Source organism: Prevotella sp. 885 (genome assembly GCF_002265625.1).
Taxonomy (GTDB): domain Bacteria; phylum Bacteroidota; class Bacteroidia; order Bacteroidales; family Bacteroidaceae; genus Prevotella.
The window spans coordinates 1-53,594 of record NZ_NOVE01000018.1 but is presented as its reverse complement, the minus strand read 5'-3'; the positions used below and the strand labels follow the sequence as shown (position 1 = coordinate 53,594).

The window sequence follows — 53,594 nt, the reverse complement described above, 5'->3', positions numbered from 1 at the left end:
TGCAGAATCTTTCAATGCAAAAGTCAAGCATTTCAGAGCACAACTTCGGGGTATCATTGACAAGAAATTCTTTCTCTTCAGACTAACAAGATTGTATGCTTAATCCACACACTTTTTCAGGTGAGCCAAAATTCGCCTATGAATTTTGGATCGGGGACAGAATGCAATACACAATTCTCATGAAACTCATTGTTGAGAATGTGAAGAATCCTTGGATGCCAAGCATCAACAAACTGATGAGGTATAATTATGCTCAATCCATTTAAGAAACATAAGGCGTAAGCAAAGGCATAGGCATCAATTTCATCAGCTTTTATGTCATCTTGAGTTCCTTCTGCTTGACGCTTTCTGCGCTGGTAAATCTCTCTTGCTGTACGGTATATATCGTTACGCAAGATTGTATATGTATTACATTCTACAACTTTCTTAAGCAAGTTTGTATTAATGACGATATCATCCGATTCTTTCAGTAGCATCACCATCATCGTCGGAACTGGTATTGGCATATAACTAATGCTTATCTGAGAAGCATTGATTCCTAAATATCCACATGCTTCACGCAGAAATTCTCGCACAAGTTGTTTTATATTATCTTTTGTAAGCATAGCATTAATACTTAATGGTGAAAATTGGGGTTTATCAAGAAATCAGACATTGGCTTAAAATGTATATTATCAACAGGTATACTTAACGGCAAAAGCGTATCCAGAGCCTTGGTTTTATCCGCCTCTGAAAATATGCTCACATACCATTGAATTGCCTGAGGATTATCGTTTGAGGATATTATTTTCCGTATATATGGTTGGTCTACTTTTGAGAAGGAAAATCCCCATACATATATTGTTTTCACCTCATGCAAAGATGCAAAATACGACACGTTTGAGGAAATAATCTTTTCTACCGGCTTTTGAGAATCATAATAATATGATTCTACAGATTCTGTAATGGATTCGTATTCGGGAAGATACTGTGTATCACCTTGATACATTCGATAGATATTGTCGCGCTTAAAGTATTTTTTACCTTTCTTATTATAATGTGGACGATCATAGCCTCTTGATTTCCACCATTGGTCAAATATCTTATCATTATCTTCTGCGTGACCAACAACTAAGCTACCCCATTGCTGAGTTTTAACTCCATGTATATGATTCACCTGAGAAGAAGGTATACCATAATGACTTTCAAGGAATGTGGTATAGTTGAACGATAGAAACCGTGCATAATCATCTATATAAAACATTTTCTGATTGTAATCTCGTGGAGCATGTAAAGAACATACCCACTTATGAAAATCCTTCTTAAGATCATCAATAAGATTTTCAACCATACATCTTGCCGTGTCTCCACCTAGTAAAAAGTCAGCCATTGTCCAATCATCTGGATCAGATTTAGAATCTGGTAACATTGCCTCACCTGCCGCCAAGAAATAATCTCGATTTACATAAGCCATACTTGTCTCAAAATCTGACCAAAGAGCATCATACGAACATACTGTTTCGTATATATTAAACAACTCAAAGTCATGCTTCTTTAGCCATTCACAAAATGATGCGTATGAACTTGCTACACCATGATGTAAATCGAAACCATTACCTATTATATATAATACATTATCAACCATATCTTTTTTATAATGATTACGATAAATAACTTAGGACGTAGCGTTATGTTCTCACTTTGCCCACAGCGGCGCTGCTTCGCAGCTTGCAGTGGGTTTCGGATGTTTGTGCTCAACATGCATCTTATCCTCGCCATGACAAAGACCTTACTAAATTATGCCGAATCTCTTCTTGTCCTTATTAGTAAGAGTCTCAGTTGTTTTGAGAATATCAAAAATACCTTGAAGGTCAGAGTCTATAAGCGTACCGAAGTACTCTCCTTCCATGAGTTTCTCCAATGGAATAGAGAAGAGCATACCACAATCTACATAGCTGTCATACTTCAAGAATTCAGGGTAATCGGTCTGATGAAGTAGATACTGGGCAGAGAGGAATGCGGCAGAATAGGCTGATTTAGGACTCATCTTGGTATTTACCAATACCGACCCATAGCAAACCTTCTTTACCTTATCGACTCCTATGATTACCAACTTCTTTGGCTTCTGATTTCTTCCATCCTTAAACACCAAGCCCTCATCTATAGAAATAATGGTTCTGATTAATGAACCTATCTCCAACTTCTCTTCTGTAACTTTACGGAGATTGTCAAGATAAGCCTTTTGTAGTTCCCTTAAATCCATGCCAAAGCCTTTTGGAAAGACTGGCGCTCACGGATAACTGTCAACATAGCCTTGCTGGCACCTGCTGCTTCTGCCATGTCATACATTGTAATCTTAGTGTCCTCACCTGTCTTGTCAGCTTGACGCTTTGCTCGCTTCCAAGCTTTATCCTCGTGGGACTTATCAGACAGGTCAAATGGATCTACATTTTTGCATTTGTCAATCCACTTATCAAGCATTTTGACATCTGCAACAGAGAGTTCATCCATATCACATTTTGCATTCTTTGAAGCAAGGATAACCTGATGTCCATCTTGAGATAACTGAACATCCAAAGAATCTGCAAAGTCTTTCAATTCAGGAGAAGAAATATCAGTCTTTCCTTCTACCCCACGTAAAACCTTATAGGTTAACGTTGGAACAGGGCCATGCTTTCTTGCCACAAAAGTATCATAGACGATTGGCAAGCCGTACTCTTTTAACTGATTCTGCTGGGCAAAATACATCACCTTGAAGAGGTGGATGTAATCCACTCCTTCAGGAAATGCCTTAAGAATGTAAAGCACCACTGCCTTAATCTTTAATATTTGATCTATTGTCTTCATTATCTTATTCTTCTTGAATTTGACAAAGATACAACTTTATCACTAAACCACCAAGTTTTTTTCAGATTCCTTTAACTTTATACGTTTGTCCCGCTTCGCGGAACAAAATAAAAAGAGAGGGTTACTTGCCCACAGCGGCGCTGCTTCGCAGCTTGCAGTGGGTTTCGGATTGTAGGTCCCGCTTTGCGGAACCCTGCTGCTCATACTCAATCTGCTTGTATTCGTGGGTGCGAGGCCTAATATAATTATTAGTGAGTATTTGGTAATTATTATCTGGGATGCAAATATCGTACAAAGAGTAAAAACATGTTACAAAATAAAAATTGATTCTAGAGAATCAAAAAGCTGTTTTTATGGGTTTTTACAGCATCAAAGCCTCTCTTGTCAACCTTCAAAAACACAAAGTGCCCTCATTGCGCCGCTTTCACAGTCTAAAAGTGGCGCTATTACAACGCAATAGTAGAGGTATAGGGTGGTAAAAGCGGCACTATTACACCGTAAAAGTGCCACTTTGACAACCCGTTTGTACCTGTACTTTTTCCAGAAAACGCATAACCAGCTGTATACCAGCGTTATAGCGCCAAACGCTCAAAACTCAAGAATTTCGCGCCAAAGATTTTGTTGTGCGCTCAACTCATAGTATTGAGCATCAGAAATGCAAATATTGTCTTCGGCGGAACCACCGAAGAATTAGGAATTTTGAGTTTTGAGTTATTCTTGGCTTTGCCTGCACACCCTACACCACATGTCTTCATGTCAAATAATCATGGTTTCTTGGCTGTACGTGGGTGCGGGGCTACGGCGAGACGCCATAGCCTCCCAGGTTTGTATTGGATGCTTGAGAGAAATTACTATCCACTAATCACTACTCAATAATCACTATCTACTAATCACTACTCAATAATCACTATCTACTAATCACTACTCAATAATCAATAGTATACTATTTGCCGAACTCTTTGATTCTTTGTTCTTCCTTTAGCTGGCAGACTAAGAGTTGGCCGTGCTTTTCGGCTATGATGTAGCCATCTAAGCCTTGGACTACAACCTTGGTTTCGTCGGCGGCGTGGACTACGCAGTTCTTGCAGTCGTAGAGGCGGATGTCTTTGCCTACCTTAGCGTTGCCGTTATCGTCCTGCGGGAGGAGGGTGCGGAGGCTACCCCAGCTGCCTAAGTCGCTCCAGCCGAACTCGGCGGGGAGGGTGAAGATGTCTTTCGACTTCTCCATTACGGCGTAGTCGATGCTTATCTTTTCGCAGGTGGGAAAGAGTCTGCCTACCACCTCTTTCTCCTTGTCGGTATAGAAGGAATCGGACATTTCGTCCATGATGGCTGCGAGGTTGGGTTGGAAGGTGCGGATGGCTCGGCTGATGGTGTCGATGTTCCACACGAAGATACCGGCGTTCCAGTAGTAGTTGCCAGCAGAGAGGTACTGCTCTGCGGTGGTGAGGTCGGGCTTTTCCTTGAAAGCTTCCACCTTATATATCTCGTCAACGTCCGTGGGCTCGGCAGCGGCGATGTAGCCGTAGCCGGTCTCGGGGCGACTGGGCTTGATACCGATGGTGACGATGACTTCCTTGTCGGCTGTATAGCAGAGTGCCTTGCTGAGGACACGCTGATATTCTGATGTGTTGATGACCAGAGCATCGGATGGGGTTACCACGATGTTGGCATTTGGGTGCTGCTTCTGTATCTTCCAGCAAGCGTAGGCGATGCAGGGGGCAGTGTTGCGTGCCTCGGGTTCGGCGAGGATATTGTCAACGGGCATGTCAGGGATCTGCTCCTTGACAATGCTGATGTATTTCTCGTTGGTGACCACCCACATATTCTCCACGGGGCAGATGGGCTTCAAGCGGTCGACGGTGAGCTGGATGAGCGAACGTCCCACGCCCATCACGTCGATGAACTGCTTGGGGTGGTCGGGGGTGGACATGGGCCAGAAGCGGCTACCGATGCCACCAGCCATAATGATGACTTGGTTACTTCTCATTATTATTAATTATTAATGATAACTACTAAATAACAACTATTATTCTTTCACTTCCTCGAAGTCTTCCTTGTGGACGCCTCGGATGGCTACGGCGTAGCCGCCGAAGTCGAAGACTAATTGGCGGTCGCGGTCTATGCGGATGATGTAGCCTTCGCAGCCGGCGAAGATGCCTGTGATGACTCTAAGCTTTACGTGGTTACGGGCGAACTTTTCGAAGGGGTCGCTGAGGAAGGTCACTCGTTCCGGATTGTCCTTCAATACCATCATGAAAGGTTGCATTATCTTGTCGGGGATGGAGGCTGGCTTGCCTTTGCACTTGTCGATAACGAGATGGTATGTTGAATAATTGAGTTTCAGGAATTTCTGAAGGTCCCTTGTTCTGCCTTGCAAGAATACCATTCCACTAATGGTGGGTGTATTCTCTTTCTTCACTCCTCCCCTCTCGTTCTTCTCCTTATAAGTATAGGTGCGATGAACAAAACATGCATGGGCTGAGTCGGGATGGTTCTTGTTGTATTCCTTCATCCGCCTCTCAAAGGCAGGAACCGTCATGTTATGAATGAACAAATATCCCCACGGCAGACCCTCTTCACGACGGGGTGTTCTCTCTATACCCAAGTCCGATTTTTCATCAGCCTTGGTAACGTGGGTGCCCTTTGGTAAACGGTGGTCTACGTCGGCTGTAGGAAGTGATTCCAAGCAATCCTGCGTCGTCATCTCTTTCTACTTTATGTTCATTGATTCAACCATGCGAGATGGCCGAGAAGTCTTAATCAATCGAACCTTCATATCAAAAATGTCTTATCGTAAAGTCCCTGAAGAACCTTTATTTACTATCATATTACGTCCACTTCCATATAGAAAGTGGCAAATACGATGCAAAGATAATGTTTTTATTGGGATTTCATAGCTTTTTCATTCAAAATTATAAAAAAGAAACCACAAAACAGCAATGTTGATGAAACATAGAAGAAAAATAGCTAATTTTGCAGTTCATAACACAATAATCACACAAAACATATATGATTACAGTAGATGGACTGACCGTCGAGTTCGGCGGCACCACCCTATTCAAGGATATCTCCTTCCAGATAAACGAGAAAGACCGTATAGCACTTATGGGCAAGAACGGCGCTGGCAAGAGCACGCTGCTCAAGATAATAGCCGGTGTAAGAAAACCCACACGAGGCTCGGTTTCGGCTCCCAAGGACTGCGTAGTGGCTTACCTTCCGCAACACCTGATGACAGAGGACGGACGTACCGTCTTTGACGAAACTTGCCAGGCCTTCGCTCATCTGCATGATATACAGGCAGAGATAGACCGCATCAACAACGAACTGACGACGCGTACGGACTATGAGAGTGACGAATATATGCAGCTCATTGAGAAGGTGTCGACTCTCTCGGAGAAATTTTATGCCATTGACATGACGCACTTCGAGGAGGATGTGGAGAAGACGCTGCTCGGTCTTGGCTTCGAACGCAAGGACTTCGACAGACCAACGAGCGAGTTTTCAGGAGGATGGCGTATGCGCATTGAACTGGCAAAGCTGCTGCTCAAATCGCCCGATGTGCTGCTCCTCGACGAGCCTACCAACCACCTTGACATCGAATCAATAGGATGGCTGGAAGACTTTATCATCAACAGCTCGAAAGCAGTGGTGGTAATCAGCCATGACCGAAAGTTTGTGGACAACATCACCACACGTACAATAGAGGTGACAATGGGACGCATCTACGACTATAAGACCACATACAGCCAATATCTGGAACTGCGCAAGGAACGCCGCGAACAGCAGATGAAGAAGTATGAGGAACAGCAGAAGATGATAGCCGAGACGAAGGACTTCATCGAGCGTTTCAAGGGCACCTACTCGAAGACGTTTCAGGTGCAGAGCCGTGTAAAGATGTTGGAGAAGCTGGAGCTTATAGAGGTGGACGAGGAAGACACAAGCCACCTGCGACTGAAGTTTCCGCCAAGTCCCCGCAGCGGCGCTTACCCCGTACAGATGAGCGACGTGGCTATGAGTTTCGGCGAGAAGACCGTGTTCAGCGGCGTGAACCTTACGGTGGAGCGCGGTGACAAGATAGCCTTCGTGGGACGTAACGGCGAAGGTAAGTCGACACTCGTGAAATGCATCATGGGACAGTTGCATAACGAGGGCAAGCTGGAGTTGGGACATAACGTACAGATAGGCTACTTTGCCCAGAATCAGGCTTCGCTTCTCGACGGCGAGCTGACCGTATTTCAGACTATTGACGACGTGGCAAAGGGTGAGATACGCAACAAGATACGCGATCTGCTCGGTGCTTTCATGTTCGGAGGAGAAGAATCGACAAAGAAGGTGAAGGTGCTCTCGGGCGGCGAACGCACACGTCTCGCCATCCTGAAGTTGCTGCTGGAGCCGGTGAATCTCCTCATCCTCGACGAGCCCACCAATCACCTGGACCTCAAAACCAAGGATGTGCTGAAGCAGGCTCTACAGGACTTTGACGGAACGCTCATCGTAGTGAGCCACGACCGCGACTTCCTGGACGGGCTGGTGAGCAAAGTGTATGAGTTCGGTCATGGCAAAGTGCGCGAACATCTATGCGGCATATACGAGTTCCTCGAATCGAAGAAAATGGAAAGTCTCCAGGAATTGGAAAAGAAATAACACACAAGGAGAAGCCTATCTCTTGAATCGCCTTCTCAGTCCTTCGATAATGTCAGACTTTTTCCTTAAAAGTCGCATGGAGAATATGGCTGAGAGGGCGAAAAGAATGAGGCCTGACGCCCAATAACCCAAAGGATTGTCAATCCATGTGCAAGCGTATGCCAAAACACCAAATAGCACCTGCACGGAGACAATCCTTACAACCTTATGTGAGAAGGCGTAACGGAAACGTGCACGATAAAAGCCGACAACGAGAAGTAACTCGGAAAAGTTGGCAACTGTCATGCCTACGCCGATACCGAAAAGCCCTCCAAGAATATAGCCTATGACCACAGAGGCGAAAAGCATAACGTAACTGAGCGTCTCAACAGTAATGTAGGCAAACGAGTCTTTACGTGACAACGAGATGTACTCAACGGGAAGGAAGAGTGCACGAGCATAAAGCGACAGCACAGCCACCTGCAGCATACGAAGAACCGGGAGGAACTTGGAGCTGAAAAGAAGCGGAAGCAGAACTGGCACAAAGACGATGAAAGCTACAAGCAACGGGGCAAGAAGCAGAACCGAAACCTCTATCTGACGGTTTACGACGGCATTGAACTGACGACCTACGTCAGGAACTGCCGAGAGACGAGGATAATAATCGGTCTCCATGGACGTGAAGACGGTGCCGGCATAGGTGACAAGAATCATGTACGCGGCATTATAGAGACCAACGGTCTCGACGTCAGACATAGCACTAAGGCTGGAACGGATGGCAAACTCCGTAATACTACCGATGACACCACCCGCTATAAAGGCGATGCCAAGACGCACGAATCGATAGCCCTCGCAGAACATACCACGAAAGCGCCAGGGATATTCACGGAAAGAATAGAAGAGCACGATGGCTGCCTGAGCCAATGCCACAAGCACAAGCACGGGAACGACGCCACGTATGCCATAAAAATAATATAGCGGAACAGTGATGACAAGCGAGGCTATAAGGCTGTAGACAGACGACTTGACGAGCTTGTGAATCTTACGCGTGGCTTTAAGAAGAGCTGTCTCGCCCGCAGCAAGAGTGGCGAACGCCACGGCAGGCGAAAGCAGAACAATGTGCCACGTATAGTCGCTGGAAGAAAAAGCCAACTGGCTGATGAACGAACTGAGGACAACACACAGCACCATGCCCACCAAAGCCGTACAGAGCGTCCAACGACGAAACACGGAAACAAGACGTTCAAGAACAGAACGGTCTGTATCCTCGTACGCCTTAGAGAGTTCGCGAACGGCGCTGACGGGCAGTCCGAGATTGGTGATATCGCCAAGGAGCTTTATGGTGGATGTGAAAAGAGCCACGAGTCCCATGCCGGCAGGACCTATAAAGAGCGCCACAAACTTGTTGCGCAAAAGTCCTATCAGCACGTTGAAGCCCTGCATTCCACCAAAGACGATGGTAGACTTGAGTATATGTGAATAAACGTTTGGTTTTTCCATTATATATTCTTAACGTAACAATACAGCTTTTATTACATCAGAACATAAAAATAAAAAAACAAAGATGCCTTTATTGAGGCAGAGTTTCGTGGTCAAGGAAGTGATCAAGGAGCTTAATGCCCTCCGCGGTACACAAACCACGGATGTTGAGGAGAATGACGTTATGGAAGATATGCTTGAGGTCATACTCATTATACATCTGCTCCTTCATAACCGTCTCCATAGCGGCACTTCCAAGACGCAGCATTATATTATAGTCGACATCAGCACGGAAATATCCCTCACGTACGCCTCTCGTGAAGAAGTCGAGAGCATATGAACGACGTACGGCATGCAGCCTGTCAAGATAAGCCATCACCTGTGCATATTTGTGAAGATCTGTGAAGAACATAGGGGAAGCGCTGGAAAGATAACCCACCTGGCGCTTGTAGAACTCGATAATGATGTCGATGACGGTGTGTGAAGAGTCAAGAGAGTAAGCAGTCATATGACAGTCATACTCCTCTTCCTTGAGACGAACTCCTTCCAAAAGCAGTTCTTCTTTATTACTATAAATCTCATAAAGAGTGCGCTTGGAGATACCGAGAGAATTGGCAATATCGTCCATTCTCACCGACTTGACACCGTGGATGAGAAACTCATGCATGGAACTCGTAAGAATCTTTTCCTTGAGTTCCTGCTTGTATGCGGTTTGGGGATTGTCCTTATACATTTATATATTATAAACTTCTATATATTAATTCTAAACTTCTTTTAACTTTCGTGACTTCTATACTGAACGCAAAAGTACAAAAAACTAATGAGTCTGCAATAGTTTTTCGTGAATTTATGAAATATTTAAACGAAAAAGAGTAACTTTGCGAGACATATACAAACATCCCCTAATAATGAGCAATTCAGAAGAAACCTATATAATCTCGAAGAAATGGTAAAGATAACAAAAGAAAACGCTCTCCATTATCATCAGAGCGGACGCCCCGGAAAAATTGAGGTGAAGCCGACAAAGCCTTACCAAACACAAACCGACCTCAGTCTGGCTTACTCGCCTGGCGTGGCATTCCCATGCCTGGAGATTCAGCAGAATCCGGACGACGTGTATAAATACACGGATAAGGGCAACCTCGTGGCCGTAATCTCCAACGGTACGGCTGTTTTAGGACTTGGCGACATCGGCGCGATGAGCGGCAAGCCCGTAATGGAGGGCAAAGGCCTGCTCTTCAAGATTTACGGAGGCATTGACGTCTTCGACATAGAGGTGGCTGAGAAAGACCCCGAGAAGTTCTGCGAGACCGTGGAGAAGATTGCCCCGACATTCGGCGGCATCAACCTTGAGGACATCAAAGCCCCTGAGTGTTTCTACATAGAGGAGCGTCTGAAGCGCACCCTCGACATTCCCGTCATGCACGACGATCAGCACGGCACAGCTATTATCTCGGCAGCTGGACTGAAGAACGCACTAGAGGTTGCCGGAAAAGACATTGAAAAGGTAAAGATTGTTGTGAACGGCGCAGGAGCCGCTGCCATCAGCTGCACCAAGCTGTACGTGGCACTTGGAGCCAAAGTGGAGAACATCATCATGCTCGACTCAAAGGGCGTAATAACAGCCGACCGTCCCAATCTTACCGAACAGAAGAAGATGTTCGCTACGACTCGTACAGACGTACACACCCTGGAGGAGGCTATTAACGGCGCTGATGTCTTCGTAGGACTCTCGAAGGGCAACGTGCTGTCGCAGGCTATGATTCGCTCAATGGCAGAAAACCCTATTGTCTTCGCACTCGCCAATCCTGTTCCAGAGATTAGCTATGAGGATGCCATGGCAAGCCGCCCCGACGTACTGATGTCTACCGGACGTAGTGACTATCCCAACCAGATAAACAACGTCATCGGTTTCCCTTACATCTTCAGAGGTGCGCTTGACGTACATGCCAAGGCTATCAACGAGGAGATGAAGATGGCAGCCGTGCACGCTATCGCTGACCTTGCAAAGCAGCCCGTACCCGATATCGTTAATGAGGTTTATCATGTTAACGACCTCGCTTTCGGACCGAAATATTTCATACCGAAACCCGTGGATCCGCGACTCATCACAGAGGTGAGTGCCGCAGTTGCCAAGGCTGCCATCGAGAGCGGCGTGGCACGCAAGACCATTACAGATTGGGACGCATACAAGAAGAACCTTATGGTGCTGCTCGGTCAGGAGACAAAGCTGACACGCAACCTACACAACACAGCCCGCATGCATCCACAGCGCATCGTCTTCGCAGAGGGTGCTCACCCGTCAATGATGAAGGCTGCAGTACAGGCAAAGACAGAGGGTATCTGCTTCCCTATCCTGCTTGGAAATCCCGACCGTCTACGTCGTGTGGCTGAGCGTCTGAAGCTCAATCTTGACGGCATAGAGCTGATAGACATGCGTGCAGACCAAGAGCAGGGACGCCGCGCCACTTACGCCAAGCACCTTGCCAAGAAGCGTGCACGTCAGGGCTATACCTTCGAGGAGGCATACGACAAGATGTACGAGCGTAACTACTTCGGCATGATGATGGTGGAGACGGGTGATGCTGACGCATTCATCACTGGTCTTTACACGAAATACTCGAACACCATCAAGGTGGCTAAAGAAGTGATTGGCATCCGCAAGGAGTATAACACCTTCGCCACTATGCACATCCTGAACACCAGCAAGGGCGTATTCTACCTTGCCGACACACTCATCAACCGCCATCCGGACAAGAGCGTACTCGTGGACATCGCCAAGCTGACAGCCCATACCGTGAAGTTCTTCAACGAGGAACCGCGCATGGCAATGATAAGCTACTCTAACTTCGGAACCGACGAGGTGGGAAGCCCAGTCTGTGTGCATGAGGCTGTGGAGCAGCTGCAGAACCAGTATCCTGACCTTATCATCGACGGTGAGATGCAGGTGAACTTCGCCCTGAACAAGGAGCTGCGTGACGACAAATATCCTTTCACACGTCTCAAGGGCAAGGATGTCAACACCCTCGTATTCCCCAATATGAGCAGTGCACAGGCAAGCTACAAGCTGCTGCAAGCCATTGACCCGGACGCCGAGATTATCGGCCCGATTCAGATGGGTCTGAACAAGCCTATCCACTTTACAGACTTCGAGAGCTCCGTACGCGACATCGTGAACATCACAGCCGTGGCAGCCATCGACGCCTACGTGGATAAGATAAAGAAACAGGACACTATTTAAAATATCCGAAACATTCAAGAGAGGGTGTGTCAAAATATTTTGACACACCCTCTTATTAAATTATATAAAAAACCTCACCCTACGACCAAATCATGATAGACTTTCCTTGTGCCAAGATAAACCTTGGACTAAACATAGTGGAACGACGTGCTGACGGATATCACAACCTTCAGACAGTCTTTTTCCCTATCCCAATATGCGATGCTCTGGAGATAAAGTTGATGGACCCGAAGTTTCCTTCCGTATCCAACTGCGATCTGAAGGTAACTGGAGAGAATGCAAACTGCGACGAAGCAGACAACCTTGTGGTAAAGGCGTACAACCTTATAGCCTCGGAACGAGCTATTCCACGTGTACATGCCCACCTTTATAAGCATATCCCCATGCAAGCTGGAATGGGAGGCGGTTCGAGCGACGCCGCTTACATGATCAGACTCCTTGACGAACGCTTCAACCTGGACATGGGAAACGCCGTAATGGAGGCATACGCAGCAAGACTGGGAGCAGACTGTCCCTTCTTCATAACGGCAGAACCAGCTTACGCAGAGGGCATAGGCGAAATACTGTCGCCAGTAAAGATTTACGGAGACAACATAAAGGGATATAAGATGGTTGTGGTGAAGCCAACTGTAGCCGTCTCCACAAAAGAGGCTTTCTCACGTATCAAGCCACATAGCCCACAGTATTGCTGCCGAGACGTTGTGGCACGTCCTGTGGAGGAATGGAAGACAATGCTGACAAACGACTTCGAAGAAAGCGTGTTCGGACTATATCCTGAAGTGGGAGCCATAAAAGAACGCCTGTATGAGGAAGGAGCACTTTATGCTCAGATGAGCGGTAGCGGCAGCTCGGTATTCGGCATATTCAGCCCCAACGCAAAGATAAGCAAAGAGGACGCAGAGAAAATATTTGAAGGTAGCCGCACGTACGTAATGACTGTATAAAAAAAATATTATCATATGGACAACAAGAACGAACTGTTCCCCATAGTGGACACGGAAGGAAACGTCATCGGATCTATATTGCGATCAGAAGCGCATAACGGATCGAAAATACTCCATCCCGTTGTTCATCTGCATGTGTTCAACTCGAAGGGCGAGCTATTTCTTCAGCATCGTCCTGCATGGAAGGACATTCAGCCAGACAAATGGGACACAGCCTGCGGAGGCCATATCGACTATGGTGAAAGCGTGGACAAAGCTCTGCAACGCGAGGTAAAGGAAGAATTAGGCATGACTGATTACGAGCCAAAATTCATAAAGAGATACGTCTTCGAAAGCCAAAGAGAGAAAGAGATGGTGAACGTCTTCTATACGGTATACAACGGCAAAGTGAGTCCTTCGGAAGGCGAATTGGACGGAGGACGATTCTGGACGATGAACGAAATAAACGACAATCTTGGGAACGGCACATTCACACCCAACTTCGAAAACGAATACAACACAATACTAAAACCATTCTATGAAGATATCGAATTTCTCGTTTAAAAAGATAAGCTCGTTTCTGAAGGACGGCATATGGCACGTTGAGAGAAACGAGGTGGGACCGATAGGATATTTTGCTCTTAACGTGGCACGCAAACTCATTCTCGCAATAGAGTTTACTACGGAACGCAGAATAACAAGTGCGGCATGCGCCCTAACCTACTCCACCCTCCTCGCCATCGTGCCCATCCTTGCCGTGGTTTTCGCAATAGCAAGAGGATTCGGATATAATAAATACATAGAAATATGGTTCAGAGATGCATTGTCAAGCCAACCTCAGGTTGCTGACATTATAGTGGGGTTCGTCAACTCATATCTGGTGCATACACAACGTGGCGTCTTCCTTGGTGTCGGACTTGTCTTTATGCTATTTACTGTGATAATGCTTATCCGCAACATAGAGGAGACATTCAACGACATCTGGCAGGTAAAGAAGCCACGTAGCGTATTCAGAACCATAACGGACTATACGTCAATGTTTCTGCTTATGCCAATAATAATAGTGGTGACATCAGGTATAAGCATCTTCTTCGCCACTATATTCAAGAATATAGAAGACACTATGGTTATAGGTCCACTCATGGAGTGTATGCTCCATGTGCTCCCCTACGCCATAATGTCAGCAATATTCACTGCCCTGTATGTATTTATGCCTAACACAAAGGTAAAGATAAGTTGTGCCATAGCTCCAGGCATAATCTCGGGCGTGGCAATGCAGGGATTGCAGCTCGTATACATCAATTCTCAGATATGGGTGAGCAGCTACAACGCCATTTACGGTTCGTTCGCCGCCTTGCCATTATTCATGCTTTGGGTGCAAATATCATGGCTAATCTGCCTGTTCGGTGCCGAGCTATGCTACGCCAACCAGAACATGGAAGACTATGCCTTCAAGGCACGGACAAGCGACCTCAGTCACAAGGACATGTTGGGAATGTGTATACTCCTCGCAAGCAAGATATGCAAGAGATTTGCGGAAGGCAAGAAGCCTTATACAGCCCTGAAGCTGAAGATGGAGACAAGGCTGCCGATAAGAATTGTGAACGAACTACTGTTCTGCATGACAAAGGTGGGAATACTTAACGAAACGGCTTGCCGAGACAAGGACGACATCGTAAGTTTCCAACCAGCAGAATGTCTGAGCAGACTGTCTGTAGGAATGCTCATAGAAAGAATGGAAAGAGAAGGCAACTGGACACCTGGCATAGACTGCAAGACAGAACTGACAGAAGCATGGAAGACAGTGGCTGCCTCGTATGCAGAATACCTGGAAACACAGAAAAAGGTGCTATTAAAAGACTTATAACAGAGACCCTTAAACGATATTACTTCACGGTAATATGGAAGCAGCCTTGCTTAACCTCATACTTAACGAGACATCTTTCTTCACGCCTTTTATCGTTTAGCACCTCGCTTAGAATCCACTTCAAAGAGTCGTTGCGAACCTTGCGTCGTGCAGGACCTTCGGGATCCTCAACAGTCTTGTAACGATTATAGCATATATCGAAGGTGGTGCCATAGAGATGGCATGAGTTTTCGGTGGCATTTCCGTTATGACTGCGAAGTTTTGCAACGTCAGCCTTACTACGCAATACAGACGTAACGATAATCTTATGTAAAGGAATGCCCTTGATCTGAAGACTATCAAAGAAGGAATGTCCTATGTCCTGCAGAAGTTCTGCTGCTCTCGGTACAAGGTACGGGATGCTGCTTTTCAACTTGTCGACATGATAGAAAGGATTGCTGCCGACATACACCAGTTCTGACTTGCGTTTCTCTGCGTCGGCACGATCAATAACAGCCTTAACGCCATGCTTGTTGGCAGCAAGCAACTGTACGTCATTCTGGTCAGGAAAGGTATTACCAAAATGAGGAACGCTATAAATGCGGTTCTTCACCAGCGAACCATCCTCGTTGAAGAAGCGTGACTTGCCATTATACTTATATGACTGTACAACGGGCAGGCTCTCAACATCATTAGCCAGCTGAATACTGTCAGTTTTCTGTATCATAGAAGAGTCTGCATCGGTCTTTGTTGTAAGTTCAGGACCTTCGGCGATGGTAGGAAATACGCATCGAACCATAGCCAAAACCACCACTCCAATGGATAAATATTGTAAGTATCTTTTTTGTCTGAAATTCATAATGAGTGCAAAGTTACAGAAAGTATCTCGAAAAAACACGGAGATAAAGCCACTTTTCTTTGTTTTCGCGTTAAGAAATGTTTGTGTTGTCCACGATTTTCACTAACTTTGCAGCCAAAACATAGCTTATAGGAATTTTGATTGAGAAGCATATTATATTAGAGGATATTGACCCGATGGTATTCTATGGTGTGAACAACTCACATCTGCAGATGATAAGGTCTCTTTTCCCGAAACTTCGCATCGTAGCACGTAACAACGTGATAAGGGTGCTGGGCGACGAGGAAGAAATGGCATCATTCGAAGAAAAGATAGAGAAGATGCGCCTACATGTGCTGAAGTACAATAATATCGGCGAAGAGGATATCCTGGACATAGTAAAAAGTCGACAGACAAAACGCGACGCCGTGAAAGGCGTAATCGTGTATAACATATCAGGCAAGCCCATAAAATGCAAGAGCGAAAACCAGCAGCAACTGGTGGACGCGTACGAGAAAAACGACATGGTGTTTGCCACAGGACCTGCTGGAACGGGAAAAACATACCTCAGCATAGCTCTGGCTGTAAGAGCGCTCAAAGAGAAGACAGCGAGAAAGATAATTCTGTCAAGACCTGCCGTAGAAGCCGGAGAGAAACTGGGATTTCTCCCAGGAGACATGAAGGAAAAGATTGATCCGTATCTGCAACCTTTGTATGATGCTCTCGGCGATATGCTCCCTGCCGTAAAGCTGCAAGACATGATGGAGAAGAACATCATACAAATTGCACCATTGGCATTTATGCGAGGACGTACGCTGAGCGATGCTGTGGTGATTCTGGACGAGGCCCAAAACACAACACCAGCACAGCTGCGCATGTTCCTTACAAGAATGGGATGGGACACGAAGATGATCATTACCGGAGACATGACCCAGATTGACCTTCCAAGAGGACAACGAAGCGGACTGTCAGAGGCGCTGCAAATACTGAAAGACGTGGAAGGCATAGGTTTCGTGGAACTTAACAAAAAGGACATAGTACGACACAAACTCGTTACACGTATCGTAAACGCCTACGAGTCACACGACGACAAAGAGAAAGAAAACAAGGAGAAAGATTGACGGATTCACAAACAAAAATAACATATTATTAATATGAAAGCACTTACAAAGACCGATTTTCATTTTGAAGGGCAGAAAAGCGTATACCATGGCAAGGTACGCGACGTGTATGACATCAACGACGACGTAATCGTCATGGTGGCAACAGACAGAATATCAGCATTCGACGTTATTCTGCCAAAGGGCATCCCATTCAAGGGACAAGTGTTGAACCAGATTGCAGCCAAGTTCCTGGATGCAACTACGGACATATGCCCCAACTGGAAACTTGCCACTCCAGACCCTATGGTTACGGTAGGCTTAAAATGTGAAGGATTCCGTGTGGAGATGATCATTCGCTCCATACTTACAGGATCAGCATGGCGTGCTTACAAGGAAGGATGCCGCGAACTCTGCGGCGTGAAGCTTCCTGAAGGCATGAAGGAGAACCAGCGCTTCCCCGAACCCATCATCACTCCGACAACAAAGGCTGACGAAGGCCATGACATGAACATCTCAAAGGAAGAAATCATCGCACAGGGCATTGTAAGCGCTGAGGACTATGCTGTTATGGAAGACTATACACGCAAGATCTTTGCACGTGGTCAGGAGATGGCAGCAAAGCGCGGTCTGATTCTCGTAGACACCAAGTACGAGTTCGGCAAGCGTGACGGCAAGGTATACCTCATCGATGAGATTCATACTCCCGACTCATCACGCTACTTCTATGCTGACGGCTATGAAGAGAAGTTTGAGAAGGGTCTGCCGCAGAAGCAGCTCTCAAAGGAGTTTGTCCGCCAGTGGCTTATCGAGCATGACTTTATGAACGAGCCTGGACAGACTATGCCGGAGATTACAGACGAGTACGCAGAAAGCGTAAGCGAAAGATACATAGAGCTGTATGAACACATCACAGGCGAGAAGTTTGACAAGACTGCTGAGGAAGGTGACATCGCCAAGCGCATAGAGAAGAACGTGTCAGAATATCTGGCTACAAGAAAATAAAACAATAAAACACAAGGGGTATGCCGAATAACTACTGTTGATCCGGCATATCCCGTATGTTGTATATATAGCACCGGAAATGCCATACAAACAAGAAGAGATAAAGCCCTATAACAATGAAGAGGAAAAGGGCGTCCAGGTGGAGCAAATGTTTGACAATATCGCCCACTCATACGACAAACTGAACCACAGACTGTCATGGAACATCGACAAGCTTTGGAGAAACAAAGCCCTTAAAAGACTGAAGCCATACAGTCCGCAAAGAATGCTCGACATCGCAACGGGAACAGGCGACTTCGCCATTCAGGCAACCAAGACGCTGAATCCCAAGGAACTTGTCGGCGTGGACATAAGCGAAGGCATGATGGAGGTGGGAAGAAAGAAGATTGCCCAACTGGGAATGGATGGTGTGGTGTCGTTCAAGAGAGACGACTGTATGAATCTTTCGTTCGAGGACGAGAGTTTTGACGCTGTGACAGCAGCCTTTGGCATCAGAAACTTCGGCGACCTGGAGAAGGGTCTGGCAGAAATGCTGAGAGTGCTCAAGACCGGTGGACATCTGTGTATTGTGGAACTGACCACTCCCGTAAGATTCCCAATGCGACAGTTGTTTAAGATTTACTCACATACAGTTCTGCCAATATATGGCAGACTGATATCAAAAGACAAGACAGCATACAACTATCTAACAGCTACTATAGAAGCCTTTCCGCAGGGAGAAACAATGGTTAAAATCCTGAAGAAGATTGGCTATTCTAAAGCGACCTTCCGCAGGATGACATTCGGAATATGTACGATGTACATAGCGGAGAAATAACATTATAACATTTTAACAAGGCTCATTATGGACAAATACGGACTTATCGGATTTCCTTTGGGACACTCGTTCTCCAGAAATTTCTTTAACGAGAAGTTTGAGAATGAAGGCATTAAAGCCAAATACATCAACTTTGAGATTCCGCAGATAGAGGATCTTCCTGAGATTCTCGCCTCAAATCCAGAGTTGAAAGGACTGAACGTGACCATACCTTACAAGCAGAAGGTTATGGCATACCTTGACGAACTGAGTCCGGAGGCAAAAGCCATTGGTGCCGTGAATGTCATAAGAGTGAGCCACAAGGGTAAGGATGTGGTGCTGAAAGGATTTAACAGCGACGTGATTGGCTTCACAAGAAGTATTGAACCGATGCTTGAACCTGCACACAAGAAAGCCCTGATATTAGGCACCGGCGGCGCGTCAAAAGCCATAGAGTACGGTCTGAAGACACTCGGCCTTGAAACGCTGTTCGTAAGCCGCACAAAAAAAGAGAACACGATAACGTACGAAGAGGTTACACCTGAAATTATAAAGGAATATAACGTCATTGTCAATTGCACCCCGCTCGGAATGTACCCTAAAGCAGACACCTGCCCAGACATACCATACGAGGCGATGGACGGACACACCATTCTGTACGACCTTATATACAACCCCGACGAAACATTATTCCTGACAAAGGGAGCCAAGTACGGCGCCACAACGAAGAACGGATTGGAGATGTTGCTCCTTCAAGCATTCGCAAGCTGGGAATTCTGGAACGATACAGACAATATGTAAATACAATAATTGATAACAGAAAAGTTTATATAAACAAACATAACAACATGATGGACAATTCGAACAGATACATGATGCGCGGCGTAAGCGCGGCAAAAGAAGATGTGCACAATGCCATTAAGAACATTGACAAGGGTCTGTACCCACAAGCCTTCTGCAAAATAATCCCCGACATTCTCGGCGGTGACCCAGAATACTGCAACATCATGCACGCTGACGGTGCTGGAACAAAATCGTCACTTGCATATATGTACTGGAAAGAGACTGGCGATTTGAGCGTATGGAAAGGTGTAGCACAGGACGCCATCGTGATGAATACCGACGACCTGCTCTGCGTAGGAGCTGTTGACAACATTCTCGTATCAAGCACCATCGGCAGAAACAAGATGCTCGTCCCTGGAGAGGTTATCTCTGCCATCATAAACGGTACAGACGAACTTTTGGAAGACCTCCGCAAGATGGGCGTAGGTGTGTATGCCACCGGTGGTGAGACAGCTGATGTCGGCGACCTTGTACGTACCATCATCGTTGACTCTACAGTTACCTGCCGCATGAAGCGTAAGGACGTTATCAACAACGCCAATATCCGTCCTGGTGACGTAATCGTAGGACTCGCTTCCTTCGGCCAGGCTACATACGAGAAGCAGTATAACGGCGGTATGGGATCGAACGGTCTGACAAGTGCACGCCACGATGTATTCTCAAAGTACCTCGCTGAGAAATATCCCGAGAGCTACGATCATGCTGTACCCGAAGAATTGGTTTACAGCGGAAAGCTCCGTTTGGACGACAAGGTGGAAGGCTCGCCCATCAACGCAGGCCAGCTGGTGCTCTCCCCCACCCGTACTTACGCTCCTGTTATCAAGAAGCTTTTGGATGAAATGCGCGAGGATATTCACGGTATGGTTCATTGCACGGGTGGTGCTCAGACAAAGGTGCTCCATTTCGTAGGCGATAACTGCCGCGTTATCAAGGACAACATGTTCCCCGTTCCCCCACTCTTCAAGACCATTCAGGAGCAGAGTGGCACAGACTGGAAGGAGATGTACAAGGTGTTCAACATGGGTCATCGCATGGAAATCTACGTACGTCCGGAAGTGGCAGAGAAGGTTATCGCCCTCAGTAAGAGCTTCAATATAGACGCTCAGATTGTCGGCCATATAGAAGAAGGCAAGCGCTCGTTGCTCATCAAGTCCGAGTACGGAGAATTTGAATATTAATAAAACACTTCTACATATATCACCCCTGCAAAATATCAACATTAATTTGACAAATGGCAGAAAACAATAATATATTAGAGAAACTTGACGGACTGGAGGCACGTTATGAGGAAGTATCGACCCTCATAACCGACCCTTCTGTAATTGCCGACCAGCAGCGTTACGTGAAACTGACAAAGGAATATAAGGATCTTGAGGACATCATGAAACTTCGTCAGAAGTATATCAATTGTCTTAACGGTATCTCAGAGGCAAAGGATATCATCATGAACGAACAGGATGCGGATATGAAAGAGATGGCACGTGAAGAACTTGCTATAAACGAAGAGCTTCAGCCCAAACTCGAGGAAGAGATAAAGATTGCACTTGTGCCGAAAGACCCAGAGGACGCCAAGAACGTTCAGATGGAGATTCGTGCCGGTACGGGTGGTGACGAGGCTTGTCTCTTTGCAGGCGAGATATTCATGATGTATAAGAAGTATTGCGAGTCGAAGGGTTGGACCGTATCTGTCACAAGCGAGAGTGAAGGTGCCGTAGGCGGCTTCAAGGAAATCTGCTTTGCTGTAAGTGGCGACAACGTATACGGAACTTTGAAGTATGAGTCTGGTGTTCACCGCGTACAGCGTGTTCCTGTAACAGAATCAAATGGTCGTATGCAGACTTCTGCTGCTACCGTAGCTGTTCTTCCCGAGGCAGATCCGTTCGAGGTAAACATCAATGAGGGCGAAATCAAGTGGGATACATTCCGCTCTTCAGGTGCTGGTGGTCAGAACGTAAACAAGGTGGAGTCAGGTGTGCGTGCCCGCTATATGTGGAAGAATCCTAATACAGGCGAGGTGGAGGAAATCCTCATAGAATGTACCGAGACCCGCGACCAGCCAAAGAATAAGGAAAGAGCTCTTGCGCGCCTGCGTACATATATATATGATAAGGAGCACCAGAAGTATGTTGACGATATAGCAAACCGTCGCAAAACACTCGTCTCAACTGGCGACCGCTCCGCAAAGATCCGTACATACAACTTCCCGCAGGGGCGTGTCACCGACCATCGTATCGGCATGACCGTATATGACCTGCCCGGTTTCATGGGAGGCAACATCCAGCAGATGATTGATGCACTTACTGTAGCAGAGAATGCGGAAAAGATGAAAGAAAACGAATTGTAATTTTATAAAATACTAATCATTATGAACAGATCAGAATTAGTAAATCAGATAAAGACTAAGCGTACATTCCTTTGCGTGGGTTTGGACACAGACCTTAAGAAGGTGCCGCAGCACATCCTTAAAGAGGAAGATCCTATTTTCAGCTTCAACAAGGCCATCATCGACGCCACAGCCGACTATTGCGTAGCATATAAGCCGAACCTCGCTTTCTACGAGGCATTCGGCGTAAAGGGACTCATGGCTTTCGAAAAGACTGTAAAGTACCTCAAGGAAAACTATCCCAACCACTTCATCGTAGCAGATGCCAAGAGAGGTGACATCGGCAACACAAGTGCTATGTATGCTCGTACATTTTTTGAGGAGTATGACGTTGACTCATTGACCGTTGCTCCATATATGGGCGAGGACAGCGTTACACCTTTCCTCGGCTACGACGGAAAGTGGGTTATCGTACTGGCTCTTACAAGCAACAAGGGAAGCCATGACTTCCAGCTCACAGAAGACAAGGACGGCGAGCGCCTGTTCGAGAAAGTGCTCAAGACCTCAGCCAACTGGGGCAACAAGGACAACATGATGTACGTTGTGGGTGCCACTCAAGGTAAGATGTTTGAGGATATCCGTCGCATCGTGCCCGATCATTTCCTACTCGTTCCTGGTGTCGGCGCTCAGGGCGGTTCCCTGGAAGAGGTATGCAAGTACGGTATGAACAAGGAGTGCGGACTCCTGGTCAACAGTTCACGCGGCATCATATATGCTGCAAATGACGAGACTTTCGCTCAGACTGCAGCCGAAAAGGCAAAGGAACTGATGGAGCAGATGGATGCCGAGCTTAAAAAATACGGTATTTAAACCATTTGACAGTTGTATTACAACCATATTTCACCAAAAAGACGAAATATGTTTGGTTAAAATTCTTTATATGGATAAAATTGCTTATTTTTGCAAGTTAGATATTGGTAACGGCTCTAAAATGAATAATAACGGACGTAACTGACGTATCTACATTTCAGAATTAAGTAATTATAATATTCAGAATAATGGAATTTACAGCAGAACAAATAGCTGGCGTTATTGGCGGCAAGGTTGAAGGCGACGCCAATGCCTCCGTCTTTACTTTCGCAAAGATAGAAGAAGGAAAGAAAGGCGCAATATCATTCTTGTCTAATCCAAAGTATACGCACTATATATATGACACAGAATCGTCTATTGTTATAATAAACGAAGACGTGGAACTGGAGAAGCCGGCCAAAGCCACTCTCATACGTGTAAAGAATGCGTATGAGAGTATTGCCCAGCTTCTTCAGATATATGAAGCCAGCAAACCAAAGAAGACAGGTATAGCGTCTCAGGCATACATCGCAGAAACAGCAAAGATTGGTAAGGACTGTTATGTCGGACCATTCGCCTGCATTGGCGAGGGAAGTGTAATCGGTGACGGTTGTCAAATTTACCCGCATGCTGTAATAGGCGACAACGTACATATCGGCAACAACTGTATCATCTATCCTAATACTACCATCTATCAAGGTGTCAAGATAGGCAATAATGTCACACTTCATGCAGGTAGTGTTATTGGCGCTGATGGTTTCGGTTTCGCTCCCAATGCAGACGGATACGACAAGATTCCACAAATTGGCATCGTAACAATAGAAGACAATGTGGAAATCGGAGCCAACACCTGTGTTGACCGCTCAACAATGGGCACAACTCTCATCAAGAAGGGCGTTAAGCTCGACAATTTGGTGCAGGTGGCTCACAACGTGGAGATTGGCGAAAATACAGTCATGTCCGCTCAGGTGGGTATTGCTGGCAGCACAAAAGTGGGTTCTTGGTGTATGTTCGGTGGTCAGGTTGGCCTCGCAGGACACATTACCATTGGTGACAAGACATTCCTTGGTGCACAGTCTGGCGTACCAGGCAGTCTGAAGGGAGGCGAAGAGCTTATCGGTACACCACCAATGTCTCCACGTAGCTACTTCAAGTCACAAGCCATCTTCCGTCGCTTACCGGAAATGTATAAGGATTTGCAGAATATCAAGAAAGACCTGCAGAAGATAATGCCCCAGGAATAAGCATCTCGACTTTAAAACAATAAACTAATTAACAAAATAAGACCATGTCTAAACAAAAGACTCTGAAAGGCAGTTTTTCGCTCTGCGGAAAAGGACTTCACACAGGTTTAAGCCTTACGGTTACTTTCAACCCCGCACCCGAAAACTCAGGATATAAGATACAAAGAATTGACCTTGAAGGAATGCCCGTCATTCAAGCTATTGCCGAGAATGTTGTAGACACACAGCGTGGAACGGTACTTGGAAAGGGTGACATCCGCGTATCAACCATAGAACATGGTATGTCAGCCCTTTACGCTATGGGCATCGACAACTGTCTTATTCAGGTAAACGGCCCCGAATTCCCTATTCTTGACGGAAGTGCCGCCATGTATGTGGATAAGATCAATGAGGTTGGTTTTGAAGAACAGAATGCACCTAAGGACTGGTATATCATACGCCACAAAATAGAGGTAAAGGACGAGAAGACAGGATCGTGCATCACCATTCTTCCTGATGAGGATTTCTCTCTGACAGCGATGTGTTCATTCAACTCCAAATTCATCAACTCACAGTTTGCCTCTTTGGAGAAGACGGACGACTTTGCAAAAGAGATTGCTCCTGCACGTACCTTCGTTTTCGTTCGTGATATCGAACCCTTGCTTAAGGCCAACCTTATCAAGGGTGGCGACTTGGACAATGCCATAGTGATTTACGAACAGCAGACCACTCAGGAGCGCCTTGACGCTTTGGCAGACATGATTAAGGTGGAGCGTCGCGATGCAGAAGAACTCGGATATATACAGCACAAGCCTTTGGTTTGGGAAAACGAGTGTACACGTCATAAACTTCTTGATATTATTGGTGATATGGCTCTCATCGGCAAACCAATCAAGGGACGTATCATAGCCACCAGACCGGGTCATACCATCAACAATAAGTTCGCAAGACTTATGCGTCGCGAGATTCGCAAGCACGAAATTCAGGCGCCAATATACGATCCCAATGAGGAACCAGTATTTGACAATATCAAGATTCGCGAACTTCTCCCCCACCGCTATCCGATGCAACTTGTCGACAAGGTTATCTCACTTGGCGCTACAAGCATCGTCGGCGTGAAGAACATCACAGCCAACGAGCCTTTCTTCACTGGTCATTTTCCGCAGGAACCTGTAATGCCTGGCGTACTTCAGATTGAGGCAATGGCACAATGTGGAGGTCTTCTTGTTCTTAATACATTGGAAGAACCAGAGCGTTGGTCTACATACTTTATGAAGATAGACGACGTAAAATTCCGCAAGAAGGTAGTACCTGGCGACACATTGCTCTTCAAGGTGGAACTGCTCGCTCCTCTACGTCACGGAATATCCTCAATGAAGGGATACGTCTTTGTCGGAGACCATGTGGTTTCGGAGGCTACGTTTACGGCTCAGATAGTTAAAAACAAGTAAGAAGAATATAGAAGTCAAGAAAAGATGAATAATATAAGCCCCCTTGCATTTGTTCACCCTGAAGCAAAGTTGGGTGACAACAACCAAATTGGACCGTTCTGCTACATCGACAAAAATGTAGAGATTGGTGACAATAACACATTTCTTAACGGAGTGACTGTCCATTATGGTGCTCGTATTGGAAACAACAACGAGTTCTTTCCTGGAGCAAGCATCTCCACAAAGCCTCAGGACCTTAAGTTCCGTGGTGAAGACACACTTTGTTGTGTAGGCGACAACAACAGCATCCGTGAGAATGTCACACTCTCGCGCGGTACTGCATCAAAGGGCAAGACTGTTATCGGCAGCAACAATCTACTTATGGAGAGTATGCACGTCGGTCATGACTGCGTTCTTGGAAACGGTCTTATTATCGGCAACTCAACAAAGTTTGCAGGTGAAGTTGTGGTTGATGACAATGCCATTGTTTCGGCAAGTGTATTGTGCCATCAGTTCTGCCATATTGGTGGTTATGTAATGATTCAGGGAGGTTCACGCTTCAGTCAGGACATTCCTCCGTACATCATTGCAGGCAAGGAACCGACCAAGTATTGCGGTCTTAACCTTGTAGGTCTCAGACGTCGCGGATTCTCCAACGAGCTGATTGACCATATCCACAACGCCTACCGCTTGCTTTATTCTAAGGGAATACTCTCGGAAGGCATTCAGGAAGTGAAGAACAACCTGCAAATGACAAAGGAGATAAGCTACATTCTTGATTTCGTTGAGAATTCAAAGAGAGGTATTATTCGCTAAATTCCTTTCTAAATGACAATTGATGATGGGTGTGTCAAAACACTATAATTATTTGTTTTGACACACCCACATCTTTTATAAATATCCCAACCATCACATTACAGACATCCGCAACTATTTTGATGGAAAAAAAACTCATTGTTATTGTCGGTCCGACAGGTGTCGGAAAAACAGAACTGACACTCCGTATAGCAGAACACCTCGCAACACCTATCATAAACTCGGACTCAAGACAGATTTTCAAGGAGATTCCGATAGGTACAGCCGCGCCCACTAAGGAGCAGCAAAAGCGGGTGAAACACTATTTTGTCGGCAATCATTCCATTGATGATTATTACAGCGCTTCGATGTTTGAAAGCGACGTTATGAATTTGCTGACCAATAAGCTCTTCATAGATTCGCATATAGCACTTATGAGTGGCGGTTCGATGATGTATATTGATGCCGTATGTAATGGTATAGACGATATACCGACTATTGACGATCAGACACGCACATTAATGAAGCAAAGACTCGAAAACGAAGGACTTGAGAGATTGCAGGAAGAACTAAAAATGTTAGATCCTGAGCATTGGGCAATCGTAGACAAAAAGAATTATCGCCGTGTTGTTCACGCATTGGAGATATGCTACATGACTGGTAAGACATATACATCATTTCGTACAAACAAGAAGAAAACACGACCATTTGACGTAATAAAGATAGGACTCACACGAGACCGTGAGGAACTTTACTCACGCATTAACGAGCGAGTGTTAACAATGATGGATCAAGGACTTATAGAAGAAGCCATGTCTGTATACGACAAACGCAATCTTAATTCCTTAAACACCGTTGGTTTCAAGGAAACATTTGAGTTTCTTGACGGACTCACCACCATAGACCAAGCCATATTCAAGATTCAGAGCAATTCCAGAAAGTATTGCCGTAAGCAACAGACTTGGTTTAAGCGAGACGACACAATCAGATGGTTCCATCCCGACAACATTAAAGAAATCATAAATTATATAGACGACCGCTTATCAGACTAAAGTATTTTATTACTTTTGTAGATAATATTCTTAATTTGCATAAGTCAATAATCTTAATTTGCATAATAACACATTTAAAAGATGAAAAAAATCAAGCAAATTCTCATCTGGTGCCTAAACAAAGCCAAAGCTTTCTTTCCATGGTATCGCAGTTTATATCGTGGACGGGCATGGTACACTAAGACCGCTATTGGAATAGTATCGTGTATAGCAGCATTTTTTATTTATTTAGGAATGGTGGACATGAACTTCCTGTGGCTATTTGGCAAGTCACCAGGATTCTACACCATCATGAACCCCGAAACACACGAAGCGTCTGAGATATACAGCGAAGACGGCGTACTGATAGGAAAGTTCTTTAACGAGAATCGCACACCGGTGAAGTACGATGAAGTGAATCCCGCTTTTTGGGATGCTCTTATCGATACAGAGGATGAACGATTCTACAACCATATGGGTATTGACTTTAGGGGACTATTCGGTGCAGCCAAAGATGCCGTCCTTCATCACGACGCACGAGGCGCGTCTACTATTACACAGCAGTTAGCAAAGAACATGTTCCGAGTGCGTACCGACTATTCAACAGGACTCTTAGGTAAGATTCCTGGCGTTCGCATGCTGATAATGAAGAGCAAGGAATGGATTATTGCCACAAAGCTGGAGATGACGCATGACAAGAAGGAAATCATCACAATGTATGCTAATACCGTGGATTTCGGTTCTAACGCATTCGGCATCAAAACTGCTTCAAAGACATACTTCAATACCACTCCAAAAGAACTCACAACAGAGCAGGCTGCAGTACTCGTAGGTATGCTGAAGGCAACCACTTACTACAACCCCATCTCTAATCCCGAGAACTCACTCCGTCGTCGAAACGTTGTGCTTAACAATATGCGCAATCATGGACACCTTACAAAAGCTGAAACCGACTCGCTAAGCCAAATACCTATCAAGTTGAGCTATAGTGTGGAAAGCAATTATGATGGTGCAGCTTTGTATTTCCGCGAAGCATTATCGGCAGAACTCAAGACATGGTGTAAAGATAATGGCTATGATTTATACACATCAGGTCTGAAGATTTACACCACCATCGACTCCCGTATGCAGAAGTATGCCGAGGAAGCTGCAATCAAGCAGATGAAGCAGGTACAGCGCAACTTTAACAACCATTGGGGGAACCAAGATCCGTGGCAGGACGAGAATCACAAAGTCATACCAAACTTCATAGAAGGAATAGCACAGAAACAGCCTGTATATAAAAACTTGCTGGCACGCTTCCCGAATAATCCCGACTCCATTGAGTACTATCTCAACCGACCGCACAAAGTGAAGCTCTTCGATTATGAGAAGGGCACCATAGAGAAAGAGATGTCTACTATGGACTCCATCCGCTATATGGTTCACTTTATGCATTGTGCCTTTGTTGCCATGGAGCCACAGACAGGTGCTGTAAAGGCTTGGGTGGGCGACATCGATTTCAAGTCATGGAAATACGACAAGGTTACAGCTATGAGACAGCCTGGATCAACATTCAAGCTGTTTGTCTATACCGAGGCAATGAATCAGGGACTTACTCCTTGTGACAAGCGTCGCGACGAATATTTCTCTATGCAGGTGTTCGACAAGACCCAAAACAAGGAAGTGACATGGGCACCAACAAATGCAAACGGTTATTTTACAGGCGACTCCATACCATTGAAGGCGGCATTTGCAAGAAGTATCAATTCCGTTGCCGTGCGATTGGGTCAGGAAATGGGTATCAACAGAATTGCCGAAACAGCTCACAAGATGGGTATAGAAAGTCCACTTGACGAAACTCCTGCACTTGCTCTCGGCTCGAGCGACATCAATCTGCTGGAACTCGCAAATGCCTACTCCACAATCGCAAACGACGGAAAGTACGTGAAGCGCCAGCTCGTCACACGAATCCTTGACAGAAATGGCAAAGAGGTTTACAAGTCGAGCATTAGCGAAGAGCAGGTCATCCCCTACAAGAGTGCCTTCCTCATGCAGCAGTTGCTAATGGGCGGTACACACGAACCAGGCGGTACATCCATGAGCCTTAACGGTTACGTAGGAAACTTCCGCGATACAGACTGGGGAGGCAAAACAGGAACTTCTAACAACCACTCCGATGCATGGTTTATGGGTGTCAGTCCTAACCTTGTTGTAGGCGCATGGGTAGGAGGAGAATACAGATGTATCCACTTCCGTACCGGTGCTCTCGGACAAGGTTCACGTACAGCCCTTCCTATATGCGGTTATTTCCTTGAAGCAGTTCTTAAAGACCCTGCATTCTCTAAATACAGAGTAAAGTTTGGAAAGCCGAAGGATGCAGACATCACCTCTTCGATGTATAACTGTTCAAGTTATGCTCCACGTGCCAAGGCTGACACTTTGAGAAGAGACAGCATCTCTATAGAGGAAGAGATTATCCTTGATGAGGATGGCAATCCCGTAGAGCGCCAGCATCCGACAAAATCCTCTTCCAACGAAGAGAAGTCTGAGCCGGCTGCAACGCATAAGAAAGCAAAAGAAGAAGCTGTCAACTTTGACAACTTGTAATCACAAAATGACACGTACATGAACGAAAGGGTGTGCCAAGCTATACAAAAAATGAGGAATTGTCTTTCCTTCCATTTATAAAGCTTGGCACACCCTTTCTTGCGTTTAATCAAGTTTTATCACTTACATTTTGATATGTTGCTAAAAAGTCGTAATTTTGCACTCTAAAAGGCACAACACACTCGAAATTATAAATTTAATCATACAAATACAAAATGATAACAGTAACGAATCTGGCCATTCAGTTCGGTAAAAGAGTTCTCTACAAGGATGTAAACCTGAAGTTCACAGCAGGCAACATCTATGGTGTAATCGGTGCTAACGGAGCCGGTAAATCAACACTCCTCAGAGCCATCAGCGGAGACCTCGAGCCCAGCAAGGGTTCCATCGAACTTGGACCAGGCGAACGCTTGTCTGTATTGGAGCAGGACCACTTCAAGTTTGATGAGTATAGGGTGCTTGACACGGTACTCATGGGACACGAACCATTATGGAAGAATATGAAGGAGCGCGAGGAGCTCTATGCTAAGCCGGAAATGACAGAAGAAGACGGCAACCGTGCCGCAGAGCTTGAGCTTAAGTTTGCAGAGATGGACGGATGGGAGGCTGAGAGCAACGCTGCCCAGATGCTTTCAAACCTTGGTATTCCGGAGTCACTGCACGAGAAACAGATGAGCGAACTCTCAAATAACGAGAAGGTACGCGTCATGCTTGCCAAGGCTCTCTTCGGCAATCCCGACAACCTCCTTCTTGACGAGCCCACCAACGACCTTGACCTCGACACAGTACAATGGCTTGAGGAATATCTCAGCAACGTAGAGCAGACAGTTCTCGTTGTCAGCCACGACCGTCACTTTCTTGATTCTGTCAGCACACAGACCGTCGACATCGATTTCGGTAAGGTTACTGTATTTGCAGGCAACTACTCATTCTGGTACGAGAGTTCACAGTTGGCTCTCCGTCAGGCTCAAAACCAGCGACAGAAAGCAGAAGAAAAGCGTAAGGAATTGGAAGAGTTTATTCGCCGATTCTCAGCAAACGTTGCCAAGAGTAAGCAGACCACATCACGTAAGAAGATGTTGGAGAAGCTTAATGTTGAAGAAATCCGTCCTTCAAGCCGTAAGTATCCGGGCATCATCTTCACCATGGAGAGAGAGCCGGGCAACCAGATACTTGAAGTGGAAGGACTTAAGGCTACAGACGAAGACGGAACCGTACTATTCGACAATGTAAGCTTTAATATCGAGAAGGGCGAGAAGGTAGTATTCCTCAGCCACAATCCTAAGGCTATGACAGCCTTGTTCGAGATAATCAACGGCAACAGAGAGGCTGCCGCCGGAACATACAAGTGGGGTGTTACAATCACAACAGCTTATCTTCCGCTTGACAACACCGAATTCTTCAAAAGTGATAAGAACCTCGTTGACTGGCTTTCACAGTACGGACCAGGTAATGAAGTTGTAATGAAGGGATTCCTTGGCCGCATGCTCTTCTCTGGTGAGGAAGTAATGAAGAAGGTGAACGTGCTCTCAGGAGGCGAGAAGATGCGATGCATGATAGCAAGAATGCAGCTAAAGAACGCAAACTGTCTGATTCTCGACACACCAACGAACCACCTCGATCTTGAGAGCATCCAGGCTTTCAACAACAATTTGGTGGCATTCAAGGGCAACATTCTCTTCTCCAGCCATGACCACGAGTTCATACAGACCGTCGCCAACCGCATCATAGAACTTACTCCGAACGGAACCATTGACAAGCTCATGGATTACGACGACTATATCTACAGCGACGAGATCAAGGCCCTCAAGGAGAAGATGTATAACAAGTAAGCAGCATATTCATTTACACTATGAATGCTCCAAATCGCATGGGGAGGCTATGGCATTTTGTCATAGCCTCCTTATTTGCGACCATACGCACCATAACAAATACCCATATTAAGGCTATATTTATCAATTGGCAAGATATTTGCTGATTGCTAAGAAAAAAATATATTATTATGAGTAACAAGAACGAAGAAAAGGAAATCGAAATTAATGACAAGAACATTAATGAGAAGGAAACTTCCGAAAACATAAACAACGAAGCGAAACATAACGACACAAAGGAAGAACTTACACTTGAGGAACAGCTCGATGTTGCCAACAAGCAGATAGAGCTGCTCAAAGACAAGTATCTGCGTACTGTGGCAGAGTTCGACAATTACAAGAAGCGCACACTTAAGGAAAAGACAGAGTTGGTGCTCAACGGCAGCGAAAAAGCAGTTTGCGCCGTACTCCCCATACTTGATGACTTTGAACGTGCTCTCGCCAACAATACTGACGATGCACAAGCAGTAAAAGACGGAATGCAGCTTATCTTCAACAAGTTCCGCAAGACTCTTGAGTCGTTGGGCGTAAAGAAAATCGAGACAGAAGGGAAAGACTTCGACGTCGACTTTCACGAAGCTGTGGCAATGGTTCCGGGCATGGGTGACGACAAGAAAGGCAAAGTGATAGATTGTCTTCAGACAGGATACCAGCTTAACGAGAAAGTAATCCGTCACGCAAAAGTGGCAGTAGGACAATAAATCACCAACATCGTTTTTAACGACATCATTTCAGACAATGGCTAAAAGAGATTATTATGAAGTGCTTGGCGTCAGCAAGACGGCAACAGACGACGAAATAAAGAAGGCTTACCGAAAAATTGCCATCAAATACCATCCCGACAGAAATCCTGGTAACGCAGAGGCAGAAGAGAAGTTTAAGGAAGCTGCCGAAGCATATGACGTATTACACGATCCACAAAAACGTCAACAGTACGACCAGTTCGGATTTGACGCTCCTGGCGGAGGATTCGGAGGCGGAGGATTCGGCGGAGGCGGATTCTCCATGGACGACATCTTCTCGATGTTCGGCGACGTATTCGGAGGACACGGCGGATTTGGAGGATTTGGTGGCGGCTTCGGTGGCGGTCAACGTCAGAAACCGCAGTATCGCGGAGCAGACCTTCGTATCAAGGTGGCGCTCACATTGGAAGAAATCGCCACAGGTACAACCAAGAAATTCAAAGTCAAGAAAGATGTCACATGCACACATTGCAAAGGCACGGGTGCAGAGGGCGGCAGCGGTTCTGAAACATGTCCGACATGTCATGGAAGCGGCGTCGTTACACGTACCGTACGCACCATGTTGGGCATGATGCAGACACAGTCTGAATGTCCCACATGCAATGGCGAAGGCACCATTATCAAGAACAAGTGTAAGGAATGCGGCGGTAGCGGAGTCGTTAAGGGCGAGGAAGTTGTCGAGATAAAGATTCCTGCAGGCGTAGCTGAAGGCATGGTGGTTAATGTTCCAGGTAAGGGTAACGCAGGACAACATAACGGTATTACAGGAAACATTCAGGTATATATTACCGAACTCCCTAACGACACCTTTGTACGTGACGGCAACGACCTTATATATAATCTCCTGCTCGACTTCCCTACAGCCGTTCTTGGCGACAGCGTAGAGATACCTACCATAGATGGCGGCAAGGTAAAGATTAAGATTGAGCCCGGAACACAGCCAGGCAAGACACTCCGTCTCAGAGGAAAGGGTCTGCCAGCTGTTGAAGGATACGGCAGCGGCAAGGGCGACCTCGTTGTCAACATAAGCGTCTACGTTCCAAAAGAATTGTCACGTGATGAAAAGAAGGCCATCGAGTCTTTCAAGAATAGCGACAACTTCAAGGGCGACAAGGAGACGAAGAAGTCTATATTCGACCGATTCAAGAATTATTTCAACTAAAGGGCAAACCTTTACATACCACCCAAGGGTCTCTTGTTGCTACTCTCAAGCAAGTAGAAGCAAGAGACCTTTTTTTAGCAATTAAGTATTTATGATGAATTATCAGCAAACCGTGGAATACCTTTTCAACGCTACACCCGTGTTTGAGAAGGTTGGAGCATCAGCATACAAGGAAGGCCTCTTCAATTCAGAAGAACTCGACCGTCACTTCCATCATCCTCATCGTCATTTCATGACCATCCATATAGCCGGCACCAATGGCAAAGGATCATGCTCACACACAATAGCATCCATTCTTCAGACGGATGGCTATAAGGTTGGACTTTATACATCTCCACATCTCGTAGACTTCCGTGAACGAATCCGCGTAAACGGGGAACCCATCAGCGAAGACTACGTGGTACGCTTTGTAGAGGAGGAACGCTCATTCTTCGAGCCTCTCCATCCATCCTTCTTCGAACTGACTACAGCCATGGCATTCAAGTATTTCGCCGACATGGAGGTTGATATTGCTGTTATCGAAGTTGGACTTGGAGGACGACTCGATTGTACCAACATCATAACCCCCATCCTTTCTGTCATCACCAACATCAGCCTTGACCACACACAGTTCCTTGGTAATACACTCGCAAAGATAGCCGGCGAGAAAGCAGGAATTATAAAGCCTAACGTTCCAGTAGTTATAGGAGAGAATCATCCCGAGACACGCCCAGTATTCACACAAAAGGCAGAACAACTCTCCTCTCCTATTACCTTTGCCGAGGACACTCCAGAAGTGACAAAAGCACAGACAGAGTCGGACGGAACTATGTCGTTCCTATCATCTCACTATGGTCACATACATTACGGTCTTGGAGGATATTATCAGGCAAAAAACGCCAACACGGTTCTCCATGCCGTAACCTGTCTGCTCCAAGACGGCGTCATTCGTCATGCGGACAGCATTCCCCAAGGCTTTGCCGATGTCTGCCCCAATACCCACATCATGGGAAGATGGCAGATCTGCCAACGCTCCCCACTCGTGGTTTGCGACACAGGACACAACGTAGGAGGATGGCAATATCTCTCACGCCAGATAGCAGGCGTACCATGCCGTCAGCTACGTATGGTCTTCGGCATGGTGGACGACAAGGACATACAAACCGTCATGACGCTCCTTCCCAAGAACGCCACATATTACTTCACCAAAGCCACCACACACCGCGCCATCCCCGAAACCAAAGTTATTGAATACGGCGCAGAACATGGACTGAAAGGCAAGACATACGGTAGTGTAACTGAAGCCTATCGTGCAGCCTTAGACGATGCCCAACCGGACGATTTTGTCTTCGTGGGAGGCAGTAGCTACATCGTAGCTGACTTTCTTGAGTCTATTAAAATAAGTTAACGAAAGTTGCCAAGTTTGTCATATGAAAGGGATTTACTAACTTTGCGCAACTTTAGGTATTGAGTTATAACCACAGATAACCGGTTTGGTTATCATATAAAAAATAAGAAATAGGATGAAACTATTCAGAAGTATTGTTGAACTTCAGAATGAGTTGTTTGAGGTTCGTAAACAAGGTAAGACAGTTGGTCTGGTACCTACGATGGGCGCCCTTCATGGCGGACACGCTTCACTTGTAAAGCGTAGTGTAGCCGAAAACGGAGTAACCGTGGTGTCCGTATTCCTCAACCCAACACAGTTTAACGACAAGAACGATCTCGACCGCTATCCGCGCACACTTGACGCAGACTGCGAATTGCTCGAGAGCTGCGGCGCCGACTACGTCTTCGCACCATCCGTAAGCGAGATGTACCCTCAGGAAGACCGCCGTACGTTCTCTTATCCTTCCGTTATGTCAGTAATGGAGGGAGCACACCGACCCGGACATTTCAATGGAGTATGCCAGGTTGTGTCACGTCTTTTCTACATCGTTCGCCCAGACAATGCATATTTCGGCGAAAAAGATTGGCAGCAGATTGCAGTCATCAAGGCCATGGTGGCTGATCTCGGACTTAATGTCCACATTGTAGAGTGTCCTACTATCCGTGAAGCGGACGGCCTGGCGAAGAGTTCACGTAACACACTTCTCAAGGACGACGAGCGTGCCATTGCCCCAAAAATCTACGAGGCACTTACAGCCAGCAAAAAGTACGCTGAAGACCACAACGTCAGCCAGACACATGACTGGGTGGTGGAGCAAATCAATGCTGTGGACGGACTGGAAGTTGAATACTTCTCCATCGTTGACGGCAACACTCTTCAGGACGTAACCGACTGGAACGAAAGCCCCTACATAGTAGGCTGCATAACAGTATATTGCGGAGCCACACCAATCCGACTCATCGACCATATCACATATAAGAAATAATAACAGACAACACACGACACATACACAACCAATATGATGATTGAAGTATTAAAGTCTAAGTTGCATTGTGTGCAGGTGACACAGGCCAACTTAAACTATATGGGAAGCATAACCATCGACGAAGATCTGATGGACGCCGCCAATATGATAGAAGGAGAGAAAGTCCAGATTGTCAACAACAACAACGGCGAACGCTTCGAGACATACATCATCAAGGGCGAGCGCGGATCAGGATGTATCTGCCTTAACGGAGCTGCAGCACGTAAAGTGGCAATCGGCGATACAGTCATCATTATCTCCTACGCTCTGATGGATTTCGAGGAAGCCAAACATTTTCGCCCTACCGTGGTATTCCCCGAAAAAAACAAGTTGAACGTCTAAACACACCATGATGCCTATGCCAAACACACCATCTGACAAGCCGCGCAGCAAGAACACTTCAAAGGCTTTCGACAGCTCGTACGGACACAAGCAACCGCAGGCTGTCGACATCGAGAAGGTGGTGCTCGGCGCTCTTATGATTGACAAGGATGCCTTCTCCATGATTTCGGAGACTCTACGTCCAGAAACATTCTACGAGCCCCGACATCAGAAGATTTATAATGCCATCCAAACCCTCAGCATGAACGAGCACCCCGTTGACATTATGACGGTGGTGGACGAGCTTCAGCGTGAGGGAACTCTTGAGGCCGTAGGCGGTGCTCCTTACATCGTGGAACTCAGCTCTCACGTGGCGTCATCCGCACATATTGAGTATCATGCCCACATCCTCGCACAGAAGTTTCTTGCCCGTCAGCTAATCTCATATGCCAGCGTGGTGGAGACAAAGGCGTTCGACGAGACCGTCGATGTAGAAGAATTGATGCAAGAGGCTGAGGGAAGCCTTTTCGAACTCTCGCAGCGCAATATGAAGAAGGACTACACACAGGTTAGTCCGGTTATCACCAAAGCCATCGACATTCTTCAGAAAGCATCCGCCAATTCAGGAGGTCTCACGGGCGTACCGACTGGCTATACCAAGCTGGACGAGAAGACGAGCGGATGGCAGAGTTCCGACCTTGTCATAATCGCAGGACGTCCTGCCATGGGTAAGACGTCATTCGCCCTCTCCCTCGCCAAGAACATCGCCGTGGACTATAACACCCCCATCGCTTTCTTCTCCCTCGAGATGAACAACGTACAGCTCGTCAACCGTCTCATATCTAACGTATGCGAGATTCCGGGTAGCAAGATGCTTAACGGACAGCTCACGAAAGACGAATGGGAACGTCTCGACAAGAACATACAACAGCTCCAGCGTGCCCCACTCTATGTGGACGACACACCTGGTCTCTCCATCTTCGAGCTACGCACAAAGGCAAGACGTCTGGTAAGAGAGAAGAACGTAAAGATAATTATGATTGACTACCTACAGCTCATGAATGCCAACGGCATGAAGTTCGGTAGCCGTCAGGAGGAGGTATCGAAGATTTCGCAGTCGCTGAAGGGACTCGCCAAAGAGCTTGACATTCCCATCCTTGCCCTATCACAGCTCAATCGTACTGTTGAGAACCGTGAAGGACTTGAAGGTAAACGTCCACAGCTGTCTGACCTCCGCGAGTCTGGAGCCATCGAGCAGGATGCCGACATGGTACTCTTCGTACATCGTCCCGAGTACTATCACATTCTTACAGACGAGAAAGGAAACGACCTTAGAGGAATGGCTCAGATCATCATAGCCAAGCACCGTAAGGGAGCCACAGGTGACGTTCTACTCACTTTCAAGGGACAGTTCACGCGCTTCCAAGATCCAGAACGAAACTCACCCGAAATACCCGATGCTGCAGACAGTTCTGAAATTATAGGCAGCAAGCTTAACGGTTCAGACTTGACATCATTCAACGATTTTAACGATATCAATACTGATGCTCCATTAGGAGGTCCAGTAGACGTAGCGCCATTCTAATGTTGTGAAGGTTTACAACGGTCAGGCCAATATCAAAAAAACAAAAACAGCATAATCAGTATTCATTTACAGACCGAATACTTGATTATGCTGTTTTTGTTTATAAATGTTTCTTTTTATTTTCTTATTACTTCGACTCGTACCAGTCACCCGTTTCCTTTACGAGCTTCTTTGCGAAAGCTTCAGGATATCCGGGGCGGTCAACATAACGTGTGAGCTTTCCGTCCTTGGTGCGCTTCACAGCCATATCGTTATACTTGACGATGATGAGAGTAGCAAGGTCGCGCCAATGAGCAAGCATCTGCTGAGCCTTGTCGTTGCTGTAAGCGTTGAGGTAAGCCACAGCAGCAGCTTTATCTGAACCATAAAGTTCGAGAGCGTGCTTCTCCACCTCGCCCTGACGAGCGAAATAGTCTGCCTCAAGGCTGTCGCGAACAGCCTGAAGCTCAGGGAAGAGCTGCGAGTAACGCGGATAAACCATATTGCTCACCCAATTGCACACCCAGAAAGCGTTCTTGTCTGAGAAAGTCACGGCGTCTGCACCAGGAGTGTTATAGCACTCGGGCACTACCGTATTGTTGCAATATACCGGAGTGTAAGCCACCATGTTGGCGTCGTCGTTGCCGAACCATGTGATGCCACCAATCTCTCTCGGGAGCCACGAGCGTAGCTGCGACACGAAAGTGAAAGCAGTCTGCTGGGTAGAGATAGGACGCTCATTGAAGTAGGTCTTGCCGTCCACCTTGAAAGAAAGAGGCGTAGGACGATAAGGCATCTGATAGACACCACCACCTATATTGGCAGAATCGAGCGCCATAGGTGTGTTCTCATAATGGTCGCGCATGGCCATCTCTACGTCGTGAACGCTAAGCTTGCGGTCAGGAACCACCCAAAGCGGCATGTCCTCAGCGTTGGGGTCCTTGCCAAGAGCCCAAGGCAGATAACGATCGAAGCCCTTCTTGAAGCGATTGAAGAAGCTCCATGCACGAGCGTCACATGCACGACGACCTGAGAAGTCAGGGAAAGCATATGTGTTCTTCCAAGAGAAGTCGGCATCCTTACCGCTGAACCATCCCATCTTACGTGCGTAAGAAATGACGTTCTTCGAATGGAGCACGTTCTTCTTGTCCTTCATATCGAACTTGCCGATACGGCTCTGATTGGCGTGAGCGCAGATGGCATCGTCAGGAATACGCATAGCCACCCAAACTACGCCCTTGCTGCCAGGACCCGTACCCATCATCTCCATTATCCACGCCTCGTTAGGGTCGCAGATGGAGAATGTCTCGCCACTTGAGCAATAACCATATTTCTCAACGAGAGAAGTCATTACGCTTATCGCCTCACGTGCTGTCTTGGCACGCTGGAGAGCAACGTAGATGAGCGATCCGTAGTCGAGAATACCGGTAGTATCAATCATTTCCTCGCGTCCGCCATACGTGGTCTCGGCGATGGAGAGCTGATACTCGTTGATGTTGCCGATGACGTTATAGGTGACGGGAGCCTCAGGAATTTCACCATGATAGACGCCAGAATCCCAATCGAATATCTTGCGCATCTCGCCCTTGGCATGTACGCCGGCAGGATAATGACAAAGTCCGGAAAACATGCCATAATCGTCAGCATTATACGACACCATTACGGAGCCGTCAACACTCGCCTTCTTGCCTACAATAAGGTTTGTACAAGCCTCTGCCTCGGCAAACGAAAGCGCGAGGAGCGAAGGAAGCGCCACGCGAAGTATCTTATTAAGAATTTTCATGATTATAAGATTTTGTTGTTGGGGGTAGGAAGAGGTTATTAGCAAGCCTTGAAGCTCATATCAAGTCCCTTCACAGAGTGTGTGAGGGCACCCACGCTAATAAAGTCGACGCCACATTCTGCATAGTCGCGGATTGTGTTGAAAGTGATGCCGCCGCTTGATTCTGTCTCGAAGCGTCCAGCCACCATCTCTACGGCCTTGCGTGTGTCGGCAACAGAGAAGTTGTCGAGCATGATACGGTTGATGCCACCGCATTCCATAGCCTGACGAAGCTCGTCGAAGTTGCGCACCTCAATCTCAATCTTGAGGTCAAGTCCCTTCTCACGCAGATATTCGTGGCAACGGTTGATGGCGTTTGCGATGCCTCCTGCGAAATCGACGTGGTTGTCCTTGAGAAGAATCATGTCGAAAAGTCCGATACGATGGTTCATGCCGCCGCCAATCTTCACAGCCTGCTTCTCGAGCATGCGCATACCAGGAGTGGTCTTACGAGTGTCGAGGACGTGAGTGTTGGTGCCCTTGAGACGCTCCACGTACTTGTTGGTCATAGTGGCGATGCCACTCATGCGCTGCATGATGTTGAGCATAAGGCGCTCTGTCTGAAGGAGCGAGCGCACCTTACCGCTAACCACCATGGCGATGTCGCCCTTACGAACGTGTGCTCCGTCGCCGATGAGCACTTCCACCTTCATCTCAGGGTCGAAGCGTGCGAATACACGCTTTGCCACTTCCACTCCGGCAAGGATGCCGTCCTCCTTGATTAGGAGATGAGACTTGCCCATGGCTGTCTCGGGAATGCAACATAATGTGGTGTGGTCACCATCGCCGATATCCTCAGCAAAAGCGAGGTCGATAAGGCGATCTTCAAGTTCGTTTACACTAAGCATAATAATATGAATGTATTAAAATTAATGGTTTAGTATTTTTATTCTTTTATGATTTCACCATCGCGATATGCCATAAGGATACCATTTTCTTGGCGTAACTCGATGATGCCACCGAACCACTCCGTAAAGGGTGTCTCGTGTGTCAAGGGACGTATGGCTGTCACCTCCTCTCCTTGTACGTCTACGCATGCCTGACGCATCTCCTTACCGTCCGTGAGTACAACTATGCTTGCTGCTACGTGTCTCATGAAGCCTAAGGATTTGCGCCTGGTCTTCGTAGGCGATTCTGTACTGGCTTTATGCTGTCAGGATTAACCTTAAGAAGCGAATCGCCACTTGCTCCCTGCGTTGGAGCAGGCTCTGCCACATGCATTCTGACGAGTCTGATGTTGCTCACGATAAGAAGTTTGAGAGTGGAAGCTGATGTGGCGTTCGACGACGTACCCTTATTGATAAGCCAGAATCCGCGAACAGACTTGATGCGCTTGTGTGACGTGTTGTTAATCTGAAGATGATAATGCGAGGATGACGTTATCTGATTGGTGGCATACTCCACGCTGTCGCCTTCGTATGTGACAGCCATTACGGCGCAAGCGTCACGCATACCGTCCTGGAAGATATACTGAGCGTCGAAGTCGAGCATAAGTCGGTCTCCGGCATAATATGACGTATCTGCCTTCAAAGCGAAATCGTAGGTATTGGCAGCCACGTATGGCGTAAGGATGAAGTGTGAAGCCTCGTGCCAAAGATTGGTGGTGTCAGAGCCTGAGAGGTCAGCAAAGCCTCCATATCCTCCTCCGCCAAGCGAAGCCAGACGGTCGTTAAGGCGTTCGGTAAGGCGCTTATATACATCCTCGAACATCTGTGTGTGACGCTCATAATATACAAGCGACGAGTCGAACTCCGCCTCCGTCACCTTATACTTGGCAAGGATATTGGCCTTATACGCCCTCAAGGCTATGGTGTCGCCTGGAGTGGAGATGGTGGTAACGCCATCTGCAAGATGATAGTCGTAAAGTATCTCCGCCATTACATCTGGCTGGATGTATTGCCTCGGAATGGAGGGCTTACATCCGACCGTAGCAAGGACGGATGCCACGAAGGCAAGAATGATGAGAATATGTTTCATTAATATACGTTTTACTCCTGATTTTTCCACACCTTACCCATCACCTCCAGTTCTGCGCGATAGAAGATGAGGAGCAGCACGACGCCAACGCTTATGCAAGCATCGGCAAAGTTGAACACGGGCGAGAAGAACACAAATTCCTGACCTCCGCACATAGGCATCCAGTCGGGCCATGTGGTCTGGATAATCGGGAAATAGAACATGTCTACCACCTTGCCATGCAGGAACTCTGAATAGCCCTCGCCGAAGGATGTGAATGAAGCTATGCTGAATGGCGTGGAAGCCTCGAATATGAGACCATAAAAGAGACAGTCGATAAGATTACCGGCTGCTCCTGACAATACCATTGAAAGGCAGGTTATGTATCCCAAGCTTCTGCCACTTCGTATAACCTTATACAGGAAGACAGAGATGAAGCCTATGGCAACCATGCGGAAGAGGCTGAGCACAAGTTTATTGATGAAAGTCATACCGTAAGCCATGCCGTTGTTCTCGATAAACTCGATGTAGAACCAGTCTGTAACGTGTATGGCTTCGCCTAAGGACATGTGCGTCTTCACCCAAATCTTAATGATCTGGTCGATAATGAGGATGGCGAAGACCAGAGCCGTCGCCATCCATCCCCAATGGGTGTTACTGCGTTTTGCTTCCGCCATTACTTCTTCCTCGCATTTTTAGACGCTACGCTGAGTGTGGCATGAGGAACGATGCGAAGACGCTCCTTCGGAATCAGCTCGCCTGTCATACGGTCGATGCCGTATGTCTTGTTCTCAATACGCACCAAGGCTGCCTCAAGTCCCTGAATGAACTTCTGCTGACGGCCTGCCATCTGTGCAATCTCTTCTTTCGACTGTGAGGCGCTTCCCTCTTCGAGGGCCTTGTATGTGGGCGATGTGTCGTCCACTCCGTTATTGTCAGAATTGTTGAGCTGCCCCATCATGATGCTCAGCTCACGGCGTGCGAGAGCCAGCTTGTCGTTGATGATCTGACGGAACTCCTCGAGTTCCTCATCAGAATAGCGTGTTTTTTCTGCCATAGACTTGTTTTTGTTAGATTAATGAATAAGTTTCGCATGCTTTCTTGGGGCATGCGAAACTTATATCTGAGTTAGTAAGATTTTAGTTCTTCTCTACAGTAATGTTGAGTGTGAAGCCGTCGAACTCTACCGGAGCGCCATCGTTGGCAGCTACGACAATATCGTCGGCAAGCACCTGACCCTTGATGTAGTCTGCGAAGGCAGCTACAGCAGCGTCAGTCTCTTCGTTAGGAGCGAGTGTCACGCGGATGCGGTCCGTAATCTCCAGTCCGCTATCCTTACGGATGTTCTGGATGCGGTTGATAAGCTCGCGTGCCATACCCTCCTTCTTGAGTTCGGGAGTGAGCTCCACCTCAAGCGCAACAGTAAGATTGCCGTCGTTTGAAACGAGCCATCCGGGGATATCCTCAGAGATAATCTCCACGTCGGTCACGTCTACGAGAGCCTCCTGACCTTCCACATTGAGTGTGATGCTTCCTGCCTTCTCGAAGGCGGCAATCTGATCCTGATCAAGGGCAGACATCTGAGCGGCAACGCCCTTCATAAGCTTGCCGAACTTCTTACCCATAACCCTAAAGTTACACTTTACCTTCTTGACGAGAATACCCTGACCCTCAATGAAGTTCACCTCCTTGACATTCACCTCGTTGCGGAGCAAATCGGCTACAGCCTCGATGTGTGCCTTCTGTGTAGCGTCCACGGCAGGAATCATAATCTGCTGCAGCGGCTGACGCACCTTGATATTCACCTTACGACGCAGGGCGAGCACCATAGACGTAATCTTCTGTGCGATAGCCATACGCTCCTCAAGGTCGTGGTCGATGGCTGAAGCGTCAGCCACGGGATACTTGTCGAGGTGTACGCTCTCAAGCTCGCCGCCAAGGTCGTGATAGAGCTCGTCAGCATAGAACGGAGCGAACGGAGCGAGAAGCTTTGCCACGGTCATGAGGCAGATATAGAGAGTCTGGTAAGCACTAAGCTTGTCCTCACTCATCTCCTTACCCCAGAAACGCTTACGGTTGAGACGTACGTACCAATTAGAGAGGTCGTCATTTACGAAAGCGTCGATAAGGCGGCCTGCACGTGTTGGGTCATAAGACGAAAGCTCACGGTCTACACCAATCACGAGGGTATTGAGTGAAGAGAGAATCCATCTGTCGATCTCCGGGCGCTTAGCCAGCTCCACCTGCGGAGTCTTTGCGTCAAAGCCGTCCACATTAGCGTAGAGGGCGAAGAAGCTGTATGTATTATAGAGCGTACCGAAGAACTTGCGACGTGTCTCGTCCACACCATTCGGGTCGAACTTGAGGTTGTCCCACGGCTCGCTATTGGTCATCATATAGAAGCGTACGGGGTCGGCTCCGTACTTGTCAATCATCTCGAAAGGATTGGTGACATTGCCCACGTGCTTACTCATCTTGTTGCCCTTAGCGTCGAGCACAAGTCCGGTAGAGATAACGTTCTTGAATGCTACGCTATCGAACACCATAGTGGCGATGGCATGGAGTGTGAAGAACCATCCACGTGTCTGGTCGACGCCCTCGTTGATGAAGTCGGCGGGATAGAACTTAGGCGGGATGGCTGTTCCCTCGTATGTGCTATGGATAAGCGCCTGACGGTCTTCCTCTGTGCCGCGTGCCATCTCTCCCTCGAACGGATAGTGGAGCTGTGCGTAAGGCATCGAACCTGAATCGAACCATACGTCTATCAGGTCGGTCTCACGATACATAGGCTTGCCTTCGTCGTTCACGAGGACGATATTGTCCACGTAAGGACGATGGAGGTCTACCTTGTCATAGTTCGCCTGGCTGTAGTCGCCCGGTACGAAGCCCTTATCCTTGAGCGGGTTGCTTGACATTACGCCAGCAGCCACGGCCTTCTCTATTTCTGCATAGAGTTCCTCAAGGCTACCGATGCACTTCTCGCCACGGTCTGCGTCACGCCAGATAGGAAGCGGAGTGCCCCAGAAACGTGAGCGTGAGAGGTTCCAGTCGTTGAGGTTCTCCAACCAGTTGCCGAAGCGTCCCGTACCTGTGCTCTCGGGCTGCCAGTTGATGGTCTTGTTGAGTTCCACCATACGCTCCTTAGAAGCTGTATCCTTGATAAACCAGCTGTCAAGCGGATAGTAGAGAATCGGCTTGTCCGTACGCCAGCAATGAGGATAGTTGTGTACGTGCTTCTCGCTCTTGAATGCCTTGCCCTCCTGCTTCAGCTCGTAGCAAAGCACGATGTTGAGGTCTTCAGCCTTGTCTGAAGCAGCCTTGTCCCAAACGCCGTCCACGTTAAACTTCGGGTCGTATGCGTTCTTTACGTAGTCGCCGGCATGATGGCCGTATGCTTCCTTGTCCACGCAAGCTGCCACGAAGTTGTTGTCGAGTTCCTCTATAGAGTAGAACTTACCCTGGAGGTCAACCATAGGACGTGTCTCGCCCTTCTTATTAATAAGGTAAAGAGCAGGGATATTGGCGTCCTTTGCCACCTTGGCGTCATCAGCACCGAAGGTAGGAGCGATGTGTACGATACCCGTACCGTCGTCCGTAGTTACGTAGTCGCCGAGGATTACGCGGAATGCCTCTTCCTCCATCTCCACAAACTTGTCGCGTCCGTCCTCAGAAGTAAATACCTTCTCAGGATGAGCTGCTGCATATTCTGTTACGAAAGCGGGAGCGAAGTCGTCCAGTTTCTCGCAAGGCTTCACCCACGGCATGAGCTGCTCGTAGTGCAGACCCTCAAGCTCCGTACCCTTCATGTGGTCAACCACGCGCCATGGGCACACCTTCTTGTCCTTGTCGAACGGCAGAAGGTCGCCCTCCTTGCACTCCTGGTCTGCCTTGAGGTAAGAACCCACGAGAGGCTCAGCCATAACGAGCGTCATCGGCTCGCCGTTGTAGAGGTTGTATGTCTCGATGGCCACGTAGTCAATCTTCGGACCAACGCAGAGTGCCACGTTAGAAGGCAGGGTCCACGGAGTTGTGGTCCATGCGATGAAGTAAGGCTTGCCCCACTTTGTCCATTCTGTCTTAGGATCTTTGATGAGGAACTGGGCTGTGGTGGTGAGGTCCTTCACGTCACGATAACAACCGGGCTGATTGAGCTCGTGCGAGCTAAGACCCGTACCTGCACCCGGCGAATACGGCTGGATGGTATAGCCCTTATAGAGCAGGCCCTTGTTGTAGAGCTGCTTGAGGAGCCACCAAAGAGTCTCGATATACTTGTTGTCGTATGTGATATAGGGATGGTCGAGGTCAACGAAGTAGCCCATGCGCTCTGTCAGCTCGCGCCACTCAGCCGTGAACTTCATGACGTTCTCACGGCAACGATGGTTGTATTCCTCAGTAGAGATATACTTCTCTGAAGCCTTGTTGTCGATGTCCTTCTTGGTAATTCCAAGCTCCTTCTCCACACCAAGCTCCACGGGAAGTCCGTGGGTGTCCCATCCAGCCTTGCGGTGAACCTGGAAACCCTTCATGGTCTTGTATCGGTTGAAAGTATCCTTAATGGAACGAGCCAGCACGTGGTGAATGCCGGGATGACCATTAGCAGATGGAGGTCCCTCGAAGAAGATAAACTGAGGGCAACCTTCACGCTCATCAATAGACTTGTGGAAGATGTCGTTCTTCTCCCACATTGACAGCACGTCGTTGTTGGTCTTAGTAAGATCAAGACCCTTATGCTCTACAAATTTGCTTGACATTGTATGTTTAAAATTAGATTTTCAATTAATAGCGTTACGTCCTCCGAAAACAAAAACCAGCGTTTCTGCTTCGGTGTACGTCCACATTGGCTGCAAAGGTAAAAAAAATCTATCTTTCTGCCAAATTTATGCAATTTCTTTTATTATAAGGACATTAAGACTAAATATACCGACAGACAGATATGTTAAGATTATAAAAATCAAAGGGCGTAAACTTGCTCCATTCAAATAAAAAACGTATCTTTGCAAAGATTTTCGGTATATTCGAAAACAAGAATTTAGAATTTCACGCCGTTAGAAAATTTTAGGTAAACAAAATGAGACAACTTAAGATTCAAAAGAGCATTACAAATCGTTCTAGTGAAGCATTGGACAAGTACCTTGTTGAGATAGGACGTGCTCCCCTGATTTCCATCGACGAAGAGATAGAGTTGGCACAGAAAATCAAGAAGGGCGGTCCGGAAGGAGAACGCGCCAAAGACAAACTCGTAACCGCTAACCTCCGCTTCGTCGTTTCTGTAGCTAAGCAATACCAGCACCAAGGACTTTCCCTTACCGACCTTATTGATGAGGGCAACATCGGACTGATAAAGGCCGCTCAGAAGTTTGACGAAACCCGTGGATTCAAATTCATCTCGTACGCTGTATGGTGGATTCGTCAGAGCATTCTTCAGGCCATCGCCGAGCAGAGCCGTATTGTGAGACTGCCGCTCAATCAGGTTGGATCGCTTAACAAAATTAATCACGAAATCAACAAGTTCGAGCAGGAGAACCAGCGCACCCCGTCTGTTTCGGAGCTTTCGGACGCTACGAAGATTGAGGAGGAGAAAATCGGACAGAGCCTTATGGCAGACGGACACCATGTCAGCATCGACGCTCCTTTCCAGGACGGCGAGGACAACTGTATGCTGGACGTTATGCCGAGTGGTGATGACAGCCGTACTGACCGCCACGTCGACCATGAGTCGATGGCGCTTGAGCTCAACTCCGTGCTCAACAAGGTGCTGAAGGACCGCGAGATAACAATCATCCGTGAATGCTTCGGCATAGGATGTCATGAGAAGGGTCTGGAGGAAATCGGCGACCAGCTCGGACTTACACGTGAGCGTGTACGCCAGATCAGAGAGAAGAGCATTGCCAAGCTGCGCGACAGCGGCAACGCCAAGATTCTGATGAAATACTTAGGATAAAATTAAATTTTAATTGTTGTGTAAGCGGCAAAGGCGTTAGCTTCCGAACCCATTGTCACTTACGGTATAAGCGCTGTAGGTCACAAAGACTTACAGCGCTTTTTTTAGTTTTTATTTCTGACCATCCAGTCCGTCCAGCATAATCGCCACAACGTAGTCTTCTATGCCGTTGCGAGAGAGGATGTCGCGGTCATTTGCCATTTCAGTTTCCAGGGAAGGCGCCTCTCCTGCAGGGAATGCCGCCAAGTACCTGCCCATTCTTTCCTTTGCCTCCTTCACGTTGCCGACAATCCATTTCACGTAACCCGAATTCAGCAGGTCTGTCGGCAGGATGCGGTCTTCTCCGGCAAGTGCCAAGAGTTTTTCGTACAGAGAGTCTGCCTCCTTCGGCTTACAGTCAGCCAGATATCCCCATGCCATAGCTCGCATTACGTTAAGGTCGGAGTCATGCTCATAATACAATTTATATAACGTAGCCATTCCCTCCTTCACGTCCCCACCATTAACAAGCGCCAGTCCCAAATGGAGCTGATGGCTGATGTTCCGCCCGTCCATAACGGTCAGCCTTGCATACTGCTTGGCAGCCTCGGCATAACGTCTGAGAAGGAAGAGCGAGTCTGCCATTCCCTTTATGGCAGCAGCGTCTTCCCCACCCTTCTCAAGGATGGAAGAGAAGATGACACGCGCCTTCTCTATGTCACCAAGACGAAGGTATGAATGTGCAAGGAGTTTCTGCTCGTCGAGGGAAAGAGCGGCTGCGTCCCTGCATTCGCCTAACATATACGCCACAAGATCCGGACGCTTGCGCTTGAAAAGGAAACGTGAAAGCTGTGCTGTCTCGTCACCCTTCATGCCACGGAAGAAAATGTTGGCGAAGAAGAATCCACGGAAAGCGCCTCCAGCCTTTGCCTCAAAAGGATTGGCGAAGATGCGGTTGGGATAAAGTTCGAAGAAACGATAGAGGTCCTGCAGATACATACGACGGACGTACATCGCCGACCCGCGGTCCACGTTGCTCATCTCTGGCATGGCTGTCACAGGCCCGTCGTTGCTCGCAAGCATCTCAAGGATGTTCGGCGGCAACTTCTCCACCACGGCTGACAACGAGAGGAAGAACGAATACTTGTCCGAATCGCAGAAAGGTCCGTTCATCAACATTCCCTTTATGCCGGGATATTTGCCAAGCATGGAAGCCCCGGAAATGTCTGGATGATTCACCGTGAACGGCATAAACCAATTGCTTATCTGGCTGAAAAATCCGAAGCGCTTCATCTTTGAGAAGCCTCCGAAATATACGTCGCTACCCTTCTTCTGCATGTCCATAATCCTGGACATCTTGTCCTCTATCTCCTTTATAGATTGGTCGCGTTCCTCCGAATTGAGGATGTCGTCTATGGTAGCATCGTCCTTCTCCACTATTCCGTTCTTCGTGATGTCCAACCGGCTCTCCTTGCTGAGCGTAGGAAGAATGTCGCGTTGTATCTCGTTGCTGTCCGTCCTTGCACTTGCCGAATAGCACAGCTGTATCTGCGTCTCCAGCAGTTCCTTACGTCTGTCGGCGTTCTCCATCATTCCGGTTATGGCGTCCTCCACCTCGCCGAACAACTTCTCCGAGCGCATGTCGGGCACGGTCAGCACCATTCCCACAAGCGCACGCTGGCGAAGCTGCTGCGAAGGATTGTACACATACACGTCATGCAGGAGCATCCATTTGTTCACGTCAAACACCTGCATCAGGGAGAGCGTCACTCCGCTTACTATCAGCATGCCGTCGTTCTGGTCCACCGTTGGCGACGCCAACAGCTCGGCATATTCCATGCGCATCTTGCTCGTCCATTGCCACGACACGAGGATGTGTCCGAAGAGAGCGTCCATATAGCGTTGGTGCTTGGCGTAGATGCCGGCAATGGCAGCCTCCTGACTGTCTCCTGAGAAAAGCGTCTGCATGGCAAGGTCCTGCACGAAGCCTTCCAACGACGCCTTTACCGACGCCACATCGCCCGCGCCCACGGTCTTCTCTGCCGCCTTGCGGCAATACGTCAGCACAGGATATTTACGAATGATTGACGAGAGACGCACATTATTATATAGTCTGTACGTACGCTTCAGCAGGGAGGCATACAGCTTTCCTCCGCTCGGATCACGTTGTCCCTGCGAGAGACTGTCAGCCATGCGGTCATAGTCGTCACGCACGTCGTGCAGTTCGTCCAGAAACTCCGTTATGCCAAGATCCGCCATACGCGCTTCCAGCATGCTCAAAGCCTTACCCACACGTTGGTGGACAAGGATGGTCTGTTCTATTGTGGGCTTCATAAGAGAGGTCAGTCTTTTTTGTTGGCAGCCTCGATATCCGAGCTGCGAGGTTTGGTTATGCGGTTGAATCTCATGGAAGGTATCTTCTTCACGGTCTTAGCGTCCATCTTATAATACTTCTCCATAATATCCTGATAATGAGCCAGTCCGAAACGGTTAAGCGAGTCGCATGCAGCGTTGTAAGCCTTCTCCAGCTCCTTCACCTGTCCCTGTCTGCGCTTGTCCTTCATGACGTCGCCACGAAAGACAATCACGCCCATCCTCAGGTCGTCCTTACGCGTATCGAAGAGCACGGGAGCCGACATCGTACGTGCCACCGTAGCCAAAGGTTCGGTCAGCCACATGGCGTCCATCTCGTTATTGCGCAACATATCCAGGCGGACGAAAACGTCGTTCACCTGCACCCTGAACACTATGGACGAAAGCTTCTGATTCTTTAGCGCCAAGTCCGTCAGACGGTCCGTCACCGAATAACGAGTCATCGCCACCATCTTGTCGCCCAACTGGTCGATGCGCTTCAGACGCGCCTTAGGATTGGAGAGGAGCTGCCAATAGGCATTCGTCGATGTCAGATAGCTGACCTCCGTACCCTCACGCCTTATACGCTCCGTACGCACAAGGTCACTCACCATTCCCTCCACGCTACGTCCCGTGAAAGCCGTGTCACAATCCATCTGGGCATGGAAGAAGCGCGGACGGAAGTCCAGCCGTGCCGTATCATACATCTCGCGTTCCTTCGCCACAAGCAATGGCATACAGTCAAGTGTAGGCAATACAGCCACGTGTAGCGCACGCAGGTCTTCCTGATGCAGCCTGTCGCGTTCCGCCTTCGTTATTCGTTTCTGCTCTTCATAAGACTTTCCGCATCCCACGAGAAAGCAAAGAGCAAGCATATATAATATGGATTTTTTCATAAAGCAAAAGTAACAATAAATTTTGTAACTACGAAAAATATCCTTACTTTTGTACATATGGCAAAAACAAGAACAGCATACGTATGCAGCAACTGCGGACAGGAGTCTGCCAAATGGATAGGCAAGTGTCCGAGTTGCGGCCAATGGAACACATTCAAGGAGATAAACTTAGGCTCCGCTTCGTCCGCGAAATCCTCGTCCGGACTCTTCACGCACACATCATCGTCAGCAGCCTCTCACAACCGTCCCATAAAGCTGAGCGAAATACCGGCGCAGGACGACAACCGCATCGACATGCACGATGCCGAGCTCAACCGTGTGTTAGGAGGAGGCCTGGTCGAGGGCAGCATCGTGCTGCTCGGAGGCGAACCGGGCATCGGAAAGAGCACTCTCACCCTGCAGACCGTCCTCAACATTCCCGACAAGCGCATACTCTACGTCAGCGGAGAGGAAAGCTCGCATCAGCTCAAGATGAGAGCCGAGCGTCTGCTGCGCGGCAGGGCTCACGATGCGACGTCCGATCCTGACAATGTCAACATCCTTTGCGAGACCTCCCTTCAGAAAATATTGGAGAGCGCACGCGAAGTGGCACCCGAACTCCTGGTCATCGACTCCATCCAGACTCTCTCCACCGAGGACGTGGAGAGCAGCCCCGGCAGCATCTCGCAGGTAAGGGAGTGCGCCGCCACCCTGCTCCGTTACGCCAAGACCACCGGCACACCCGTCATCCTTATCGGACACATCAATAAGGAGGGTACGCTCGCCGGACCCAAGATCCTTGAGCACATCGTCGACACGGTCATACAGTTCGAGGGCGACCAGCATTACATGTATCGCATCCTCCGGTCCATAAAGAACCGCTTCGGCAGCACATCCGAACTGGGCATCTACGAGATGCAGCAGACCGGACTCCGTCAGGTCACCAATCCTTCCGAACTGCTCCTCTCGCAAGACCATGAAGGACTCTCCGGCATAGCCATCAGCTCCGCCATCGAAGGCGTGCGTCCCTTCCTCGTGGAGACGCAGGCCCTTGTGTCCACAGCAGCTTACGGCACGCCGCAACGAGCCGCCACCGGATTCGACCAGCGACGCCTCAACATGCTCCTTGCCGTACTCGAGAAGCGCGTAGGATTTAAGCTCATCCAGAAAGACGTCTTCATCAATATTGCAGGAGGACTGAAGGTCACCGACCTCGCCATGGACCTAAGCGTCATAGCCGCCGTACTCTCCAGCAACGTCGACACAGCCATTGAGCCGGGATGGTGCATGGCAGGCGAAGTGGGACTGAGCGGCGAGGTCAGACCCGTCAACCGCATAGAGCAAAGAATAGCCGAAGCCGAGAAGTTGGGATTCACGGACATCATCCTCCCGGCTTACAACGTCACAAGCATAAATCCAAAGAAATACAACATCCGCATACACCCCGTAAAGAAAGTGGAAGAAGCGCTCAGAGTGTTGTTCGGATAATTCCTAAATCATCTCTTGTCCGCGCCCCACATCATCTTCTCCCGCAACGACGCGAAGTAGCGTCTGTGGTTGGGCTTTACGATGCGCGTGATAAACGGCGCCTTCGATATGGTCACAGTCGAACCCTCGTGCATCGTATAGCTCCTGCCGTCCACAGCCACCAGATAATTGTGTGACCGGCTCTCCACCTCCAGCCTCACCACCGAGCTGTCGCTTATCACTATCGGCCTGATATTTAGGCTATGCGGGGCCACAGGCGTCAGACACAGCGTGCGCGTCTGCGGCACGATGATCGGTCCGCCGTTGGAAAGCGAGTAAGCCGTCGAACCCGTCGGCGTCGTCACAATAAGGCCGTCAGCCTGATAGTTGACGAGGAAGCTGCCGTCCACATGCGTGCGGATGCTTATCATCGAAGCCACGTCACGCTTCAGCACGGCAATGTCGTTAAGTGCGTAATGACAACCCTCGAAGTCGCCGCCCTCCGTCGTAATCCGGATGGCAGTATGCTCCTCAATGTTATAGTTGCCTTTTAACACGGCGTCCAGCGCCTCCTCCACCTCGTCAGGCAGCACGTCAGCCAGAAAGCCCAGACGTCCCATATTGATGCCCACAAGCGGAATCTGCTTCTCCCCCACTCTCACGGCCGACTGCAGGAAAGTGCCGTCACCACCCATCGACAAGACATAGTCAGCCTCAAAGTCGTCACCCTCAAACGTAGCGTATTTCCCCAAGTCAAGGTCATGGTTCTCCTGAAGGAAATCATAAAACGAACGGTCGAACTCCACCTGGCATCCCTGCTTCTCAAGGAAAGCCAGAACGCGGAATATGGAATGCGACTTGCGGGGTTGGAAGGAATTGCCGAAAACGGCAAACCGAAGATTCTGTCTTATCATATATATTAGATGTATAAAAAACTATCGTGATTATAAAACACGGCTGCAAATGTAATGATTTTTTTTCAGTTTGCAAAATACAGTTATGATGAGGGTGTGCATTCTATGACAGAATAGATCTGTAAGCAACTTTATCATGAACCTTATTTCAGCATTGGGAGCATATTGCTTCTTCGACAACAAGCCAAAGGCATTTGTCTGAAGAGGAAAGTCGGGAGATTATACGGACTTTTTAGTTTTGATGCTCCCTCTTTCTTATGCCCTATTTGCAGTTATAATCAGGCTGTCTGCAATCATATTCAGGCTGTTTTTCAAGTGAAAAGAGACTGTATTCCTTGATTGATTCCTTATCATTCCTTGGGCGACGGAAAGATTCGGATAAACTCTCAAACCGCTTTTTGATTCAATAACTTTGCAGCAGAAATTTCTAACCGGAGTTTCTGCTGCCACACTTCGACGAACACTTCACAT

At 47.7% G+C, this 53,594-nt stretch carries 45 protein-coding genes and 1 pseudogene; 27 read left to right on the top strand and 19 right to left on the bottom strand.

Going from position 1 to position 53,594, the window contains the following annotated elements:
- Positions 1–103: pseudogene (locus CHL74_RS16200) on the top strand (ISAon1 family transposase); the annotation flags it as partial.
- Between the two features lie 13 nt (positions 104–116).
- Here CHL74_RS16200 and CHL74_RS07510 read toward each other — a convergent pair.
- The 6 genes from CHL74_RS07510 to CHL74_RS07485 all read right to left on the bottom strand — a co-directional run bounded on the left by CHL74_RS07510 (position 117) and on the right by CHL74_RS07485 (position 5,533).
- Positions 117–605 (bottom strand): hypothetical protein, encoded by a 489-nt coding sequence (locus CHL74_RS07510; protein WP_094880548.1) that lies wholly within the window; start codon positions 603–605, stop codon positions 117–119.
- An 11-nt stretch (positions 606–616) separates the two neighbouring features.
- Positions 617–1,624: a bacteriophage abortive infection AbiH family protein gene (locus CHL74_RS07505; RefSeq protein ID WP_094880547.1), complete on the bottom strand. Its 1,008-nt coding sequence runs from the start codon at positions 1,622–1,624 to the stop codon at positions 617–619.
- Between the two features lie 147 nt (positions 1,625–1,771).
- The gene (locus CHL74_RS07500; RefSeq protein ID WP_094880546.1) at positions 1,772–2,242 is read right to left on the bottom strand and encodes a hypothetical protein; all 471 of its coding nucleotides are present in this window, start codon (positions 2,240–2,242) and stop codon (positions 1,772–1,774) included.
- The gene (locus CHL74_RS07495) at positions 2,233–2,826 is read right to left on the bottom strand and encodes a Panacea domain-containing protein (protein ID WP_094880545.1); all 594 of its coding nucleotides are present in this window, start codon (positions 2,824–2,826) and stop codon (positions 2,233–2,235) included. Before CHL74_RS07495 ends, CHL74_RS07500 begins: the two co-directional genes overlap by 10 nt.
- Before the next feature lie 943 nt (positions 2,827–3,769).
- Positions 3,770–4,816, bottom strand: a complete 1,047-nt coding sequence (locus CHL74_RS07490; protein ID WP_254923244.1) for a mannose-1-phosphate guanylyltransferase — start codon at positions 4,814–4,816, stop codon at positions 3,770–3,772.
- A gap of 39 nt (positions 4,817–4,855) precedes the next feature.
- A complete protein-coding gene (locus CHL74_RS07485; RefSeq protein ID WP_141241266.1) occupies positions 4,856–5,533 on the bottom strand; it encodes a hypothetical protein in 678 nt (225 codons plus the stop codon).
- A gap of 305 nt (positions 5,534–5,838) precedes the next feature.
- On the opposite strand from CHL74_RS07485, the gene CHL74_RS07480 reads away from it, so the two are divergent.
- Positions 5,839–7,473, top strand: a complete 1,635-nt coding sequence (locus CHL74_RS07480) for an ABC-F family ATP-binding cassette domain-containing protein (RefSeq protein ID WP_094880542.1) — start codon at positions 5,839–5,841, stop codon at positions 7,471–7,473.
- 15 nt (positions 7,474–7,488) lie between these two features.
- On the opposite strand, the gene CHL74_RS07475 is transcribed toward CHL74_RS07480, so the two are convergent.
- Positions 7,489–8,952, bottom strand: coding sequence for an oligosaccharide flippase family protein (locus CHL74_RS07475; RefSeq protein ID WP_094880541.1), 1,464 nt, complete (start codon positions 8,950–8,952; stop codon positions 7,489–7,491).
- Between the two features lie 70 nt (positions 8,953–9,022).
- A complete protein-coding gene (locus CHL74_RS07470; RefSeq protein ID WP_094880540.1) occupies positions 9,023–9,664 on the bottom strand; it encodes a TetR/AcrR family transcriptional regulator in 642 nt (213 codons plus the stop codon).
- A gap of 213 nt (positions 9,665–9,877) precedes the next feature.
- Between CHL74_RS07470 and CHL74_RS07465 the strand changes: the two genes are divergently transcribed.
- The 4 genes from CHL74_RS07465 (at position 9,878) to CHL74_RS07450 (ending at position 14,962) form a co-directional block, all read left to right on the top strand.
- A complete protein-coding gene (locus tag CHL74_RS07465; RefSeq protein WP_094880539.1) occupies positions 9,878–12,172 on the top strand; it encodes an NADP-dependent malic enzyme in 2,295 nt (764 codons plus the stop codon).
- A 92-nt stretch (positions 12,173–12,264) separates the two neighbouring features.
- Positions 12,265–13,116, top strand: a complete 852-nt coding sequence (ispE, locus tag CHL74_RS07460) for a 4-(cytidine 5'-diphospho)-2-C-methyl-D-erythritol kinase (protein ID WP_094880538.1) — start codon at positions 12,265–12,267, stop codon at positions 13,114–13,116.
- Positions 13,117–13,131: 15 nt separating this feature from the next.
- Positions 13,132–13,659: an NUDIX hydrolase gene (locus tag CHL74_RS07455; protein WP_094880537.1), complete on the top strand. Its 528-nt coding sequence runs from the start codon at positions 13,132–13,134 to the stop codon at positions 13,657–13,659.
- Positions 13,634–14,962, top strand: a complete 1,329-nt coding sequence (locus CHL74_RS07450) for a YihY/virulence factor BrkB family protein (RefSeq protein ID WP_094880536.1) — start codon at positions 13,634–13,636, stop codon at positions 14,960–14,962. The genes CHL74_RS07455 and CHL74_RS07450 overlap by 26 nt, the downstream gene beginning before the upstream one ends.
- 19 nt (positions 14,963–14,981) lie before the next feature.
- Here the strand turns inward: CHL74_RS07450 and CHL74_RS07445 are convergent, their stop codons facing one another.
- On the bottom strand, positions 14,982–15,740 hold the full coding sequence (locus tag CHL74_RS07445) for a DUF5715 family protein (RefSeq protein WP_441339044.1): 759 nt from the start codon (positions 15,738–15,740) through the stop codon (positions 14,982–14,984).
- Between the two features lie 197 nt (positions 15,741–15,937).
- Between CHL74_RS07445 and CHL74_RS07440 the strand changes: the two genes are divergently transcribed.
- From CHL74_RS07440 to dnaB, 19 genes are all read left to right on the top strand, one after another.
- Positions 15,938–16,900, top strand: a complete 963-nt coding sequence (locus CHL74_RS07440) for a PhoH family protein (RefSeq protein WP_094880534.1) — start codon at positions 15,938–15,940, stop codon at positions 16,898–16,900.
- 33 nt (positions 16,901–16,933) lie between these two features.
- On the top strand, positions 16,934–17,884 hold the full coding sequence (locus tag CHL74_RS07435) for a phosphoribosylaminoimidazolesuccinocarboxamide synthase (protein ID WP_094880533.1): 951 nt from the start codon (positions 16,934–16,936) through the stop codon (positions 17,882–17,884).
- 79 nt (positions 17,885–17,963) lie between these two features.
- Positions 17,964–18,701, top strand: a complete 738-nt coding sequence (ubiE, locus tag CHL74_RS07430) for a bifunctional demethylmenaquinone methyltransferase/2-methoxy-6-polyprenyl-1,4-benzoquinol methylase UbiE (RefSeq protein WP_094880532.1) — start codon at positions 17,964–17,966, stop codon at positions 18,699–18,701.
- Between the two features lie 27 nt (positions 18,702–18,728).
- Positions 18,729–19,481, top strand: coding sequence for a shikimate dehydrogenase family protein (locus CHL74_RS07425; RefSeq protein WP_094880531.1), 753 nt, complete (start codon positions 18,729–18,731; stop codon positions 19,479–19,481).
- A gap of 71 nt (positions 19,482–19,552) precedes the next feature.
- Positions 19,553–20,701: an AIR synthase-related protein gene (locus CHL74_RS07420; protein ID WP_441339045.1), complete on the top strand. Its 1,149-nt coding sequence runs from the start codon at positions 19,553–19,555 to the stop codon at positions 20,699–20,701.
- Between the two features lie 53 nt (positions 20,702–20,754).
- Positions 20,755–21,867 carry a peptide chain release factor 1 gene (prfA, locus tag CHL74_RS07415; RefSeq protein ID WP_094880530.1) on the top strand — a complete coding sequence of 371 codons (1,113 nt, stop codon included), beginning with the start codon at positions 20,755–20,757 and terminating at the stop codon, positions 21,865–21,867.
- 21 nt (positions 21,868–21,888) lie between these two features.
- Complete coding sequence (pyrF, locus tag CHL74_RS07410; RefSeq protein WP_094880529.1) at positions 21,889–22,716, top strand: orotidine-5'-phosphate decarboxylase; 828 nt, start codon at positions 21,889–21,891, stop codon at positions 22,714–22,716.
- Between the two features lie 188 nt (positions 22,717–22,904).
- The gene (lpxD, locus tag CHL74_RS07405) at positions 22,905–23,939 is read left to right on the top strand and encodes a UDP-3-O-(3-hydroxymyristoyl)glucosamine N-acyltransferase (protein WP_094880528.1); all 1,035 of its coding nucleotides are present in this window, start codon (positions 22,905–22,907) and stop codon (positions 23,937–23,939) included.
- 44 nt (positions 23,940–23,983) lie between these two features.
- On the top strand, positions 23,984–25,369 hold the full coding sequence (locus CHL74_RS07400) for a bifunctional UDP-3-O-[3-hydroxymyristoyl] N-acetylglucosamine deacetylase/3-hydroxyacyl-ACP dehydratase (RefSeq protein WP_094880527.1): 1,386 nt from the start codon (positions 23,984–23,986) through the stop codon (positions 25,367–25,369).
- A gap of 24 nt (positions 25,370–25,393) precedes the next feature.
- A complete protein-coding gene (gene lpxA, locus CHL74_RS07395) occupies positions 25,394–26,164 on the top strand; it encodes an acyl-ACP--UDP-N-acetylglucosamine O-acyltransferase (RefSeq protein WP_094880526.1) in 771 nt (256 codons plus the stop codon).
- A 122-nt stretch (positions 26,165–26,286) separates the two neighbouring features.
- Positions 26,287–27,195: a tRNA (adenosine(37)-N6)-dimethylallyltransferase MiaA gene (miaA, locus tag CHL74_RS07390; protein ID WP_094880525.1), complete on the top strand. Its 909-nt coding sequence runs from the start codon at positions 26,287–26,289 to the stop codon at positions 27,193–27,195.
- Between the two features lie 81 nt (positions 27,196–27,276).
- The gene (locus CHL74_RS07385) at positions 27,277–29,763 is read left to right on the top strand and encodes a transglycosylase domain-containing protein (RefSeq protein WP_094880524.1); all 2,487 of its coding nucleotides are present in this window, start codon (positions 27,277–27,279) and stop codon (positions 29,761–29,763) included.
- A gap of 215 nt (positions 29,764–29,978) precedes the next feature.
- On the top strand, positions 29,979–31,595 hold the full coding sequence (locus CHL74_RS07380; RefSeq protein ID WP_094880523.1) for an ABC-F family ATP-binding cassette domain-containing protein: 1,617 nt from the start codon (positions 29,979–29,981) through the stop codon (positions 31,593–31,595).
- Positions 31,596–31,765: 170 nt separating this feature from the next.
- Complete coding sequence (locus tag CHL74_RS07375; protein ID WP_094880522.1) at positions 31,766–32,335, top strand: nucleotide exchange factor GrpE; 570 nt, start codon at positions 31,766–31,768, stop codon at positions 32,333–32,335.
- Between the two features lie 37 nt (positions 32,336–32,372).
- Entirely contained in the window at positions 32,373–33,539 is a 1,167-nt protein-coding gene (dnaJ, locus tag CHL74_RS07370) for a molecular chaperone DnaJ (protein ID WP_094880521.1), read from the top strand.
- Between the two features lie 94 nt (positions 33,540–33,633).
- Positions 33,634–34,926, top strand: coding sequence for a bifunctional folylpolyglutamate synthase/dihydrofolate synthase (locus tag CHL74_RS07365; protein WP_094880549.1), 1,293 nt, complete (start codon positions 33,634–33,636; stop codon positions 34,924–34,926).
- Between the two features lie 115 nt (positions 34,927–35,041).
- Positions 35,042–35,893 carry a pantoate--beta-alanine ligase gene (panC, locus tag CHL74_RS07360; protein WP_094880520.1) on the top strand — a complete coding sequence of 284 codons (852 nt, stop codon included), beginning with the start codon at positions 35,042–35,044 and terminating at the stop codon, positions 35,891–35,893.
- 33 nt (positions 35,894–35,926) lie between these two features.
- The gene (gene panD / locus CHL74_RS07355; RefSeq protein WP_094880519.1) at positions 35,927–36,274 is read left to right on the top strand and encodes an aspartate 1-decarboxylase; all 348 of its coding nucleotides are present in this window, start codon (positions 35,927–35,929) and stop codon (positions 36,272–36,274) included.
- Between the two features lie 16 nt (positions 36,275–36,290).
- A complete protein-coding gene (dnaB, locus tag CHL74_RS07350) occupies positions 36,291–37,838 on the top strand; it encodes a replicative DNA helicase (RefSeq protein WP_254923243.1) in 1,548 nt (515 codons plus the stop codon).
- A 127-nt stretch (positions 37,839–37,965) separates the two neighbouring features.
- On the opposite strand, the gene CHL74_RS07345 is transcribed toward dnaB, so the two are convergent.
- The 7 genes from CHL74_RS07345 to ileS form a co-directional block, all read right to left on the bottom strand.
- Positions 37,966–39,600: a dipeptidase gene (locus tag CHL74_RS07345; RefSeq protein ID WP_094880518.1), complete on the bottom strand. Its 1,635-nt coding sequence runs from the start codon at positions 39,598–39,600 to the stop codon at positions 37,966–37,968.
- Between the two features lie 38 nt (positions 39,601–39,638).
- Positions 39,639–40,487 carry a carboxylating nicotinate-nucleotide diphosphorylase gene (nadC, locus tag CHL74_RS07340; RefSeq protein ID WP_094880517.1) on the bottom strand — a complete coding sequence of 283 codons (849 nt, stop codon included), beginning with the start codon at positions 40,485–40,487 and terminating at the stop codon, positions 39,639–39,641.
- A gap of 38 nt (positions 40,488–40,525) precedes the next feature.
- Entirely contained in the window at positions 40,526–40,735 is a 210-nt protein-coding gene (locus CHL74_RS07335) for a hypothetical protein (protein WP_094880516.1), read from the bottom strand.
- Positions 40,736–40,740: 5 nt separating this feature from the next.
- Complete coding sequence (locus tag CHL74_RS07330; protein WP_094880515.1) at positions 40,741–41,616, bottom strand: DUF4296 domain-containing protein; 876 nt, start codon at positions 41,614–41,616, stop codon at positions 40,741–40,743.
- A gap of 11 nt (positions 41,617–41,627) precedes the next feature.
- On the bottom strand, positions 41,628–42,272 hold the full coding sequence (locus CHL74_RS07325; RefSeq protein WP_094880514.1) for a lipoprotein signal peptidase: 645 nt from the start codon (positions 42,270–42,272) through the stop codon (positions 41,628–41,630).
- Positions 42,272–42,652 (bottom strand): TraR/DksA family transcriptional regulator, encoded by a 381-nt coding sequence (locus tag CHL74_RS07320; protein WP_094880513.1) that lies wholly within the window; start codon positions 42,650–42,652, stop codon positions 42,272–42,274. The genes CHL74_RS07325 and CHL74_RS07320 overlap by 1 nt, the downstream gene beginning before the upstream one ends.
- Before the next feature lie 82 nt (positions 42,653–42,734).
- Positions 42,735–46,346 (bottom strand): isoleucine--tRNA ligase, encoded by a 3,612-nt coding sequence (ileS, locus tag CHL74_RS07315; RefSeq protein WP_094880512.1) that lies wholly within the window; start codon positions 46,344–46,346, stop codon positions 42,735–42,737.
- A 317-nt stretch (positions 46,347–46,663) separates the two neighbouring features.
- On the opposite strand from ileS, the gene CHL74_RS07310 reads away from it, so the two are divergent.
- A complete protein-coding gene (locus CHL74_RS07310) occupies positions 46,664–47,536 on the top strand; it encodes a sigma-70 family RNA polymerase sigma factor (RefSeq protein ID WP_094880511.1) in 873 nt (290 codons plus the stop codon).
- A 111-nt stretch (positions 47,537–47,647) separates the two neighbouring features.
- Here the strand turns inward: CHL74_RS07310 and CHL74_RS07305 are convergent, their stop codons facing one another.
- A complete protein-coding gene (locus tag CHL74_RS07305) occupies positions 47,648–49,849 on the bottom strand; it encodes a hypothetical protein (protein WP_094880510.1) in 2,202 nt (733 codons plus the stop codon).
- Positions 49,850–49,857: 8 nt separating this feature from the next.
- Entirely contained in the window at positions 49,858–50,742 is an 885-nt protein-coding gene (locus tag CHL74_RS07300; RefSeq protein WP_254923242.1) for an ABC transporter substrate-binding protein, read from the bottom strand.
- A gap of 78 nt (positions 50,743–50,820) precedes the next feature.
- Between CHL74_RS07300 and radA the strand changes: the two genes are divergently transcribed.
- The gene (radA, locus tag CHL74_RS07295; protein WP_094880508.1) at positions 50,821–52,230 is read left to right on the top strand and encodes a DNA repair protein RadA; all 1,410 of its coding nucleotides are present in this window, start codon (positions 50,821–50,823) and stop codon (positions 52,228–52,230) included.
- A gap of 8 nt (positions 52,231–52,238) precedes the next feature.
- Here radA and CHL74_RS07290 read toward each other — a convergent pair whose 3' ends face one another.
- Positions 52,239–53,123, bottom strand: coding sequence for an NAD kinase (locus CHL74_RS07290; protein ID WP_094880507.1), 885 nt, complete (start codon positions 53,121–53,123; stop codon positions 52,239–52,241).
- Positions 53,124–53,594 lie beyond the last annotated feature (471 nt).

Bases quoted from the DNA above. Each gene is read 5' to 3' on its own strand.
- CHL74_RS07510 (WP_094880548.1), bottom strand. From the start codon at position 605: ATGCTTACAAAAGATAATATAAAACAACTTGTGCGAGAATTTCTGCGT.
- CHL74_RS07505 (WP_094880547.1), bottom strand. From the start codon at position 1,624: ATGGTTGATAATGTATTATATATAATAGGTAATGGTTTCGATTTACAT.
- CHL74_RS07500 (WP_094880546.1), bottom strand. From the start codon at position 2,242: ATGGATTTAAGGGAACTACAAAAGGCTTATCTTGACAATCTCCGTAAA.
- CHL74_RS07495 (WP_094880545.1), bottom strand. From the start codon at position 2,826: ATGAAGACAATAGATCAAATATTAAAGATTAAGGCAGTGGTGCTTTAC.
- CHL74_RS07490 (WP_254923244.1), bottom strand. From the start codon at position 4,816: ATGAGAAGTAACCAAGTCATCATTATGGCTGGTGGCATCGGTAGCCGC.
- CHL74_RS07485 (WP_141241266.1), bottom strand. From the start codon at position 5,533: ATGACGACGCAGGATTGCTTGGAATCACTTCCTACAGCCGACGTAGAC.
- CHL74_RS07480 (WP_094880542.1), top strand. From the start codon at position 5,839: ATGATTACAGTAGATGGACTGACCGTCGAGTTCGGCGGCACCACCCTA.
- CHL74_RS07475 (WP_094880541.1), bottom strand. From the start codon at position 8,952: ATGGAAAAACCAAACGTTTATTCACATATACTCAAGTCTACCATCGTC.
- CHL74_RS07470 (WP_094880540.1), bottom strand. From the start codon at position 9,664: ATGTATAAGGACAATCCCCAAACCGCATACAAGCAGGAACTCAAGGAA.
- CHL74_RS07465 (WP_094880539.1), top strand. From the start codon at position 9,878: ATGGTAAAGATAACAAAAGAAAACGCTCTCCATTATCATCAGAGCGGA.
- ispE (WP_094880538.1), top strand. From the start codon at position 12,265: ATGATAGACTTTCCTTGTGCCAAGATAAACCTTGGACTAAACATAGTG.
- CHL74_RS07455 (WP_094880537.1), top strand. From the start codon at position 13,132: ATGGACAACAAGAACGAACTGTTCCCCATAGTGGACACGGAAGGAAAC.
- CHL74_RS07450 (WP_094880536.1), top strand. From the start codon at position 13,634: ATGAAGATATCGAATTTCTCGTTTAAAAAGATAAGCTCGTTTCTGAAG.
- CHL74_RS07445 (WP_441339044.1), bottom strand. From the start codon at position 15,740: ATGGTTCGATGCGTATTTCCTACCATCGCCGAAGGTCCTGAACTTACA.
- CHL74_RS07435 (WP_094880533.1), top strand. From the start codon at position 16,934: ATGAAAGCACTTACAAAGACCGATTTTCATTTTGAAGGGCAGAAAAGC.
- ubiE (WP_094880532.1), top strand. From the start codon at position 17,964: ATGCCATACAAACAAGAAGAGATAAAGCCCTATAACAATGAAGAGGAA.
- CHL74_RS07425 (WP_094880531.1), top strand. From the start codon at position 18,729: ATGGACAAATACGGACTTATCGGATTTCCTTTGGGACACTCGTTCTCC.
- CHL74_RS07420 (WP_441339045.1), top strand. From the start codon at position 19,553: ATGATGCGCGGCGTAAGCGCGGCAAAAGAAGATGTGCACAATGCCATT.
- prfA (WP_094880530.1), top strand. From the start codon at position 20,755: ATGGCAGAAAACAATAATATATTAGAGAAACTTGACGGACTGGAGGCA.
- pyrF (WP_094880529.1), top strand. From the start codon at position 21,889: ATGAACAGATCAGAATTAGTAAATCAGATAAAGACTAAGCGTACATTC.
- lpxD (WP_094880528.1), top strand. From the start codon at position 22,905: ATGGAATTTACAGCAGAACAAATAGCTGGCGTTATTGGCGGCAAGGTT.
- CHL74_RS07400 (WP_094880527.1), top strand. From the start codon at position 23,984: ATGTCTAAACAAAAGACTCTGAAAGGCAGTTTTTCGCTCTGCGGAAAA.
- lpxA (WP_094880526.1), top strand. From the start codon at position 25,394: ATGAATAATATAAGCCCCCTTGCATTTGTTCACCCTGAAGCAAAGTTG.
- miaA (WP_094880525.1), top strand. From the start codon at position 26,287: ATGGAAAAAAAACTCATTGTTATTGTCGGTCCGACAGGTGTCGGAAAA.
- CHL74_RS07385 (WP_094880524.1), top strand. From the start codon at position 27,277: ATGAAAAAAATCAAGCAAATTCTCATCTGGTGCCTAAACAAAGCCAAA.
- CHL74_RS07380 (WP_094880523.1), top strand. From the start codon at position 29,979: ATGATAACAGTAACGAATCTGGCCATTCAGTTCGGTAAAAGAGTTCTC.
- CHL74_RS07375 (WP_094880522.1), top strand. From the start codon at position 31,766: ATGAGTAACAAGAACGAAGAAAAGGAAATCGAAATTAATGACAAGAAC.
- dnaJ (WP_094880521.1), top strand. From the start codon at position 32,373: ATGGCTAAAAGAGATTATTATGAAGTGCTTGGCGTCAGCAAGACGGCA.
- CHL74_RS07365 (WP_094880549.1), top strand. From the start codon at position 33,634: ATGAATTATCAGCAAACCGTGGAATACCTTTTCAACGCTACACCCGTG.
- panC (WP_094880520.1), top strand. From the start codon at position 35,042: ATGAAACTATTCAGAAGTATTGTTGAACTTCAGAATGAGTTGTTTGAG.
- panD (WP_094880519.1), top strand. From the start codon at position 35,927: ATGATGATTGAAGTATTAAAGTCTAAGTTGCATTGTGTGCAGGTGACA.
- dnaB (WP_254923243.1), top strand. From the start codon at position 36,291: ATGCCAAACACACCATCTGACAAGCCGCGCAGCAAGAACACTTCAAAG.
- CHL74_RS07345 (WP_094880518.1), bottom strand. From the start codon at position 39,600: ATGAAAATTCTTAATAAGATACTTCGCGTGGCGCTTCCTTCGCTCCTC.
- nadC (WP_094880517.1), bottom strand. From the start codon at position 40,487: ATGCTTAGTGTAAACGAACTTGAAGATCGCCTTATCGACCTCGCTTTT.
- CHL74_RS07335 (WP_094880516.1), bottom strand. From the start codon at position 40,735: ATGAGACACGTAGCAGCAAGCATAGTTGTACTCACGGACGGTAAGGAG.
- CHL74_RS07330 (WP_094880515.1), bottom strand. From the start codon at position 41,616: ATGAAACATATTCTCATCATTCTTGCCTTCGTGGCATCCGTCCTTGCT.
- CHL74_RS07325 (WP_094880514.1), bottom strand. From the start codon at position 42,272: ATGGCGGAAGCAAAACGCAGTAACACCCATTGGGGATGGATGGCGACG.
- CHL74_RS07320 (WP_094880513.1), bottom strand. From the start codon at position 42,652: ATGGCAGAAAAAACACGCTATTCTGATGAGGAACTCGAGGAGTTCCGT.
- ileS (WP_094880512.1), bottom strand. From the start codon at position 46,346: ATGTCAAGCAAATTTGTAGAGCATAAGGGTCTTGATCTTACTAAGACC.
- CHL74_RS07310 (WP_094880511.1), top strand. From the start codon at position 46,664: ATGAGACAACTTAAGATTCAAAAGAGCATTACAAATCGTTCTAGTGAA.
- CHL74_RS07305 (WP_094880510.1), bottom strand. From the start codon at position 49,849: ATGAAGCCCACAATAGAACAGACCATCCTTGTCCACCAACGTGTGGGT.
- CHL74_RS07300 (WP_254923242.1), bottom strand. From the start codon at position 50,742: ATGCTTGCTCTTTGCTTTCTCGTGGGATGCGGAAAGTCTTATGAAGAG.
- radA (WP_094880508.1), top strand. From the start codon at position 50,821: ATGGCAAAAACAAGAACAGCATACGTATGCAGCAACTGCGGACAGGAG.
- CHL74_RS07290 (WP_094880507.1), bottom strand. From the start codon at position 53,123: ATGATAAGACAGAATCTTCGGTTTGCCGTTTTCGGCAATTCCTTCCAA.